At 58.2% G+C, this 57,671-nt stretch carries 54 protein-coding genes and 1 tRNA gene (1 of these 55 running past the window's edge); 34 read left to right on the top strand and 21 right to left on the bottom strand.

Translation table 11 applies throughout. The annotated features are described in order from the left end of the window. The 4 genes from RDL77_RS00275 to RDL77_RS00260 form a co-directional block, all read left to right on the top strand. A protein-coding gene (locus tag RDL77_RS00275; protein WP_288191356.1) for an HlyD family secretion protein crosses the window boundary here: on the top strand, window positions 1-31 show its 3' portion. It extends 1,163 nt beyond the left edge of the window; 31 of the gene's 1,194 nt are visible here — the last part of the coding sequence; its start codon lies beyond the left edge, outside the window; it ends in the stop codon at window positions 29-31. Window positions 32-54: 23 nt separating this feature from the next. Further along, window positions 55-1,632 (top strand): DHA2 family efflux MFS transporter permease subunit, encoded by a 1,578-nt coding sequence (locus RDL77_RS00270; RefSeq protein WP_288191355.1) that lies wholly within the window; start codon window positions 55-57, stop codon window positions 1,630-1,632. Between the two features lie 104 nt (window positions 1,633-1,736). Next, the gene (locus RDL77_RS00265) at window positions 1,737-2,300 is read left to right on the top strand and encodes a methylated-DNA--[protein]-cysteine S-methyltransferase (protein ID WP_288191354.1); all 564 of its coding nucleotides are present in this window, start codon (window positions 1,737-1,739) and stop codon (window positions 2,298-2,300) included. A 232-nt stretch (window positions 2,301-2,532) separates the two neighbouring features. Beyond that, complete coding sequence (locus RDL77_RS00260; RefSeq protein ID WP_223614578.1) at window positions 2,533-3,384, top strand: aspartyl/asparaginyl beta-hydroxylase domain-containing protein; 852 nt, start codon at window positions 2,533-2,535, stop codon at window positions 3,382-3,384. Between the two features lie 18 nt (window positions 3,385-3,402). On the opposite strand, the gene RDL77_RS00255 is transcribed toward RDL77_RS00260, so the two are convergent. Genes RDL77_RS00255 through cyoA form a run of 7 tightly spaced genes read right to left on the bottom strand, consistent with a single transcriptional unit; the run spans window position 3,403 to window position 10,271 of the window. Next, window positions 3,403-3,936 (bottom strand): response regulator transcription factor, encoded by a 534-nt coding sequence (locus RDL77_RS00255; protein ID WP_223614206.1) that lies wholly within the window; start codon window positions 3,934-3,936, stop codon window positions 3,403-3,405. After that, entirely contained in the window at window positions 3,926-5,272 is a 1,347-nt protein-coding gene (locus RDL77_RS00250; protein WP_374042629.1) for an ATP-binding protein, read from the bottom strand. Before RDL77_RS00250 ends, RDL77_RS00255 begins: the two co-directional genes overlap by 11 nt. 25 nt (window positions 5,273-5,297) lie before the next feature. After that, a complete protein-coding gene (locus RDL77_RS00245; protein WP_288191350.1) occupies window positions 5,298-6,068 on the bottom strand; it encodes an SURF1 family protein in 771 nt (256 codons plus the stop codon). 25 nt (window positions 6,069-6,093) lie between these two features. Then, complete coding sequence (cyoD, locus tag RDL77_RS00240; protein WP_223614204.1) at window positions 6,094-6,468, bottom strand: cytochrome o ubiquinol oxidase subunit IV; 375 nt, start codon at window positions 6,466-6,468, stop codon at window positions 6,094-6,096. Further along, the gene (gene cyoC / locus RDL77_RS00235) at window positions 6,465-7,100 is read right to left on the bottom strand and encodes a cytochrome o ubiquinol oxidase subunit III (RefSeq protein WP_288191349.1); all 636 of its coding nucleotides are present in this window, start codon (window positions 7,098-7,100) and stop codon (window positions 6,465-6,467) included. Before cyoC ends, cyoD begins: the two co-directional genes overlap by 4 nt. Continuing rightward, entirely contained in the window at window positions 7,097-9,103 is a 2,007-nt protein-coding gene (gene cyoB / locus RDL77_RS00230; protein WP_288191348.1) for a cytochrome o ubiquinol oxidase subunit I, read from the bottom strand. Before cyoB ends, cyoC begins: the two co-directional genes overlap by 4 nt. Window positions 9,104-9,119: 16 nt before the next feature. Next, window positions 9,120-10,271 (bottom strand): ubiquinol oxidase subunit II, encoded by a 1,152-nt coding sequence (gene cyoA, locus RDL77_RS00225; protein WP_374042628.1) that lies wholly within the window; start codon window positions 10,269-10,271, stop codon window positions 9,120-9,122. Between the two features lie 188 nt (window positions 10,272-10,459). On the opposite strand from cyoA, the gene RDL77_RS00220 reads away from it, so the two are divergent. After that, window positions 10,460-11,788, top strand: coding sequence for an MFS transporter (locus RDL77_RS00220; RefSeq protein WP_288191346.1), 1,329 nt, complete (start codon window positions 10,460-10,462; stop codon window positions 11,786-11,788). Window positions 11,789-11,794: 6 nt separating this feature from the next. Here the strand turns inward: RDL77_RS00220 and RDL77_RS00215 are convergent, their stop codons facing one another. Both RDL77_RS00215 and RDL77_RS00210 read right to left on the bottom strand, forming a co-directional pair. Next, window positions 11,795-12,622 carry a glycosyltransferase gene (locus tag RDL77_RS00215; protein ID WP_288191345.1) on the bottom strand — a complete coding sequence of 276 codons (828 nt, stop codon included), beginning with the start codon at window positions 12,620-12,622 and terminating at the stop codon, window positions 11,795-11,797. Beyond that, window positions 12,615-13,532, bottom strand: a complete 918-nt coding sequence (locus RDL77_RS00210) for a glycosyltransferase family 2 protein (protein ID WP_288191344.1) — start codon at window positions 13,530-13,532, stop codon at window positions 12,615-12,617. The genes RDL77_RS00215 and RDL77_RS00210 overlap by 8 nt, the downstream gene beginning before the upstream one ends. A gap of 261 nt (window positions 13,533-13,793) precedes the next feature. Between RDL77_RS00210 and rfbA the strand changes: the two genes are divergently transcribed. The 4 genes from rfbA to rfbD are packed head-to-tail and all read left to right on the top strand — an operon-like array spanning window position 13,794 to window position 17,208. Continuing rightward, window positions 13,794-14,675, top strand: a complete 882-nt coding sequence (rfbA, locus tag RDL77_RS00205; RefSeq protein WP_288191343.1) for a glucose-1-phosphate thymidylyltransferase RfbA — start codon at window positions 13,794-13,796, stop codon at window positions 14,673-14,675. Next, window positions 14,672-15,226 (top strand): dTDP-4-dehydrorhamnose 3,5-epimerase, encoded by a 555-nt coding sequence (gene rfbC / locus RDL77_RS00200; RefSeq protein ID WP_288191342.1) that lies wholly within the window; start codon window positions 14,672-14,674, stop codon window positions 15,224-15,226. The genes rfbA and rfbC overlap by 4 nt, the downstream gene beginning before the upstream one ends. A gap of 15 nt (window positions 15,227-15,241) precedes the next feature. Next, window positions 15,242-16,318 carry a dTDP-glucose 4,6-dehydratase gene (rfbB, locus tag RDL77_RS00195; RefSeq protein WP_288191341.1) on the top strand — a complete coding sequence of 359 codons (1,077 nt, stop codon included), beginning with the start codon at window positions 15,242-15,244 and terminating at the stop codon, window positions 16,316-16,318. Further along, the gene (rfbD, locus tag RDL77_RS00190; RefSeq protein ID WP_288191340.1) at window positions 16,315-17,208 is read left to right on the top strand and encodes a dTDP-4-dehydrorhamnose reductase; all 894 of its coding nucleotides are present in this window, start codon (window positions 16,315-16,317) and stop codon (window positions 17,206-17,208) included. The genes rfbB and rfbD overlap by 4 nt, the downstream gene beginning before the upstream one ends. 10 nt (window positions 17,209-17,218) lie before the next feature. On the opposite strand, the gene RDL77_RS00185 is transcribed toward rfbD, so the two are convergent. Beyond that, complete coding sequence (locus tag RDL77_RS00185) at window positions 17,219-18,643, bottom strand: phosphomannomutase (protein ID WP_288191339.1); 1,425 nt, start codon at window positions 18,641-18,643, stop codon at window positions 17,219-17,221. 123 nt (window positions 18,644-18,766) lie between these two features. Then, window positions 18,767-18,840 (bottom strand) — tRNA-Gln (locus RDL77_RS00180). A gap of 278 nt (window positions 18,841-19,118) precedes the next feature. Here RDL77_RS00180 and RDL77_RS00175 point away from each other — a divergent pair. Beyond that, a complete protein-coding gene (locus RDL77_RS00175; RefSeq protein ID WP_288191338.1) occupies window positions 19,119-20,744 on the top strand; it encodes an MFS transporter in 1,626 nt (541 codons plus the stop codon). 5 nt (window positions 20,745-20,749) lie between these two features. Here the strand turns inward: RDL77_RS00175 and RDL77_RS00170 are convergent, their stop codons facing one another. Continuing rightward, window positions 20,750-23,056 (bottom strand): Tex family protein, encoded by a 2,307-nt coding sequence (locus RDL77_RS00170; RefSeq protein ID WP_288191337.1) that lies wholly within the window; start codon window positions 23,054-23,056, stop codon window positions 20,750-20,752. A 190-nt stretch (window positions 23,057-23,246) separates the two neighbouring features. On the opposite strand from RDL77_RS00170, the gene RDL77_RS00165 reads away from it, so the two are divergent. The 19 genes from RDL77_RS00165 to RDL77_RS00075 all read left to right on the top strand — a co-directional run bounded on the left by RDL77_RS00165 (window position 23,247) and on the right by RDL77_RS00075 (window position 41,148). Then, window positions 23,247-24,164, top strand: coding sequence for a sugar kinase (locus RDL77_RS00165; protein ID WP_288191336.1), 918 nt, complete (start codon window positions 23,247-23,249; stop codon window positions 24,162-24,164). Between the two features lie 99 nt (window positions 24,165-24,263). Beyond that, entirely contained in the window at window positions 24,264-25,154 is an 891-nt protein-coding gene (locus RDL77_RS00160; protein WP_288191335.1) for a dihydrodipicolinate synthase family protein, read from the top strand. Window positions 25,155-25,190: 36 nt separating this feature from the next. After that, window positions 25,191-25,850, top strand: coding sequence for a GntR family transcriptional regulator (locus RDL77_RS00155; RefSeq protein WP_288191334.1), 660 nt, complete (start codon window positions 25,191-25,193; stop codon window positions 25,848-25,850). 61 nt (window positions 25,851-25,911) lie between these two features. After that, complete coding sequence (locus tag RDL77_RS00150; RefSeq protein ID WP_223614180.1) at window positions 25,912-27,237, top strand: ABC transporter substrate-binding protein; 1,326 nt, start codon at window positions 25,912-25,914, stop codon at window positions 27,235-27,237. Next, entirely contained in the window at window positions 27,234-28,160 is a 927-nt protein-coding gene (locus RDL77_RS00145; protein ID WP_374042627.1) for a carbohydrate ABC transporter permease, read from the top strand. The genes RDL77_RS00150 and RDL77_RS00145 overlap by 4 nt, the downstream gene beginning before the upstream one ends. Before the next feature lie 11 nt (window positions 28,161-28,171). After that, entirely contained in the window at window positions 28,172-28,996 is an 825-nt protein-coding gene (locus RDL77_RS00140) for a carbohydrate ABC transporter permease (RefSeq protein WP_112522346.1), read from the top strand. Window positions 28,997-29,025: 29 nt separating this feature from the next. Next, window positions 29,026-30,102 carry an ABC transporter ATP-binding protein gene (locus RDL77_RS00135; RefSeq protein ID WP_223614179.1) on the top strand — a complete coding sequence of 359 codons (1,077 nt, stop codon included), beginning with the start codon at window positions 29,026-29,028 and terminating at the stop codon, window positions 30,100-30,102. A gap of 37 nt (window positions 30,103-30,139) precedes the next feature. Continuing rightward, entirely contained in the window at window positions 30,140-31,297 is a 1,158-nt protein-coding gene (locus RDL77_RS00130) for a fumarylacetoacetate hydrolase family protein (protein WP_288191333.1), read from the top strand. Window positions 31,298-31,491: 194 nt separating this feature from the next. Next, the gene (locus RDL77_RS00125; protein WP_223614177.1) at window positions 31,492-32,835 is read left to right on the top strand and encodes an extracellular solute-binding protein; all 1,344 of its coding nucleotides are present in this window, start codon (window positions 31,492-31,494) and stop codon (window positions 32,833-32,835) included. 80 nt (window positions 32,836-32,915) lie between these two features. Continuing rightward, window positions 32,916-33,812, top strand: coding sequence for a carbohydrate ABC transporter permease (locus RDL77_RS00120; protein WP_223614176.1), 897 nt, complete (start codon window positions 32,916-32,918; stop codon window positions 33,810-33,812). Window positions 33,813-33,822: 10 nt separating this feature from the next. Then, window positions 33,823-34,710 (top strand): ABC transporter permease subunit, encoded by an 888-nt coding sequence (locus tag RDL77_RS00115; RefSeq protein WP_288191332.1) that lies wholly within the window; start codon window positions 33,823-33,825, stop codon window positions 34,708-34,710. A gap of 11 nt (window positions 34,711-34,721) precedes the next feature. Next, window positions 34,722-35,843 (top strand): sn-glycerol-3-phosphate import ATP-binding protein UgpC, encoded by a 1,122-nt coding sequence (locus RDL77_RS00110; RefSeq protein ID WP_288191331.1) that lies wholly within the window; start codon window positions 34,722-34,724, stop codon window positions 35,841-35,843. A 21-nt stretch (window positions 35,844-35,864) separates the two neighbouring features. Then, window positions 35,865-36,788 carry a sugar phosphate isomerase/epimerase gene (locus RDL77_RS00105; RefSeq protein WP_288191329.1) on the top strand — a complete coding sequence of 308 codons (924 nt, stop codon included), beginning with the start codon at window positions 35,865-35,867 and terminating at the stop codon, window positions 36,786-36,788. Between the two features lie 106 nt (window positions 36,789-36,894). Next, window positions 36,895-37,233: a cupin domain-containing protein gene (locus tag RDL77_RS00100; RefSeq protein ID WP_288191328.1), complete on the top strand. Its 339-nt coding sequence runs from the start codon at window positions 36,895-36,897 to the stop codon at window positions 37,231-37,233. A 92-nt stretch (window positions 37,234-37,325) separates the two neighbouring features. After that, the gene (locus tag RDL77_RS00095; protein WP_130272359.1) at window positions 37,326-37,994 is read left to right on the top strand and encodes an amino acid ABC transporter permease; all 669 of its coding nucleotides are present in this window, start codon (window positions 37,326-37,328) and stop codon (window positions 37,992-37,994) included. After that, complete coding sequence (locus RDL77_RS00090) at window positions 37,994-38,665, top strand: amino acid ABC transporter permease (RefSeq protein ID WP_288191325.1); 672 nt, start codon at window positions 37,994-37,996, stop codon at window positions 38,663-38,665. Before RDL77_RS00095 ends, RDL77_RS00090 begins: the two co-directional genes overlap by 1 nt. 1 nt (window position 38,666) lies before the next feature. Then, window positions 38,667-39,401, top strand: a complete 735-nt coding sequence (locus RDL77_RS00085; protein ID WP_288191324.1) for an amino acid ABC transporter ATP-binding protein — start codon at window positions 38,667-38,669, stop codon at window positions 39,399-39,401. 2 nt (window positions 39,402-39,403) lie between these two features. Beyond that, window positions 39,404-40,354 (top strand): isoaspartyl peptidase/L-asparaginase, encoded by a 951-nt coding sequence (locus RDL77_RS00080; protein ID WP_288191323.1) that lies wholly within the window; start codon window positions 39,404-39,406, stop codon window positions 40,352-40,354. Further along, entirely contained in the window at window positions 40,351-41,148 is a 798-nt protein-coding gene (locus tag RDL77_RS00075; protein ID WP_223614169.1) for a transporter substrate-binding domain-containing protein, read from the top strand. The genes RDL77_RS00080 and RDL77_RS00075 overlap by 4 nt, the downstream gene beginning before the upstream one ends. A gap of 45 nt (window positions 41,149-41,193) precedes the next feature. Here RDL77_RS00075 and RDL77_RS00070 read toward each other — a convergent pair whose 3' ends face one another. The 7 genes from RDL77_RS00070 to RDL77_RS00040 form a co-directional block, all read right to left on the bottom strand. After that, window positions 41,194-42,192, bottom strand: coding sequence for a LacI family DNA-binding transcriptional regulator (locus RDL77_RS00070; protein ID WP_288191322.1), 999 nt, complete (start codon window positions 42,190-42,192; stop codon window positions 41,194-41,196). 137 nt (window positions 42,193-42,329) lie between these two features. After that, the gene (locus RDL77_RS00065) at window positions 42,330-43,100 is read right to left on the bottom strand and encodes a TIM barrel protein (RefSeq protein ID WP_288191320.1); all 771 of its coding nucleotides are present in this window, start codon (window positions 43,098-43,100) and stop codon (window positions 42,330-42,332) included. 46 nt (window positions 43,101-43,146) lie between these two features. Beyond that, window positions 43,147-45,153, bottom strand: coding sequence for an aldo/keto reductase (locus tag RDL77_RS00060; RefSeq protein WP_288191319.1), 2,007 nt, complete (start codon window positions 45,151-45,153; stop codon window positions 43,147-43,149). Window positions 45,154-45,215: 62 nt separating this feature from the next. Beyond that, the gene (locus tag RDL77_RS00055) at window positions 45,216-46,304 is read right to left on the bottom strand and encodes an ABC transporter ATP-binding protein (RefSeq protein WP_288191318.1); all 1,089 of its coding nucleotides are present in this window, start codon (window positions 46,302-46,304) and stop codon (window positions 45,216-45,218) included. Between the two features lie 12 nt (window positions 46,305-46,316). Further along, window positions 46,317-47,153: a carbohydrate ABC transporter permease gene (locus RDL77_RS00050; protein ID WP_288191317.1), complete on the bottom strand. Its 837-nt coding sequence runs from the start codon at window positions 47,151-47,153 to the stop codon at window positions 46,317-46,319. Beyond that, a complete protein-coding gene (locus RDL77_RS00045) occupies window positions 47,150-48,010 on the bottom strand; it encodes a carbohydrate ABC transporter permease (protein WP_288191514.1) in 861 nt (286 codons plus the stop codon). The genes RDL77_RS00050 and RDL77_RS00045 overlap by 4 nt, the downstream gene beginning before the upstream one ends. A gap of 79 nt (window positions 48,011-48,089) precedes the next feature. Next, a complete protein-coding gene (locus RDL77_RS00040; RefSeq protein WP_288191316.1) occupies window positions 48,090-49,370 on the bottom strand; it encodes an extracellular solute-binding protein in 1,281 nt (426 codons plus the stop codon). Between the two features lie 86 nt (window positions 49,371-49,456). Here RDL77_RS00040 and RDL77_RS00035 point away from each other — a divergent pair, with 86 nt between their 5' ends. Then, window positions 49,457-50,380, top strand: coding sequence for a helix-turn-helix domain-containing protein (locus RDL77_RS00035; RefSeq protein WP_288191315.1), 924 nt, complete (start codon window positions 49,457-49,459; stop codon window positions 50,378-50,380). 254 nt (window positions 50,381-50,634) lie between these two features. Further along, the gene (locus tag RDL77_RS00030; RefSeq protein WP_223614574.1) at window positions 50,635-51,309 is read left to right on the top strand and encodes a FadR/GntR family transcriptional regulator; all 675 of its coding nucleotides are present in this window, start codon (window positions 50,635-50,637) and stop codon (window positions 51,307-51,309) included. A gap of 4 nt (window positions 51,310-51,313) precedes the next feature. On the opposite strand, the gene RDL77_RS00025 is transcribed toward RDL77_RS00030, so the two are convergent. Further along, a complete protein-coding gene (locus RDL77_RS00025; protein ID WP_288191313.1) occupies window positions 51,314-52,084 on the bottom strand; it encodes an SDR family NAD(P)-dependent oxidoreductase in 771 nt (256 codons plus the stop codon). Between the two features lie 65 nt (window positions 52,085-52,149). Next, the gene (araD1, locus tag RDL77_RS00020; protein WP_288191312.1) at window positions 52,150-53,142 is read right to left on the bottom strand and encodes an AraD1 family protein; all 993 of its coding nucleotides are present in this window, start codon (window positions 53,140-53,142) and stop codon (window positions 52,150-52,152) included. 328 nt (window positions 53,143-53,470) lie between these two features. Between araD1 and chvE the strand changes: the two genes are divergently transcribed. The 3 genes from chvE to mmsB all read left to right on the top strand — a co-directional run bounded on the left by chvE (window position 53,471) and on the right by mmsB (window position 57,426). Then, complete coding sequence (gene chvE, locus RDL77_RS00015) at window positions 53,471-54,526, top strand: multiple monosaccharide ABC transporter substrate-binding protein (protein WP_288191311.1); 1,056 nt, start codon at window positions 53,471-53,473, stop codon at window positions 54,524-54,526. 174 nt (window positions 54,527-54,700) lie between these two features. After that, complete coding sequence (gene mmsA / locus RDL77_RS00010; RefSeq protein ID WP_223614158.1) at window positions 54,701-56,230, top strand: multiple monosaccharide ABC transporter ATP-binding protein; 1,530 nt, start codon at window positions 54,701-54,703, stop codon at window positions 56,228-56,230. Continuing rightward, entirely contained in the window at window positions 56,227-57,426 is a 1,200-nt protein-coding gene (gene mmsB / locus RDL77_RS00005) for a multiple monosaccharide ABC transporter permease (protein WP_223614157.1), read from the top strand. Before mmsA ends, mmsB begins: the two co-directional genes overlap by 4 nt. Window positions 57,427-57,671: the final 245 nt, after the last annotated feature.

Genomic DNA, 57,671 nt, shown 5'->3' with positions numbered 1-57,671 from the left:
CGAGACTGCCTGTTTCAAGGCCGCCAACTAGCAAATCCGGATGGGACGAAGAAAATGTCCGTTGCCGCCACACCCGTTGCCGATCAGGAACGCCCCGCAAGCCTCAAGACGTGGATTACCGTCTTTGCCGGCCTGATCGGCGCCTTCATGGCTGTGCTCAATATACAGATCACCAATGCCTCGCTCCTCAATATCGAGGGCGGTATCGGCACTGGCGTCGACAATGGCGCGTGGATTTCGACTGCCTATCTAATCGGCGAAATCATTGTCATCCCGTTGACCGACTATCTCAGCCGGGTGTTTTCCTTCCGGCGTTTCCTGCTGGTCAATGCCCTGCTGTTCCTGGCGTTCTCGGTGGCTTGCGCCTTTGCGCGCAATCTTGAAGAGATGATCATTCTGCGGGCCATTCAGGGTTTTACCGGCGGCGTGCTCATTCCGATGGCGTTCACGCTGATTCTGACCAAGCTGCCGCGGTCACAGCATTCCGTTGGCATGGCTCTTTTTGCCATCACCGCAACCTTTGCGCCAGCGATCGGTCCGACCATCGGCGGGTACCTCACCGAGAATTATGGCTGGCAGTACATATTCTTTATCAATCTTGTTCCCGGCGCCTTCATGGTCACCGCGCTCTATCTCAATCTCGAGCGCCAACCGATGAATCTTGGTCTGCTGAAGGAAGGCGACTGGTTCGGCATTCTGGCGATGGCCATCGGTCTCGGTGCGCTTCAGACGGTGCTTGAAGAAGGCAATAAGAACGATTGGCTGGGTTCGCCCTTCATCGTTCGCCTGACGATTGTCGCTGTGGTGTTTCTCGCGCTGTTTGTCTGGATCGAACTGACCGTGAAAAACCCGGCCGTTAATCTGCGTCTGCTGAAACGGCGCAATTTTGGCCTCGGCACCGTTGCCAACATGCTTGTCGGTTTCGGCCTCTACGGCTCGGTGTATCTGCTGCCGCAATATCTTGGTCAGGTGCAGGGCTACAATTCCGAACAGATCGGCTCGGTCATGGCCTGGACAGGCTTGCCGCAGCTTTTGATCATTCCGTTCGTTCCGATGCTGATGGGCCGGTTTGATACGCGCATCATCGTGTTTCTCGGCCTGTGCGTGTTCGGCGGCAGCTGTTTCATGAATATTCACATGTCGGCCAACTATTCCGGCGATCAGCTCTGGCTGCCCAATATCGTTCGCGCCGTCGGGCAGGCCGTGGTGATGGCACCGCTGACGGCTATCGCGATGGTTGGTGTTGCCCGCCATGAGTCCGCCGCAGCGTCCGGCGTCTTCAACATGCTGCGGAACCTCGGCGGTGCATTCGGCACCGCGATGCTGGCCACGATCGTCACCAAACGGGAACAGTTCCATTCCAACACCATTGGCAATTCGGTCAATCTGTTCAGTGAAACGGTTCGCGGCAGGCTTGATCAGATGACGGCCTATTTCATGGCGCATGGCGTGACAGACCCGGTTGCGGCGCGTGAACAGGCGATCATTGCGCTTGGCCAGACGGTCAAAAGGCAATCGCTGATCATGGGCTACAGCGACACGTTCGTTGTGCTGGGTGCAATGCTGATCATTGCCGCATTCTTCGTGCTTCTGACCAAGAAAGGCCAGGCAAGCGGCGCTCCAGCCCATTGAATGTGTCATGGGCTGGCAGCAGCATTCTCCCGGTGCAAGAAACGGGTTGAATTCCGGGACCGCCGGCATGATGTTCATGGCATGTGAAAGACGGAGGCCATGTCATGGGTCAGACAGTGCACAGCTATCATATCTTTGAAACCGAAGGCGGGTTTTGCGGAATTGCCTGGAATATGCGAGGTGTTACGCGATTCCAGCTTCCGACAAGGAGTGCAGAGGGAACGGAGCGGCTCTTGCTCCGGCGCCTGCCAGTCGCCGAACCTGCAGCGCCCACGCCGGCAATTTTCGAAGCGGTTGCGGCGGTAAAGCGCTATTTCAAAGGTGAAGAAACGGACTTTTCCGATATCAAACTGGATCTTGATGGGCAGGACGAGTTCTTCAAACGCATATATGATGCTGTCCGGCGGGTTGGATGGGGCCATACGGTTACCTATGGCGGATTGGCCAAGGAGCTCGGTGCCGGTCCGGAAGCCGCACGGGACGTGGGGCAGGCGATGGCGAAGAATCCGGTCGCCCTGATCATCCCCTGCCATCGGGTGCTGGCGGCGGGCGGCAAGGTTGGCGGTTTCTCGGCGCCAGGCGGCTCAACCTCCAAAATCCGCATGCTGGAACTTGAAGGCGTGCATGTCGGCCCGCCTGAACCGGCCCAGCAAACCCTTGGCTTTTAGCCAAACGCTACCGGAGAGGGCCCCATTGCGCGGATTCACGATCGCGTGATCCGCGCCATTGTGCTTGTGGAATGGCCAAAAAAGCCTTTGAAAAAGGTGAGTTGGCTTCTCAATTATTGCTGCAGCACCTAGAAACTCCGCCTGGATCGTATAATCTGGCCGGTGTGAATGTCTGGCCGCGCTCCGATAGCGATAGCGGGCGGACTTTCGGTAAGACCAATGAATGATTGGGATGATCGTGACTGACAGAACATTGAAAGAAACAGATTCAGGACAACTGCAAACTGGAAATGCGGATCAATCCTTCGCGACGGCCGGTATCGCACCGATGGATCGCCCTAGCCGGGTCACGCGTTTTTTCATGAGCATTGTCTCCTGGGCCGAAGGGCTCAATCTCAAATATGCCAAATTCGGCAATCCTCCCGTCTACGACAATGCAACCTTTCCCTGGTCAAGCGAGATCGAGAAGGCCTGGCCGGAAATCCGCACCGAACTTGATCGTGTCCTTCTCCGGCAGAGTGAATTGCCGGCGTTCCAGGAGATTTCCACGGACGTCAAAACCATCTCGACCGACAAGAACTGGAAGACTTTCTTCCTGATCGGCTTCGGGGTGAAATCGGAACAGAACATTCAGGCCTGTCCGAAGACATGGGCGGCCGTGCAGAAGATTCCCAATCTGAAGACGGCAATGTTCTCGATTTTCGAACCCGGCAAGCATTTGCCGCCGCATCGCGGCCCCTATAATGGCGTGCTGCGTCTCCATGTCGGTATGATCGTTCCCGAACAGTCAGACAGGCTGGCCATTCGCGTCAAAGACCAGATTTGCCATTGGCATGAAGGCAAGGCGCTGATTTTCGACGATGCCTACGAGCATGAGGCATGGAATCACACGGACAAGACACGCGTGGTTCTCTTTGTCGACTTCGTCAAACCCACGCGGTTTCCAGCCAATGTCGTCAACTGGATGTTGATGAACCTGGCGGTGTTCACCCCGTTCATCCGGGAAGGGCTCGACAATCACAAGGAATGGGAAAAGCGCTTTTATGCGGAAGCGGAAAAGCTGCGCAACCAGCCCGGCCGATAGGTGAAGAGCAGCGCCGGGTCAATTCACCCGGCGTTTCTCCAGTTTGCGGGCGAGGGTGCGGCGGTGCATGCCAAGGCGCCGGGCTGCTTCCGAAATGTTGAAGTCTGTTTCCACCAGCATCTGGTGGATACGCTCCCATTCCAGCGTCTTGATCGATGTCGGGCGCGCCGTCAGATCGATCTCCGTATTGCCTGCAGCCTTGCTGAAAGCTGCTTCAATGTCGTCGGAATTGGATGGCTTGGCGAGGTAGTGACAGGCGCCGAGCTTGATCGCTTCCACGGCGGTGGCGATGCTGGCGAATCCCGTCAGCACAACGATCAGCATCTCCGAATTATGGGCATGCAACGCCTCGACGCAGGTGAGGCCTGACGCGCCGGAAAGTTTCAGATCGACGATGGCGTACTGGGGTGACTGGGTTTGCAGGATGTCCCGGAGTTCTTCCAGTCCGCTTGCCAGCACCACATTGTATTCGCGTCGTTCGAACGAACGTTTCAGCGTCCGGGCAAACGCCGTATCGTCCTCGACGATAACCAGCAGCCGATCATTTGTCATGTTCACGCACTCCGATGGCCAGCGAGGCAAGCGGCAGTTCCAGCGTCACGGACGCGCCGCCCTGCGGCAGGTTGCGGGCATGCACGGCACCGCCGAGCTTGCGCACGGCGTTGACGACCAGAAACAGTCCAAGACCGCCGCCGAGACGGCCCTTGCTTGACTGGTAGGGCTTGCCGAACTTTGCCAGTATATCCGGCTGGAAGCCCGGCCCGGCATCGTTGACACGCAGCACCAGCATATCACCCTCGCGTTCCGCCAGAAATCCGACCCATCCCGGCGATGCGTCGAACGCATTGTCGAGAACGTTGAAGATGACCTGCTTGAGCGCCGAGTCGGAAACAATCGTGAGATTGAGCCCGAAGGCATTTCCGTAGGAAAGCGTCGTTGCGGACCGCGCCGCCCGCCATTCGGCGACCAGTTCGTCCAGGAAGGCATTGACGGTGGTCACCGTGGGCGCTTCGCCGCGTGCCTCGCCTGCCGCCAGCAGAATGCCCGTGACGATGGCCTTGCAACGCTGCACTTCGGCCTGCATTTCATCGATCTCCTGAACGAGATCGGGATCAGCGGCAAGAGCCGGAACCCGTCGCCAATCTCCGAGGATGACCGACAGGGAAGAAAGAGGCGTGCCCAGCTCGTGTGCCGCACCGGAGGCAAGCAGGCCCATGCGGACGATATGGTCTTCTTCCGCCGCATGCTGTTTCAGGGCGGCAAGATTGGCGTCGCGCTCACGCAGGTTGCGGTTGATGCGGGCAACGAAGACAACGAGCAGGGCGGCGTCGAGCACGAAACAGATGAGCATGCCGATGATGTGAAGGCGGAAAAGTTCGTCTGGGCCCTGACCGGGCAGAATGATTGGCTCGTAAAACACCGTAAGGCCGGCAAAACTTATGCCGGCAATAGCGACGATTGCCGAGGTCAAGCGTGCGTCAAGCAAGACGGCGCTGAGTGTGACCTGCAGCAGATACAGAAAGATAAACGGATTGGTTGCGCCCCCGCTCAAATAGAGCTGCGCCGTGAGCGCTGCCACGTCGAAGACCAGGACAATGAACAGGGAAGCCGGCGTGGTGATCTGGTCATTGCGGAGCCAGACGATACTGGCGAGATTCAGCCCGATCAAACCCGCCAGAACCAGGAACATCGGCAGCAATGGCAACTCAAGATTGAGCCATTCATGCACAACGGCGATGGTCACGACCTGCCCGATGACGGCGATCCAGCGCAGCTGGACCAGCAGGTTCATGTTCTTCCAGTTGGCGGTGTAGTCAGCCGGAGGCGCTGCCGGTCGGAGCCTGGTGCTCAGGCCGTCTTCAGTTTGGCGGATTTGGTTCGAATCCACTCGGTTCGCCTCTGGGTTCAGCATATCAGGCCTGATTCAATCGCATGGTTTTGCGGGTTTGCCATTCATACCGTCCAACATAAATCAAAGCCGCGGCCAACATGAGCGCTAGTGCAAACCATGTTATGGCATAAACCAGATGATTGTTGGCAAAACGGATGACCGTCAATCCTCCGATTGGCGGTTGCCGTGATTTGGGATTTGCGTCGGCATCAATGAAATATGGCGCGATGTCACCCAAGGATTTTGCCGATGCGATTGCTGCGACATCTCGAGAAAACCAGCGCTCGGAACCAGGATCATTGCGCCTGAGAAAGCCACCCCGAGGTTCTGTCACGCGCAAAAGGCCGGTCAACTCCATATTGTTGGCTTCAGCATTGCTATCCCGCCAAGCGCTCTCCGCCAAGCCTTCCGGCACAAATCCGCGATTGATCAGGACGAGAAAGCCATCATTGGCTCGAAAGGGACTCATAACCCAGTAACCACTGCCACGTTCGGTGACAGCTTTGACAAGCGTATCACTGTTGAGCAGAAAATGCCCTCTTACACTGATATGACGATAGGTGTCCTGATCGCCTATCGCAGGCCATGCGTCTGGTCCCGGTGCCGGGCTCGCCGGTGCGCTGACCCGGTGTTCAACACGCTCGATCAGGTCCAGTTTCCAGATGCGCCGCTCCAGTTGCCAGATGCCAAGGCCGCACAGCAGAACGATACCCAAAACAGCCGCAAGGGCGAAGATACCCAGTCGCCAGATAGCCGCGGGCCGCATGCTTGCGGGCTTGCCAGCATCATCCATTGCGCCATCCCCGACTATCAAACCATCACGGTATCTGGCTCATGTCATGCCCGGGCATCATGTTGGTATTGAGGTGATACATGACCCATAGGGAGCCGGTCAGGGTGATGACGACAAGGACGAGTGTGAAGATCAACGCCATCATGTTCCAGCCGTTTTCCGAGCGAACATTCATGTGCAGGAAAAACACCATATGAACCACGATCTGGATCACGGCCAAAGCCATGATCGCGAATGCAGTTGCCTGTTTGGAGTCCAGTGCGCCGGTCATGACCAGCCAGAAAGGAATGGCCGTAAGGACGACCGAAAGGCCAAAGCCGATCAGATAGGATCGCAGGGAACCATGGGCGTGCCCATCGTCTTCCGCGTGGCCGTGATCATCCGTATGTGCTGGTGTCATCGCAACATTCCCATCAGATAGACAAAGGTGAAGACGCCGATCCAGATGACGTCGAGGAAGTGCCAGAACAGGCTGAGGCACATCAACCGGCGCTTGTTTGCCTGGATAAGGCCATAGCGCTTGACCTGGATCATCAGCGTGACCAGCCAGACCAGGCCAACGGTGACGTGCAGGCCGTGTGTCCCGACGAGCGTGAAGAACGATGACAGGAACGCACTCCGTTGCGGCGTTGCGCCCTCATGGATCATGTGCGCGAATTCGTAGAGCTCGATACCAAGGAAGGCCAGGCCGAACAGACCCGTCACGGCCAGCCATCCCTGTGTCGCGGCAATCCGTCCCTTGTCCATGGTGAGCATGGCAAAGCCATAGGTGATGGACGAGAAAAGCAGCATCGACGTGTTGAGCGCCACGAGCGGCAGATCGAAGAGATCCTTGGGCGACGGCCCGGCCGCATAATTGCTGCCAAGCACGCCATAGGTCGCAAACAGCACAGCGAAGATGAGGCAGTCGCTCATCAGGTAAATCCAGAAGCCGAACATTGTGCTGCCGCCTTCGGCATGATCATGTTCGTCAACGAGATAGAACGTCGGAGCCGCGCCGTCCCCTTGCACTGCGGAAGCTGGTGAACTCATCGTGCAACTCCTGCGAGAAGAGCGGTTCGCTCACCTTCCGTGCGGACAACATCCTCCGCCGGTATGTGGAAGTCGCGCTTGTAATTGAAGGTATGCCCGATGGTGACGGCAAGCAGGGCAATGAAGCTGGCTGCCGCGAGCCACCAGATGTACCAGATCATGGCAAAGCCGAAGATGATGCTCAGGACCGCCAGGATGATGCCTGTGCCGGTGTTGCTGGGCATATGGATGGCCTTGAAGCCTTCGAGCGGACGGGTGTAGCCGCGCCGTTTCATGTCGTGCCATGCATCGAGGTCATGCACCACCGGCGTGAAGGCGAAATTATAGGCCGGTGGCGGCGACGAGGTCGACCATTCCAGCGTGCGTCCATCCCACGGATCGCCTGTCAGATCGGCCAGCTTCTCGCGGTTGCGGATGCTGACATAGATCTGGATGAGGAAGGACAGGATGCCGATGGCGATCAGGACGGCGCCGAAAGCCGCGATCACGAACCAGATCTGCAGCGATGGATCGTTGAACACGCGCAGGCGCCGGGTCACACCCATCAGACCGAGTACATAAAGTGGCATGAAGGCGAAGTAGAAACCGATGACCCAGAACCAGAACGACATCTTGCCCCAGAACGGATCGAGCTTGAAGCCGAATGCCTTCGGGAACCAGTAGCTGATGCCGGCAAACAGGCCGAACAGCACGCCGCCGATGATGACATTGTGGAAGTGCGCTACCAGGAACAGGCTGTTGTGCAGGACAAAGTCTGCCGGAGGTACAGCGAGCAGCACGCCGGTCATGCCGCCAATGACGAAGGTCAGCATGAAGGCAATCGTCCACATCATCGGCAGTTCGAAGCGGATGCGCCCACGATACATCGTGAACAGCCAGTTGAATATCTTGGCCCCGGTGGGGATCGAGATGATCATCGTCGTGATGCCGAAGAAGGAATTCACGCTGGCGCCGGAGCCCATGGTGAAGAAGTGGTGCAGCCAGACGAGATAGGCGAGGATGGTGATGACGACCGTGGCATAGACCATCGACGTGTAGCCGAACAGACGCTTGCCGGAGAACGTGGACGTGACCTCGGAAAAGATGCCGAAAGCCGGCAGAATGAGAATGTAAACCTCAGGATGACCCCAGATCCAGATGAGGTTGACATACATCATCGGATTGCCGCCGAAATCATTGGTGAAGAAGTTCGTGCCGACATAACGATCAAGGCTGAGCAGGGCGAGAACGGCGGTCAATACCGGGAAGGCGGCCACGATCAGCACGTTGGTGCAGAGCGCGGTCCAGGTAAAGACCGGCAGCTTCATCATGGTCATGCCGGGCGCGCGCATCTTGACGATGGTCGCCACCAGATTGACGCCGGACAGGAGCGTGCCGATACCCGCGATCTGCAGCGCCCATATGTAATAGTCCACCCCGACATCGGGACTGTATCCGATGTTGGAAAGCGGCGGATAGGCGAGCCAGCCGGTCTTGGCGAATTCCCCGACAAACAGGGACATCATGACGAGGATCGCCCCGGCCGTGGTCATCCAGAAACTGAAATTGTTGAGGAACGGGAACGACACGTCGCGCGCGCCGATCTGCAGTGGAACGACAAAGTTCATCAGACCGGTGACAAGCGGCATGGCCACGAAGAAAATCATGATCACGCCGTGGGCGGTGAACACCTGGTCATAGTGGTGGGCCGGGAGATAGCCCTCGGAGCCGCCGAAGGCCATGGCCTGTTGCAGGCGCATCATGATGGCGTCGGCGAAGCCGCGCAGCAGCATGACGATGCCGAGGATCATGTACATGATGCCGATGCGCTTGTGGTCGATGCTGGTGAACCATTCGCGCCAGAGGTAGGCCCAGAGGCGGTAATAGGTGAGAAGCCCCACCAGTGCCAAACCGCCGAGGGCCACCATGGCAAATGTGCCGACCAGGATCGGCTCATGATACGGGAAGGATTCCAGGGTCAACCGGCCGAAGACCGCCTTGAGAAGATCGGGATTATCAAACATGTCGGACTCAATCCGTTCAGGAATTCGATGGACGGCGCTGTACGCCGAACAGTGGGGCAGTTGGGCGTGGCAGTCCGGCACCGAGTATTGGTGAGGAGTCGCGTGGTGACAGCAGTGGAGATTGTGCGGCCGCACGCATTCTCTCTTCCTCTTCCGTCGTGCATATCCGTGCGACATAGGTTGTCGGCGGAGCAAAAATGGCGCCGCGTCGCCTGTATTTGTCATACTCGAGCGGGTGGACATTGTTGATGCCGGCAAGCCCGAGCCCGCCCTTGGCATCGATCGAGCTCATCTCGTCCATGCACATTTTGCCAAGCTCGACGCAGCGGTTGAGCACGGCAGTAAAGAGCTGTGTCTCGACACTGCCGAAACGGCGCGCCGGCTCGTTTTCGCTGGGCCGTTCAAGTTCGAGATAGGCGTTGCGATCCAGCTTGGCGCCCTGCGCTTTCACGTCGGCCATCCACTTGTCAAAATCGGCATCGGACAGGCCAAGGAAGGCAAATTTCATGCCTGAGAAGCCCGCACCGCTATAGTTCGCCGAGAAGCCTTCGAAGGTGCCGGGATGATTGATCACGGCGCTGAGTTTCGTCTGCATACCCGGCATGGTGTAGATCTGGCCTGCAAGGGCCGGAATGTAGAATGAGTTCATGACCGCCGACGATGTCAGACGGAAATCGATTGGCCGATCCACCGGGGCGGCCAGTTCGTTGACCGTCGCCACACCATATTCCGGATAGATGAACAGCCACTTCCAGTCGAGCGCCACGACTTCCACCTGCAGGGGCTTGACCTGCTTGTCGACCAGCCTGCCGGGCGCAATGCGATCCAGCGGGCGGTAGGGATCGAGCAGATGCGTGCCCATCCATGTCAGCGCGCCAAGGCAGATGATGATGAGGAGCGGCGCGGCCCAGATGATCAGTTCCAGTTGCGTCGAGTGATCCCAATCGGGCTCGTAGCGTGCCTCTGTATTGGATTGGCGATAACGCCATGCGAAAAACACCGTCAACAGCATGACGGGTACGATGATTATCAGCATCAGGATGGTCGAGATGACGATGAGATCCCGCTGCTGTGCAGCTACGTCGCCAGACGGACTCATGACGACGGCATTGCATGCGGTCAGCATGGTGAGAAATGGAAGTATGGCGACGGCAAGAAAACGTTTCAAGGTCGTTCCTGTCATGATAACGGCGCTAATTTGCGCCATCCGTAACGGCACCCCATTCAAAGTGACATTGGACAATTTGCCCAATCCTTCCCCAATGTGTCACAATGATAAAGGAGATGCTAGCATAAGCCGTGAACGCGGCTTGACGTCAGCAGCTGCCAAATCAGGATTGAGGAGCGCAACGAGACATGAGCGCGGAAATAGGGGTGCCCTCATCGACGACGCACGGACGTGACGTGAAGGGCCTGCATGGCCACGAGGATGTCAATGTCGGTGAGATCGCCATCGGTGTCATCATCGGGCGTACGTCGGAGTTCTTCGACTTTTTCGTCTACGCCATCGCCTCCGTACTGGTCTTTCCCAAGCTGGTCTTTCCCTATGTCGATCCGCTGACGGGCACGCTCTATTCCTTTGCGATTTTTGCGCTCGCATTCATTGCGCGTCCGCTTGGGACAGTGATCTTCATGGCCATCGACCGTACCTATGGCCGTGGGGTCAAGCTCACCATTACCCTGTTCCTCCTGGGAAGCTCGACGGTGGCGATTGCCTTTCTGCCGGGTTACGAGCAGGTGGGCTGGATATCGGCGCTGCTTCTTGCGCTTTTCCGTCTCGGCCAGGGCCTGGCGCTGGGTGGTGAATGGGACGGTCTTGCCTCCCTCCTTGCGCTGAATGCGCCGGAACGCCGCCGCGGTTGGTACGCCATGATTCCGCAGCTTGGGGCTCCGCTCGGACTGATGGTTGCGGCCAGCCTGTTTGCATTCTTTGTCTCACACCTTTCCGCGCAGGATTTCCTGGAGTGGGGCTGGCGTTATCCCTTCTTCGTCGCCTTTGCCATCAATGTGGTGGCGCTGTTCGCGCGCCTGCGCATGGTCGTGACGGAACAATATGCCGAGCTCTTCAAGCGCCGGGAACTGCAGCCGACGACGGTCAGCGACACATTGCAGACAGAGGGCCGCCACGTGGTCATCGGTGCCTTTGCGCCTTTGGCCAGTTTCGCACTCTTCCATATGGTGACGGTGTTTCCCCTGTCATGGGTTTTTCTCTTCACGGACCAGGGACCGGCACGCTTCCTCATGATCGAGACGATTGGTGCGGCCGTCGGCGTGTTGGCGATCTTTGCTTCGGGAAATATTGCTGATCGCGTTGGCCGGAGCCGGTTGCTCATTGCCACAGCCATCGCCATTGCCGTGTTCAGCGGGTTCGCCCCTCAGTTGCTTGACGGCGGCGATATCGGCGAAATTATCTTCATGGTCTTCGGCTTCCTGCTTCTTGGCCTGTCGTTCGGCCAGTCCTCCGGCTCAGTCGCATCGAATTTTTCCAGGCGGTACCGCTATACGGGATCGGCGCTGACAACGGACCTCGCATGGCTGTTCGGTGCAGGTTTCGCGCCGCTTGTCGCCTTGATCCTGTCGAGCCGCTTTGGTCTCATCGCGAGCGGAGCCTATCTCCTGTCGGGTGCCGCATGCACGCTGATCGCCCTGGCAATAAACCGTCAGATTGACGGCCGCGACAAGTAGAGCCGCCTAGAAAAGCTTCAGAGGATAGGTCCTGTAGAATATCAATGCGGAGCGGAGGAACTGTCGGATGTGCCAAAGGCCCTTGCTTGCGGCCCGGCCGCCTTCATGCACGATCCTGACCGCTGGCACATAGGCAATGCGCGCTATCTTGCGAACGCGCAGGGAAATATCGAAATCCTCGAAATACAGGAGGTAGCGGGAATCAAAACCGTCCAGCTGCCTGTAAACATCGCCGCGGAAAAACATGAAGCATCCGCTGACAATGGGCGGGTCCCAGAACGGGGTATTGGCGATCTCGTCGCGCATTTCGTACCGTTCAAGGCGCCGGCGGAACATTGCCTTGATGCCGGCAGGCGCAAAACCGCGAAGAAGCAGGTCGAAGACTGCGGGATAGCGCTTGCAGAGATATTGCGTGCTCCCGTCCGGATTGAACGCCTTGGGCGTGATCAGCCCCGTTTCCGGCGCACCGCTCATGAAGATCAATGCCTGCTTCAGGGCATCCGGCTCCATTTCCACATCGGGATTCAAGACGAGGTGAAATTTCCCCGCCTTGTCCAGAACCATGTTGTTGGCGGCACCAAAGCCGACATTGCCGTGCCCTGCGATGATCTCAAGCGGCAGGCCAGGCAGCAGATTTCTCATCCAGCCGTGGTCTGCAGGCTCGGGCGAATTGTCGATCACATAGAGTTTGGCGCGAAGCGGGGCAATCGTCTCCACTGCTTTCCGAAGGCTCGTCAGTGTGGCCGCGAGCACGGCCTGTTCAGGTTTGAAAATGACCACCCCTATGGTGAGGTCGAAGTCCGGGGACATGGCGGCAAGGCTCCGTTCAACCATTGCTCGGTTTCTTTCCCATGCGGCCGAAAAGCCCGTGAAAAATGCCCAGCGTCATCATCCCGGCGTGCTGCAGCCTTGGCACTGTAAAGATACTGTAGAACACAAATTTCCGGACCAGGCGCACCGCATCGACGATCTTCCAGTTGGCGCGCAGCCACGGCTGCCGGTAAAGCCAGACGGCATTGCGGAAATGGTAGTAGTGCCGCAACGGGCTGTGCACCGGAATGAACCGTCCACGAAACTTTATCGGGTTGTCACCCAGGTCATGCTGCATTTCGGCGGCGCAAACCCCAAAGGATTGGTATCCCATGTGTTGCGCCCGCAGGCCCCATTCGATGTCGACATAGTCGATGAAAAGTTCCTCTTTCATGCCGCCGACGTCATCAAGGGTCGCTGTCGGAATGAGGCAGCCCGACGCTATGAGATAATCGACATCGACGACCGCATCGGCCGTGTCACAGGTCTGCCGCCGAAGCCGCAATCCTTCTGTTTTGATGAATGGAGGCGGATTCTTTTGCCGCGAGTCCTCATAACGCGGACCGACACATCCGAGCTTCACCCCTTTGGCAATCTGGGCCTTTGCCGCTGACAGCAGCGTGGCCACCATGTCTGGTGCCGGTATGCTGTCCTGGTCGAGCAGGAGAACAAAGCTTAAACCCGATGCGCGTGCGCGGTCGATCCCAACGTTCTGCGCTTTGGCAATACCGTAATTGGCGTCAAGCGGTACAAATTCCGCTTGATTGCTCTGGCTTGCAAACCATTGTTCCAGATTCATTTTCGAACCATTGTCAACGACGATGACACGGGCGACTTGCGGGGTGATCGCGTTCAGAAGCGCTGCAAGACCTGCAAGATCCGGATTATAGGTCACGATGATCGCGCTGACTTCTGGCTGCTGTTCAATTCGCATTTAAGGTTCCGTATTGCCTGGGCCGCATATTTGATTCTAGACAAGAATCATGATGTAAAAACAATAGGTTGCGTGGCCGGAAACATCCGGGTCACGCCGTCTTCTCATTTACTTCCGGTTGACTTGTCTTTCTGTTGTCGCCAAATGGTTTTTCAATGACCGGTGAACCGCATTTCGCCATCTTTGCATGAAACCAAGTGTGGCCACTTAGGGCGTTATATATCGGCTCAGTTTGTAGCATTGACATAAGGAAGCGATCGCATGAAGGGTATTATATTAGCCGGGGGCAGCGGTACACGTCTTTATCCACTAACGATCGCGGTGTCGAAGCAAATTCTTCCCATCTATGATAAGCCCATGATCTATTACCCGCTGAGCGTTCTGATGCTCGCCGGAATACGCGACATTCTGATCATCTCGACACCGCATGATTTGCCGCTTTTCCAGAAGCTGCTTGGAGACGGGGCTGATTTTGGGGTCAATTTCTCCTATGCCGAACAGCCGCAGCCAAATGGTCTGGCCGAAGCGTTCATCATCGGGCGCGACTTCATCGGCCAGGACAGTGTTGCGATGATTCTGGGCGACAACATCTATTTCGGCGATGGCCTTTCCAAGCTATGCCAGGTTGCCTCATCGATAACCAAGGGCGGCATGGTATTTGCTTATCACGTCGACGATCCGCAACGTTATGGTGTGGTGGATTTTGACAAGGTTACCGGCCAGGCATTGTCCATTGAAGAAAAGCCTGTGCACCCCAAGTCGCATTGGGCCGTGACGGGGCTGTATTTTTACAGCAACGATGTGGTGGACATTGCGCGCTCGATTGAACCGTCGTCGCGCGGAGAGCTGGAAATCACGAGCGTTAACAATATTTATCTGGAACGCGGGGAATTGCAGGTTCAGCAACTGGGCCGCGGCTATGCATGGCTCGATACCGGTACCCATGACAGCTTGCATGAGGCGTCGTCATTTGTCCGGACAATCGAACACCGGCAGGGCATCAAGATTGCATGTCCGGAGGAAATCGGCCTGGAATGGGGCTGGTTGAATGCCGATCAGGTACTTGAAAGAGCAGCAAAAATGGGCAAGACCGAATACGCCGCATATCTGCGGCGGCGTGCTGCGGAGATTGGAACAGAATGATTGAAGTCAGGCCTCTCGCCCTCAAGGGCGTTCTTGAGATTTTGCCGCCGAAGTTTGGCGACGATCGGGGCTTTTTCTCCGAAACATACAATGCGGAGCGTTTCGCCGCGGCCGGAATCACGTTGCAGTTCGTGCAGGACAATCATTCGTTCTCCGCTGCAAAGGGCGTGTTGCGCGGCCTGCATTATCAGCTCCCGCCGCGCGCACAGGACAAGCTGGTGCGCGTGGTCAAGGGCTCCATTCTCGATGTGGTCGTCGATATTCGCAAAAGCTCCCCGACGTTCAGAAAATGGGTTTCGCTTGAAGTCTCGGCAGCCAAATGGAACCAGATTCTGGTCCCGAAGGGCTTTGCCCACGGTTTCGTCACTTTGGAAGAGAACACCGAGGTGATTTACAAGGTGACGGATTATTACTCGCCGCAACACGACCGTGGTATCCGCTTCGACGATCCTTCGATTGGCATTGACTGGCCGCTGGAGGCTTCCACGCTTCAGCTTTCCGACAAGGACCGGAAAGCACCACTGCTTGACGGTTCCGATATTTTTCCCTGAGGGAGAGGCTTTTTCATGAGAATTCTAGTCACGGGTGGTGCGGGCTTTATCGGATCGGCGGTCTGCCGCCATCTCGCGTCCAATCCCCGCAACCAGGTCGTCAACGTCGACAAGCTGACTTATGCGGGCAATCTCGCATCGCTTCGCCAGATCGAGAATTATCCCAACTACAGCTTCGTTGAAGCTGATATCTGCGATGACGCCGCCACTCTTGACGTGCTTCGCACCGAAAAGATCGAAGCGGTCATGCATTTGGCGGCCGAGAGCCACGTGGATCGCTCCATTGACGGCCCTGCGGCGTTCATCGAGACCAATATCGTGGGTACATTCCGCATGCTGAATGCGGCGCTGGCCTATTGGCGTGATCTGCCCGAACCCGCCAAGTCCGAATTCCGCTTTCACCACATTTCCACGGACGAGGTTTTCGGGGATTTGCCGTTCGACAGCGGCATCTTTACCGAAGAAACGCCTTACGCTCCGTCGTCTCCCTATTCGGCGTCAAAGGCAGCCTCGGATCATCTGGTCCGCGCGTGGCACGAGACATATGGTCTGCCGGTGGTTCTGTCGAACTGCTCGAACAATTATGGTCCCTTCCATTTTCCGGAAAAGCTCATTCCGCTTGTTATTCTCAATGCGCTCGATGAGAAGCCATTGCCCGTCTACGGCGCAGGCGCAAATGTTCGCGACTGGTTGTTCGTCGAGGATCATGCGCGGGCATTGGAACTGGTGGTGACCAAAGGCAAGCCGGGCGAAAGCTACAATATTGGCGGGCGTGCGGAGCGCACCAATCTCAGCGTTGTTGAAACCATTTGCGATATTCTCGACAACAAGCGTCCGCGCAAGGGCGGCGCGCGTTACCGGGATCTCATCACATTCGTGACCGACCGTCCCGGACATGACCGCCGCTATGCCATCGATGCGTCGAAGATCGAACGTGAACTCGGCTGGAAACCGGCCGAAACCTTCGACAGCGGTTTGGAACGGACCATACAATGGTATCTCGACAACACGTGGTGGTGGGAGCCGATCCGCAGCGGAAGCTATGCGGGTGAACGGCTTGGCTCTGTCTCCCTGAAGAAGGGGACGGCATGAAAATTGTCGTAACGGGCCGGGACGGGCAGGTTGTCCGCAGTCTGGTCGAACGCGCCCGCCTGCACCCCGAAATAACGCTCCTGACCCTTGGACGCCCGGATTTTGATCTGGCGCGGCCGGATACCGTCTTCGATGCGATCGCTACGGCGAAACCAGATCTCGTCGTATCTGCTGCGGCCTATACGGCTGTCGATCAGGCGGAGGATGAACCTGAATTGGCCCATGCCATCAATGCGGCCGGTGCCGGAGCTGTTGCCGCGGCTGCGGCGCGGGCTGGTGCGCCGGTTATTCATCTTTCAACCGATTATGTGTTCGCTGGCGAAGGTGACACTGCCTATACGGAAGATGACCCGACAGGACCGCACGGCGTTTACGGCCAGACCAAGCTCGCCGGTGAGGCTTTGGTCGCCGCGGTCAACAGCAGACACCTTATCCTGCGCACCGCTTGGCTTTACAGTCCCTTCGGTAAGAATTTTGTCAAAACCATGCTGCATCTGGCTGCAAGCCGGGACAGCCTGTCGGTGGTATCCGATCAATGGGGAAACCCGACATCGGCCATCGATACTGCCGACGGCATCCTGCACGCCGCAAACCGCCTTCGTACGGACCCGCAGTTCGATGCATTTGGTGTCTATCATCTCGCGGGAACGGGCAGCACGAACTGGAGCACCTTCGCGCGGGCGATCTTTCAGGCCAGTCGGGATGAGCAGGGCCCGTTCGCCGAGGTGAAGGACATCCTGACGTCGGAATATCCGACGAAAGCCCGCCGCCCGCTGAACTCGCGTCTCAGCACTGAAAAATTCCATGCCGTGTTCGGCTGGCAGGCGCCGTCCTGGGAACAGTCGACCATATCAACGGTCAAACGGCTTTTGCAGCCGAGCGAGCGGTAAAAGCCCCAGGCTATGAATGCGTGCCCAGCATTGCACGGGCACGCGCCAACCCCCAATCAAGCAGGTCTTCGGCGCGGCCATCATTGGATGCCTCGGCATAGCAGCGCAGCTCAGGCGCATTGCCCGATGCCCGATAGTGAATGACGTCGCCCGTCGAAAGGACGACACGCAGGCCGTCAATGGCATCGCTTTCCCTGATCGTGCCGACCGGCGCGAAGAAGGCGTCGCGGCGCGCACCGTCAAGCAGACCCTGCAGGAAGGGGCCGCTGGCCGTCGATGCAACATGCTCGAGCCGGCCGCTGCGCGTAAAGCGCGAGGGCAGATCCCTAAGCAGCGCCGACACCGGAACACCCCTACGGGCCGCCATGCCCAGAACGCTGAGGATGGGCAGCATGGCGTCGCGGGTTGGCAAGGCCTCCAATGTTGCGCCGTTCATGGCGAGGGATGAACCCAGAAGTACCCCGCCATTGGCTTCAAAACCGACGATTCGCCGGAACCCATCCCTGCTGGCCTGCTCCATGCCTTCGATCACATAGGGCGATCCGACGCGCGTCCGGTAGACTTTCGTGAAGAGACCGCTCAGCTCAATGGCCGTATTGGAGGTGACGGGCGTTACGACCGCATCCGCATCGAGAAAATGTGCTGTCAGAAGGCCGACGCTGTCGCCGCGCAGAAAAACACCATTTTCATCGGCAACAAGCGGCCGGTCGGCATCGCCATCGGTCGAAACCAGCGCGTCGAGCTTGTGTCTTTTGCAGGCATCGGTGGCAAATGCGATATCTTCGGGACGGAGAGCTTCGGTGTCAACGGGCACGAATACGGTGGAACGCCCAAGCGCCACGGCATCGGCGCCGAGGTTCTGCAGGATGGTGACGATCAGATCGCCCGCAACGGAGCTGTGCTGATAAACGCCGATTCTCGTGCCGGCCAAAGCCTCCTGGCGCAGAACGGAGATGCTTCGCTTGATGTAATGTTGCAGCGCATCCGGCACGATTGCTGCCTGCCCGTCGGGGCCTGTCGGCTTTTTCGCCTCCAGATCAAGGACAGCCAGGATGCCGGCTTCATCGGCCTTGTCGATCTCGCCGTCGGGCCGGTAGAACTTCAGGCCATTCCGGTCGGCGGGAATATGGCTGCCGGTGACCATGATGGCCGGTGCCTTCAGGCTGAGCGCGCGAAACGCCAGTGCCGGTGTCGGCAAGGGGCCGCAGTTTTCCACCTGCATTCCAAAAGATTCTGCGGCCGCCATGCACGCGGCCGCCATGCACGGACTGCTGGAACGCAGATCGTAACCAACGAGCAAAGGGCTGCCGGACGCAACGCCTTTGACTTTCTGCATGTGTGTCAGGAATGCGAGCGTATAGGCTTTGCAGACCTCATCAGGTAGTTCGGTTACAAGACCGCGAAGGCCGCTTGTGCCAAATTTCAGACTGCTCATTGTACTGTCACAACCGCTGAAGGCGTTTCCGCAATATGCTCCCGTAAGGTGTCAGCCGCGCTGGATCGAAAGTCAACAACGATCGATGTCAGAATATAGCTGGGGGAGTGTGAATGGAAAAAGTGGCTGGGGAACCTGGATTCGAACCAGGACTAACGGAGTCAGAGTCCGTGGGTCTACCGTTAACCTATTCCCCAACAACCGCTTTTGGGCGGTGGCTGATTAAGCCGGTGCGGGGTCATATAGTCCAATTCGTTCAGGATGAAAACCCCTGTTCGGATGGTTTTTGCACTGCGCCGCATTTTATCTTCCATACACGAATTTAATGGGCGGAAATGGCCGGTTCGTTCTTGGAACTGGTTGCCAGGCTATCGAAAATACCGGCGAAGCCATTTGGCCGCTGGCAATCCGATACGTCAGGCCTATAACTGTCTGTAAGTGATTTGCAACGCACAGCGAAGAGAAAGCAGACGAGGTGGCGGACCGATCATCACCACTGGCCCCGTTCAGGCACGACACGTTCCGCACTATCTGGATCGCGAGCCTGGTCTCCAATTTCGGCTCGCTGATCCAGGCGGTGGGTGCCGCATGGATGATGACATCGATTTCTGATTCGGTGAACATGGTGGCACTTGTGCAGGCCTCCACGGCACTGCCCATCATGATCTTTTCCCTGGTCTCCGGCGCGCTGGCGGACAATTTCGACCGGCGCAAGGTGATGCTGGTGGCACAGTGGTTCATGCTGATCGTTTCAGCGTTTCTAACGGTTTTTGCCTATCTCGGGCTCATCACCCCCTGGCTTCTCCTGGCATTCACCTTTCTGCTGGGCTGCGGGACGGCTCTCAACAATCCATCCTGGCAGGCCTCGGTCGGTGACATGGTTCCCCGGGACGATCTGCCCAATGCGGTGGCGCTGAACAGCATGGGCTTCAACATCACGCGCAGCGTCGGTCCGGCCATTGGCGGTCTCATTGTTGCGGTTGCCGGTGCCGCGGCGACGTTTGCGGTCAACGCGGCCAGCTATTTCGCCGTGATCTATGCCCTGATGCGCTGGCAGCCGAAAATCGATCCGAGCCCCTTGCCGCGCGAATCGCTCGGCCGCGCCATTTCGGCGGGCCTGCGCTACGTCGCCATGTCGCCCAATATCGGCAAGGTAGTCATTCGCGGCTTTGTCTTCGGTCTTTCAGCCAGTGCGATTCTGGCGCTCCTGCCGCTGGTTGCCCGCGATCTCGTCCATGGCGGTCCTCTGACCTACGGTGTCATGCTCGGCTCGTTCGGTATCGGTGCCATCGGCGGTGCGCTGCTCAGTGCACGCCTGCGTGAATTCCTCTCGAGCGAGGCCATCGTGCGGTATGCCTTTGCGGGGTTTGCGGTGAGCGCGGCGGTGACGGCGATCAGCACGTCGGTGTGGCCGACCAATATCGCCCTGCTGCTGGCCGGGGCCTGCTGGGTCCTTGCCCTCTCGCTGTTCAATGTCACGGTGCAGCTGTCGACGCCGCGCTGGGTGGTGGGCCGGGCCCTGTCGCTCTATCAGACGACGACATTTGCGGGTATTGCCGCCGGCAGCTGGCTCTGGGGGGCGGCGGCCGAGCAATATGGCGCGGACAGGGCTCTGATCGCTTCCGGTGTGCTCATGCTGCTCGGCGCAGTGATTGGCCTGCGCTACGCCCTGCCGGAGTTCAAGTCGCTCAATCTCGATCCGCTCAACCGGTTCAGCGAACCGCTGCTGGCGCTTGACCTGAAGCCGCGCAGTGGTCCGATTGTCATCATGATCGACTACGAGATCGCCGAAGAAGACATTCCCGAGTTCCTCGCGCTGATGTCAGACCGGCGGCGTGTGCGGATCCGCGACGGCGCGGGGCAATGGGCGCTGATGCGCGATCTCGAGAAACCGGAAATCTGGACCGAAACCTATCACACGCCCACCTGGGTCGAATATGTCCGCCACAACCAGCGGCGAACGCAGGCGGATGCGGCGGTTGGCGACCGGATCCGCGCACTGCATCGGGGCGGCGAAATCCGGGTCCATCGCATGATCGAGCGGCAAACAATCCTGCCGCACGATATCGCTGCGCATAAGACGCCGATGGACATGCACTGACGGGACTATTTCTTCCGAAGTGCATCCGCGAGCGCCGCGCCGAAAGCACCCTGTGTTGTTGATGCCTGCGGTTTGCCCTGCGCTGCCGGTTTCGGCTTGAAGCTGGCGTTGTCAGCCCTTTGCTCCCTTGGGGCAGGGGCACTACCATCCTTGCGCATGGTCAGGCTGATGCGGTTGCGCTTGACGTCGATATCCACAACGCGGACTTTCACCACATCCCCCGCCTTGACGACCTCATGGGCGTCCTTGATGAAACGGTCTGCCAGTTGTGACAGGTGCACCAATCCGTCCTGATGCACGCCGATGTCCACAAAGGCGCCGAAGGCAGCCACATTGGTGACCGTTCCTTCCAGCATCATTCCCGGCTTCAGGTCCTTGATGTTGTCGATACCATCGGCAAAGGCCGCGGTTTTGAACTGCGGCCGCGGATCGCGGCCGGGCTTTTCCAGCTCGGCGATGATGTCGCGAACCGTCGGCAGGCCGAATCGCTCGTCGACGAAGAGGCGCGGATCGAGCGCCTTCAGGGCGGTGCTGTCATTCATGAGCGAACGCACATCACGGCCGCAGGCGCTGACAATCTTCTTGGCGACGCCGTAAGCCTCCGGATGAACCGCCGAAGCGTCCAGCGGCTCGGTGCCGTCGGGAATACGCAGGAAGCCGGCACATTGTTCGAAGGCACGCGGCCCCAACCGTGCGACTTTCAGGAGGTCGCGGCGGGTTTTGAACGGACCGACGTCGTTGCGGTAAGCGACCACGGCTTCTGCCAGCGACGTTCCCAGACCCGAAATGCGGGCCAGCAGTGGCGCCGATGCGGTGTTGAGGTCGACGCCGACCGCATTCACTGCGTCTTCGACAACACCGTCGAGCGAGCGGGCCAGGCGATACTGGTCGACGTCGTGCTGGTACTGGCCGACGCCGATGGATTTGGGCTCGATCTTGACGAGTTCCGCCAGCGGGTCCTGCAGGCGCCGGGCAATGGAAACAGCGCCTCTGAGCGATACGTCGATATCCGGGAATTCTGCGGCAGCAGTTGCCGATGCCGAATAAACGGATGCACCGGCCTCGCTGACGATCACTTTCAGCGGCTTGGGCGAGGGCATGTCGGCAAGCATGTCCGCAACAAGGCGCTCTGTCTCGCGGCTGCCGGTCCCGTTGCCGATCGCGATCAGCTCGATCCTGTGCTTGCCGACCAGCCGCGCGAGTTCGGCCTGGGTTCCACGCAGATCGTTGCGCGGCGGAAAGGGATAGACGGTCGTCGTGTCGAGAACCTTGCCGGTGCCATCGACGACAGCCACTTTCACGCCGGTGCGGATGCCGGGATCGAGGCCCATCGTTGCGCGCGATCCGGCCGGTGCCGCCAGCAGAAGGTCTTTCAGATTGCGGGCGAAAACGTGGATCGCCTCTTCCTCCGCCTTTTCACGCATCTGTGTCATCAGGTCGATGGAAAGGTTGAGCGACAGCCGTGCCCGCCAGGCCCAGCGGACGACGTCCATCAGCCAGCTGTCGGCGGCGGTTCCACTCGGAGATATTGCATAGGCGCCGGCGATCATGCGTTCCACCGGCTTCACCGCAGAGGTGTCGTCGGCATCGACTTCGATCTCGAGGGAAAGCACATCTTCGTTGCGCCCGCGCAGCATGGCGAGGGCGCGATGGCTGGGGACGGTCGCCCAGCGTTCGAAATGGTTGAAATAGTCGGAGAATTTTGCGCCCGCTTCCTGCTTGCCGTCGGCGACCTTGGCGCGCAGAACAGCCTTGTCCTTCATGTGGTTGCGCAGGCGGCCGACGAGATCGGCATTTTCGGAGAAGGTTTCGACCAGAATATCGCGTGCGCCATCCAGCGCCGTTTTCACATCCGGCACATCCGCCGAAAGAAAAGTCTGGGCCAGTTCTGATGGAACGCTGCGGCGGTCGGCGAGAATCGTTTCAGCCAGCGGCCCCAATCCGCGTTCGCGGGCAATTTCGGCCCGCGTGCGCCGCTTGGGTTTGTAGGGCAGATAAATGTCCTCAAGCTCGGCCTTGGTGGCGGACGCCAGGATCTTGGTTTCCAGCTCGTCAGTCAGCTTGCCCTGGCTGCGGATGGACTCGATGATGGTATCGCGCCGGGCGTCAAGCTCGCGCAGGTAGATGAGCCGTTCGTCGAGAAGCCGCAGCTGCGTATCGTCTAGCCCGCCCGTCACCTCTTTGCGGTAGCGGGCAATGAACGGAACGGTCGCGCCGCCGTCCAGCAGTTCGATCGCCGCATTGGCCTGTTCGGGCCTGGCATTGATCTCGGTGGCAATGATACGCGCAATACGGGCAGTTGTGGCAGTCATACTGGTCTCATCAAACTTGATCGGACGGCGACCATAGGGCTGCCGGGATCAATCGGCAATCGTTTGGTCCGCTGGTTCTCCCGGCGTTCCACGAAAAATTCCATGGCTTCCCCCGGCTTGACCTGCTCGATGAAACGTTTCCTTATCGCCTGACCCTTCTGCTGATTCAGCCAATATGGATAGTGTGACGATGCCGGCAAATACGAAGCCAAGGATTCTGTGCGTTGGTGCCCTGACGATGGACACCATCTTCCGGCTGGAAACCCTGCCGCCCGGTCCCGGCAAGTTCATCCCGCAGGAGGCCGTGGAGATCGCAGCAGGCATGGCATCGAGCCAGGCGGCAACCATTGCAAGGCTGGGCGGCAGCGCGTCTTTGTGGGCGTCGGCGGGGCTGGACCATGTCGGCGATCGCGTGGTCGCTGAGCTGGTGGAGGAAGGGGTCGACTGCACCTTTGTCCGCCGCATCCAAGGTGCGCGCTCGGCTTTTTCCTCGATCTTTGTCGACAGGTCGGGTGAGCGCATGATCGTGCCCTTCTATGACAAGACCCTGTTGAGCGCGCCGGAACAAATCCCGCCCATCGAAGGCGGCGCATTCGATGTGGTGATGACTGATGTTCGCTGGCCGCTGGCTGCTGCCACTGCGCTCAGGGCGGCGCGCGACGCTGGCATTCATGGCGTGCTCGATGCCGATGTTGCGCCGCTGGAAACCCTTGAGCGGCTGCTGCCGCTTGCATCGCACATTGTCGCCTCGGAACCGGCAGCCGAAATCATCACCGGTGAGGCGGATATCGAGCGTGCCGTCATTGCCTTGGCGGCCCGGTATCGCGGTTTTGTCGCGGTCACCGGCGGCGGCAAGGGCTGCTACTGGTCCGGCGGCGAAGCGGGAATTGTACACCATATACCCGCTTTTGCCGTTGATGCCGTGGACACGCTGGCCGCCGGGGATGTGTTTCACGGCGCCTTCGCGCTGGCGCTGGCCGAAGGGCATGGCATGGAGGAGATCATGCGTTTTGCCAGCGCGGCGGCGGCGATCAAATGCACCCGGTTTGGCGGACGCGCCGGTGCGCCGACGCGGAACGAAGTCGAGCACTTGCTGTTCAATTCATAACATTTGTATCCATGCTCGCAAAAATGTATGTGACAGCATGTTGACTATCAACTAACATGTTAGTAGTCTTTATGCATTGAGAGGGTGGGAGGAAAATCATTGTCTCGGGTTGAACGGTTTGGACTTTCTGCGGCATTGACGATGCCGTTTGATGCGGCGCTGGCAATTGATCTGCCCTCGGCAATTCACCATGCAAAAACCTGTCTGCAGCGCGGCTGCAGCAGCGTCACCCTCTTCGGGACGACGGGCGAGGGCTCATCCATCGGTATCCATGAGCGCCAGGCCGTCATCAAGGGATTTATTGCGGCAGGCATCGCGCCGTCGCAGATTGTCGTTGGCATCATGGCCAATTCGCATGTCGATGCGGCAGAGCAGGCACGGTTTGCACTGGATGCGGGATGCCGCGGTATTCTCCTGGCGCCGCCGTCCTATTTCAAGAATGTCAGCGATGACGGCCTGTTTGACTGGCATGCGGCGGCGTTCAAGGCAATCGGTGCGGATGTGCGCGGCATCATTCTGTATAATCTGCCCTCGGTGACGGCAGTCGAGATTTCGGTTGATCTGGTCAGCCGGTTGCGTGAGGCCTTCCCTGGTGCGATTGCCGGGGTCAAGGATTCTTCCGGCAACTGGAGCTATACGGAAAAGATGCTGGCGCGGCACAATGACCTTGCCATCCTGATCGGCGATGAACGCAGTCTTGCTGCAGGCGTGCGGCTCGGCGGGCAGGGTGCCATCTCGGGTCTGGCCAATATCTATCCCGAACGTCTCGTGCGCATGATCGATGAAGGGCGCGATGATGAAGAGGTGGTTGCGGCTGTCAATGAACTGGTGAAATATCCGGTGATTCCGGCTGTGAAGGCGATGGTTGCCCATCACCAGGGCGAAGAAGGCTGGCGGCGGACGCGTGGCCCGCTCGAAGCCTTGCCGGACGGCGATCGCAAGCATCTGACAGCAGTCTTTGATCGTCTGTTTGTCGCGGCGGCTGCCTGACGGGGAATCGTGAAGGCGTCCTGAGGAGGAACAGGCATGGATGACAGCGGCGAGCCGGTAAGATTGCGTGAGAAAGCCTATGCGAGTTTCACGGAACATCTTCTGGCTCGTGACTTTCATCCGGGGCAGTTCGTGTCGCAACGCCAGCTTGTTGCCATGACCGGCATGCCGCTCGGCGCCATCCGCGAAGTTGTGCCCCGTCTCGAAGCTGAGGGGTTGGTGAAGACGGTGCCGCAGCGCGGGATACAGATTGCGCATATCGATATCAATCTGATCCGCGAAGCCTTCCAGTTCCGCGTCTTCATGGAGAAGGAAGCGATTGCGCTGTTCTGTGTTTCCGCTTCCGATGAGGTGTTGGCCAGGTTGCGGCGCGAACATGAAGAGACCTTGGAGAAGGCTCTCAGGGACGGAGAGACGCCCGAGCTTGAACTGCACGCACAGGCGATCGATTGGTCGCTGCATGACACAATCATCGATTCCCTTGGCAATGGGATCATTTCGAAAGCCTATCGGATCAATGCCATCAAGATGCGCTTGATCAATCAGGAGCGGTTTCGCATCACCGGCCGCGTTATTCCGGTGATGCGCGAGCATCTGGCGGTCATTGCGGCAATCGAGACCCGCAACCCGCAAACGGCGATGGATGCCATTGCCGAGCATATCAACAATGCAAGGAATCTCGCTCTGAAGGTTTAGACGCAACGGTGCCGGAAATGGGAGTTACGGCGCTGCAATGGATTATGGGAGGACGATAAGCATGAAACGGATTCAACCGACACGCCGGCAATTTCTTGCCGGATCAGCAGCACTTGGCGCGGCGAGCTTTGCCGGCCTAAAGCCGGCATTCGCCAATGTCGACTGGAAGAAATTTGCAGGCACGACCCTTGAGGTGAACCTGATCAAGAGCCCGCGCGGCGATATTCTGCAAAAGTACCAGAAGGAATTCGAGGAATTGACCGGAATCAAGGTCAATTCCGAGCAGACGCCGGAACAGCAGCAGCGCCAGAAAGCCGTGATCGAACTGACCTCCGGCAAGCCGAGCTTCGATGTCATCCATATCAGCTATCACGTGCAGAAGCGGCAGTTCGAGAAGGGTGGCTGGCTTGCCGACCTGACACCGTTCCTGAAGGACCCCTCGCTCACCGAGCCGTCACTGGTCGAAAGCGATTTTGCCGAAGCGGGTCTTGCCTTTGCCAAGGACAAGAACGGCCGTTTCGGCGGTCTGCCGTTCTCGGTGGATTACTGGATTCTGTATTGGAACAAGGAACTCTTTGCCGCCAAGGGCATCGAATATCCGAAATCCTTCGATGAACTGGTGAGCGCTGCAGAAAAACTCACCGATGCGAGCAAGGGTACATACGGGTTTGTTGCCCGCGGTATGAAGAACGCCAATACGCCTGTTTGGGCCAGCCTCATGCTCGGCTATGGCAAGAGCACGATCGACGACGGCAATCTTCAGACCGATACGCCGGAAGCAATCCAGGCCGCAACGCTCTATCAGCGTCTGATGACAAAGTCCGCACCGCCCGGCGTAACGGGTTTCAACTGGGCCGAATGCCAGTCAAACTTTCTGCAGGGCAAGGTTGCAATGTGGTTGGATGGCATCGGCTTCGCCCCGCCGCTGGAAAATCCGGAGAAATCGCGGGTCGTCGGCAAGGTCGGTTACGGCGTCATGCCCAAGGGGCCGGCCGTGCAGGCTGCGCCGACCTTCGGCGATGGTATCGGCGTGACCGAGGGATCATCGAAGAAGGAAGCGGCTTACCTCTATTGCCAATGGGCCATTTCGAAGCAGATGGGCGCGCGCCTGCTGCAAACGGGCTCCGGCGTTCCCTTCCGCAATTCGATCCTCAACGATCCGGAGGTCCGCAAGGGTGTGACCATGCCGTCCGAATGGGTTGATGTGCTGACGGCATCGGCCAAGGTCAGCCAGCTCTGCCTGCCGGTTATCGTCCCGGTCACGGAATTCCGCGACGTGATGGGTGTCGGCCTGACTAACCTTCTCGGCGGCGCCGATCCCGCAACGGAAATGAAGCGGGCAACGGAAGAGTTCCGTCCCATCCTTGCGCGCAGCGAGGGCAAATGACAATCGCCGCCCCGATCATGACAACCGAAGCACAAACCACCAAAGCCATAACGGGCAAACGCCGGCTCAAGCCGAGCTACTGGCCGTTTGTGATTCCGGCGCTGGTCATTGTCGGGGCGGTCATTCTGTTTCCCTGGGCGTTCACCCTGTGGATGAGCGTCAATGAGTGGCATCTCGGCGGAGAACAGAGCTTCGTCGGGCTCGCGAATTTTACCCGCCTGGCAGGCGATACACGCTTCTGGCAGTCGATGGGGCACACTGTTCTCTATACGCTTCTCTCCGTCATCGCCCCGTTGTTTTTTGGAACCATTGCGGCTCTGATCTTCGACAGCAAATTGCCGATGCGCGGCCTTTTGCGCGGCATCTTCGTCATGCCGATGATGGCCACGCCCGTGGCCATCGCTCTGGTCTGGACCATGATGTACCACCCGCAGCTCGGGGTTCTCAACTACCTCCTGTCACTGGTTGGCATCGGTCCGCAGGAATGGATATTCAACCAGAATACGGTGATCCCGTCGCTGGTGCTGGTCGAGACCTGGCAGTGGACACCGCTTGTCATGCTCATCGTGCTCGGCGGCCTTGCTTCCATGCCGCGCGATCCCTTCGAGAGCGCGGAAATCGATGGCGCCAATGGCTGGCAGAAATTCCGCTACATCACGCTGCCGATGATCCTGCCCTTCATGATGGTTGCCGTGATCATCCGCTCCATCGATGCCCTGAAGAGCTTTGACATCATCTTTGCCATGACGCAGGGCGGCCCCGGCACGGCATCCGAGACGATCAATATCTATCTCTACAATGTCGCCTTTTCCTACTACGACATCGGCTATGGCTCGGCGATTGCCGTGGTCTTCTTCGTCGTCATCATCACCATGTCCATGGCGCTGCTTTATCTGCGCCAGCGGACCAAATGGAACAGCTGAGGGAGACGCCGATGGCCCGCCGTAGTCCGCTGAAATCACTGGGCACCGCCTTTGTCGTGTTCGTGATTGTTTCACCCGCCATTTTCTTCTTTCTCTGGATGCTGTCGCTATCGTTGAAATACGAGATCGACAATGGCGCCTATCCGCCGATCTTCATCCCGGAGCGGTTTGCCTGGTCGAACTACACCCAGATTTTTGCCACGAACGATTTCCTGCATTACTTCTGGAACAGTCTGATTGTGACAGGCATATCGACATTGTTGGCCCTGCTCGTCGGGGTGCCTGCCGGCTATGGCATTGCCCGCCTGCGCGCCGACAAGGCGGCCATCGTTGTCATGATCGCGCGCATGACGCCGGGCCTGTCCTACCTTATTCCCCTGTTCCTGCTGTTCCAGACGATGGGATTGCTGGGAACGCTGTGGCCGCAGATCATCATCCATCTGGTTGTGACCGTGCCCATCGTGATCTGGATCATGATCGGCTATTTCGAGACGACACCGATGGAACTGGAAGAGGCTGCCATGATCGATGGCGCAACCTCATGGCAGGTCTTTGTCAAGGTGGCGCTGCCCATTGCCAAGCCCGGTATTGTCGTTTCGCTGATCCTAGCGGTGATCTTCTCCTGGAACAATTTTGTCTTCGGGATTGTGCTGGCCAGCCGTGAAACCCGGACCTTGCCGGTCGCGGTCTACAACATGCTTTCATTCGAGCAGGTCAGCTGGGGCCCGCTGGCCGCTGCGGCGTTGGTCGTTACACTGCCGGTGCTGCTGCTGACCGTTTTTGCCCAGCGCCAGATCATTGCGGGTCTCACCGCCGGTGCCGTCAAGGGCGGTTAGAACAGGTTTTCAAGAACAGGGAGGGCGCGATGGCTTCGGTCTCGATCAAGGATGTCACCAAGAAATACGGCAACGTCAATGTGATGCACGGTGTCTCCGTCGATATTGAAGATGGCGAGTTCGTCATTCTCGTCGGTCCGTCGGGCTGCGGGAAATCGACATTGCTGCGCATGATTGCCGGGCTGGAGGAAATCACCACCGGGGAAATTGCCATCGGCAGCCGCGTGGTCAATGACCTGCCTGCCAAGGAGCGCGACATCGCCATGGTGTTCCAGAACTACGCGCTCTATCCGCATATGACGGTGGCCGACAATATGGGCTTCGCGCTCATGCTCAAGAATGCGCCGAAGCAGGAAAAGGAAAGCCGGGTCGGCCGCGCGGCGGAAATTCTTGGTCTTGAAAAGCTGCTCGACCGCTTTCCGCGGCAATTGTCCGGCGGCCAGCGCCAGCGCGTGGCTATGGGACGCGCCATCGTCCGTGATCCGCAGGTCTTTCTGTTCGACGAGCCGCTTTCCAATCTCGATGCGAAACTGCGCGTACAGATGCGCAGCGAGATCAAGGGGCTGCATCAGCGGCTTGGTACAACCATTGTTTATGTGACGCATGACCAGATCGAAGCCATGACCATGGCCGACAAGATCGTCGTGATGAAAGACGGTTTGGTCGAACAGATCGGCACGCCGCTCGATCTCTACGATTATCCCGCCAACCTTTTTGTCGCCGGTTTCATCGGCTCGCCGTCGATGAACTTCGTCAAGGGTCGTCTGGCCGGGGCGGGGCAGTTCGTGACGCCGGAAGGTATCACGTTGCCCGTGCCGCAGACCATCCAAACCACGGGATCAGCAGACGTGATCTATGGCGTGCGTCCGGAGCACATAAAGATTGCCGCCGGCGGCATCCCGGTTGACGTCAGCGTCGTCGAGCCGACAGGCTCGGAAATCATGGTGGTCGGCAAACTGGGCGATCAGGAAATCATGTGTCTCTTCCGCGAGCGGCTGTCGATCAAATCGGGCGACCGGATTCACATTGGGATCGATCCGGCGAACAGCCACCTGTTTGATGGCGCAACGGGCATGCGGCTCGGCAAGCGCAACGCTGCGCACTAATCCATCGTATCAGCACTCTCTCCCGGGAGCCTTCACCGTGACCCTATCGACCGAGACCTACAGAACCGGAACTTTCGTTGGCCGTGTCTGGCGCCCCGATGTGCAGGGCCCCGCCCTTGTCGTGGTGCACGACGGCGTCCTGTTTGACATCACCTCACGCCAGACGGCGACAATGCGTGACCTGCTGGAACTGGACGAGCCTGCCGCCTATGTCGCTGCGCAGGTCGGAGAAAAACTCGGGCCGCTGGATACGGTTCTGGCGCAGTCCGTCGAAAGTGAAGCCGATGCCGCGCGGCTTCGGCTGCTCGCTCCCTGTGATCTCCAGGCAGTCAAGGCCTGCGGTGTTACCTTTGCCCGCTCGATGATCGAGCGCGTCATCGAGGAGAAGGCCGCGGGCAATCCGGCGCTGGCGCTGAAGATCCGTGAACGCATCATGCCGATCATCGGCAACAGTCTGCGCGATCTGAAAGCCGGTTCGCCGGAGGCTGCCAAGGTGAAGGCTGCCCTGATTGAAGAAGGTGTCTGGTCGCAATATCTGGAAGTTGGAATCGGGCCTGATGCCGAAGTATTCTCCAAGGCGCAGGTCCTCTCCTCCGTCGGCTGGGGCGCATCGGTCGGTCTGCACCCGATCTCAAGCTGGAACAATCCGGAGCCGGAAATCGTGCTCGCCGTCAACAGCAAGGGCAGGGTGCAGGGCGCGACGCTCGGCAATGACGTGAATTTGCGCGATGTCGAAGGCCGCTCCGCTCTTTTGCTCGGCAAGGCAAAGGACAACAATGCCTCATCATCGATCGGGCCGTTCATCCGGCTGTTTGATGCGACCTATTCCATCGATGACGTGCGCAATGCCGATCTTGACCTGATGGTCGAAGGCCGGGATGGGTACGTGCTGAAAGGCAGCAGCACGATGAAGGAAATCAGTCGCGATCCGCTGGATCTGGTCGCCCAGACCACCGGCCGGCATCACCAGTACCCGGATGGCTTCATGCTGTTCATGGGAACGCTGTTTGCGCCGGTCGAAGACCGCGATACGCCGGGGCAGGGATTTACCCACAAGATCGGCGATGTTGTCACCATATCGAATCCGCAGCTTGGTGCGCTCACCAATACCGTGCGGTTGTCGACGGAGTGCCCCGAATGGACATTCGGCATGGCAGCGCTCATGCGCAACCTTGCCGCGCGTGGTTTGCTGTAAGCAACCCACGCTAGATACTGTCCGCAGCGCGGCTGCTGCTTGGCGGCCGGGCTGAGCAATTGTCACAATAGTTTCGTCTAAGGTCGATCAAACTTTCACACAGCCCGTCCAGAGTTGAACGCGAGCGAGGCAGCCGGATTTATCCAGAGCTGCCCCGGGTTCATTCTCTCAATTGCCGTATTCAGGGGGCTTTAATGCAGGGTTTTGGTGTGAAAATTGGTCTGGCCGCAGGGCTGCTGGCCGCCGGGTTTGGTGCGACGCCAGCCATGGCCGAGAAGGTCAAGTTCGAGTTCTGGTACGGCCTGAGCGGCGACCTTGGCGAGCGCGTGCAGGATGCCTGCAAGAAGTTCAACGACTCCCAGGCCAATTTCGAAATCGTCTGCACCAGCCAGAACGGCTATCCCGAAACAGTCCAGAATGCCATTGCCGCCTATCGCGCCAAGAAGCATCCGGCCGTCGTGCAGGTCTTTGACGGCGGCACGCTCGATCTGATGCTGTCGGGTGCTTTCGTCCCGGCCAAGAAGCTGATGGAAGACAATGGCTACAAGATCGACTGGAGCAATTATTTCCCCGGGATCGCCAATTACTATGCGACGGCAAAGGGCGAGCTGAACTCCTTCCCGTTCAATTCGTCGACCGCGATGTTCTACTACAACGTCGACGCTTTCACCAAGGCCGGCATCCAAGGCGCGCCAGAAACATGGGAAGATGTCGAAGCCGCAGCCCGCAAGCTGAAAGCGGCCGGTTATGCCTGCCCGTTCGGCTTCAGCTTTGACAGCTGGGCGACGGTTGAACAGTTCTCCGCCATTCACAACCAGCCCATCGCTACCAAGAACAATGGCTATGACGGTCTCGATGCGGAACTTACCCTCAACAAGACCAAGCTGGTCGACCATCTGACATTCTTCAAGAAGATGACCGATGAAGGTCTATTCGTGGTCAAGACCAAGCAGCTCGGCATGGACGTTGTTCCAGCCTTTACCTCCGAAACCTGCCAGATGATCCAGTCCTCGATTGCCGATCACGGTACGATCGGCAAGACCATCAAGCAGGGTGCGAAATGGGACGTGACCATGCTTCCGGTCTGGAAGGGAACGGCACGCCAGAATTCGATGGTGGGCGGTGCATCCCTCTGGGTTCTCAACAACCGCCCCGAAGCTGAATACAAGGGCGCCGCCGCATTCCTCAACTTCATCGCCCAGCCGGACATGGTTGAGTGGTGGTCGACGGTCACCGGCTACATCCCGGTCACCAAGACGGGCTTTGAAGCCATGAAAGCCAAAGGCTTCTACGACCAGCCAGCCTTCAAGGGCCGTGAAAAGGCCATCGCCAGCCTGACCTTCACCCCGACCTCCGCCAATACTCGCGGCATCCGCCTCGGCGGCTTCCCGCAGATCCGCAAGGAAATCTCCGATGCGATGGAAGGCATCTTCTTCGGCAAGCTGACTGTGCAGGCTGGTCTCGACCAGGCTGTCGAGCGCGGCAATGTTATCCTGCGCCGCTTTGAAAAGACCTATGCCGGAAAAGTCCTGAACTGAGTGCAGGCTTTCAAATGGCCCGGAGCGGAACCGCACCGGGCCATTTCCTTTTCATCCCATAGGCAGAATTGAATATTCTCATGAACAAGCGCGCTGTTTTCAAAAGCTGGTGGTTGCCCGTCCTTTTTGCATTGCCGCAACTCCTGCTTATTTTGTTCTTTTTCTATTGGCCGGCCATTTCGGTTTTCAACTGGGCTTTCACGCTGGAACCGGCCTTTGGCGGTGCGGGCGAACGTCTCTTCGTTGGTTTTGACAATTTTCGCGATGTTTTTGCCGACAGCGAATATTGGCGCTCCGTGTCCCTGAGCCTGTTCTTTGCTTTCACGGCGACCGGATTGTCCATGTTCATCGCCTTTATCCTGGCGATCTGTGTTGATCGTCAGTTGAAGGGCTCAAGCCTGTTCCGGTTCTTTTACATCTGGCCTTATGCTATTGCCGCACCGGCGGTGGGCCTGGCGTTCCGCTTCATCTTTGCGCCGGAAAGCGGTCTGATCGCGGTGGTGAACACGTGGTCGCCCGACCTCTGGAATCCCGCCAAGTACGGCAGCCACGCCATGATCCTCGTTATCATCTGCTTTGCTTGGAAGTGGATCGGCTACAATTTCATCTTCATGACGGCCGGCCTGCAATCCATCCCGCGCAGCCTGCTGGAAGCGTCGTCGATGGATGGTTCAGGCCCGGTGCGCCGCGCGCTCGATATTCAGATACCGCTTCTGGCGCCGACCCTGTTCTTCCTTCTGGTTCTCAATCTGACCGAGAGTTTCGTTGGCCCGGATACCTACGGTATCGTCGACCTGACCACGGAAGGCGGACCCAACAAGGCGACCGATGTCATGGTCTACCGTATCGTCAGCGAAGCCTTCCGCGGCCTGAATTACTCCGGCGCTGCAGCGCAGAGCCTCGTCCTGATCGGACTTATCATGGTGTTCACGTTCATCCAGTTCCGCTTCGTCGAGCGGCGCGTGCATTACAAGTAGGATTCCGGCGATGATCGAACGCACCCCCATACTCAACGCCGTCACCTACTTCATCATGATCCTGGGACTGATCCTCATTCTCGGACCGTTCTGGATGATTTTCACGGCGTCCACCCAGTCGCTGCAGGAGGTCACGGCCGTTCCCTTCAACATGACACCTGGCGGTGACTTCCTGAAGAATGTTCATGCCGCCTGGGATCGTGCCAATCTCGGTCCGGCACTGCTCAACAGCCTCATCACCTCGCTGCTGGTCATGGTGGGCAAGATCGCATTGGCGGCGCTCAGCGCCTTTGCCATCGTCTATTTCAAGAGCCCGTTGCGTCACGTCTTCTTCTGGATGGTTTTCCTGACGCTGATGCTGCCGCTCGAAGTGCGCGTCATCCCGACCTACAACATCGCTTCGGATGTGTTTCAACCCGTCCGCTGGATCGTCCAGACCATCACCGGCATCGAATTGTCACTGCAATGGAATCTGCTGAACTCCTATTCCGGTCTGGTCCTGCCGCTGATCGCGACCGCGACAGGCACATTCCTTTACCGGCAGTTCTACATGACGCTTCCCGATGAACTGGCAGAGGCGGCCAAGATGGATGGGGCGCGGCCACTGCGATTCTTCATCGATATCCTGCTGCCGCTGTCGCGCACCAATATGCTGGCGCTGGCAACAATCATGTTCGTCTATGCCTGGAACCAGTATCTCTGGCCCAAGCTGATGACCACCGATGCCAGCTATCAGACGGCCATGGTCGCCATGCGTGCGCTGGTGCCGTCCGTCAATGCCTTGCCTGAATGGAATGTCTCCATGGCAGGCGCCCTCATCATCATGTTGCCACCCCTGGTCGTCGTTGCCGTCCTGCAACGCTGGTTTGTCCGTGGCCTGGTCTCGACCGAGAAATAAAGGAAGTAGCAATGGCTGAAATTGGCATCAAGGATGTGCGCAAGACTTATGGCAGCACACAGATCCTGCATGGCGTCGACCTGAACTTCAAATCCGGCGAGTTTGTCGTCATTCTCGGACCGTCCGGCTGTGGCAAGTCTACGCTGCTGCGCATGATTGCGGGTCTTGAAGAGATTACATCAGGCGAAATTTCAATTGACGGCAAGGTGGTCAACAATCTCGAGCCGCGCGATCGCGGTTGCTCGATGGTGTTCCAGAACTACGCGCTCTATCCGCATATGAACGTCGCTGCCAATATCGGTTATGCGTTGAAGGTTGCCGGTGTTTCGCGGGCCGAACGTGACCGGCGGATTGCGGAAACAGCCAAGATCGTCGGGCTGGAAGAACTGCTCGACCGTAAACCGGCGCAGCTTTCCGGCGGCCAGCGGCAGCGTGTCGCCATGGGCCGCGCGATCATCCGCGAACCGAAGGTGTTTCTGTTCGACGAACCGCTGTCCAATCTTGATGCCAAGCTGCGCGTGCAGATGCGCGTGGAAATCCGCCGCCTGCACAAGCGCCTGTCGGCAACCTCTGTCTTTGTCACCCACGATCAGGTGGAGGCGATGACCTTGGCCGACAAGCTGATCGTCATGAACAAGGGCCATGTGGAACAGGTCGGCACGCCGCTTGAAATCTACCACCGTCCGCGCACGCGTTTTGTCGGAACCTTCATCGGCTCGCCGGCGATGAATTTCTTCGACACGACCATCGCTGCCGGCGGCGATCACGTGCTGCTGGACGGTATCGTGCAGGCAATCGATCCGGTGCTTGGCGGCCAGAACGCGGGGACCGCGGTTTCCGTCGGAATCCGTCCAGAACATTGCCGTCTCGTTCCTGCCGGTACCGTGAACAGTGTTCCGGCCAATGTCGATTTCATCGAAGAGCTCGGCTCCGGCCGTATCGTTCACGTTGAGATTGACGGGCTGAGCTTTGCGGTGTCAGTTGAGGAAGATCAGTTCTTCGAGCAAGGCGCGGTTGCAGGTCTGCAGTTGCCCTCTGAACATATTCACCTGTTTTCGCAGGAAACCGGTTTGCGCCTTGATGATGCTCCGGCAGCGACGCGCCAACCAGCTCCGAAAACAGTGGCCGCATAACCCGACTTGAAAGGATCAAACATGAGTTCGGATTCAACCATTTCCGCCGTTGGCTTTTGCACCTACACGGGCAAGGGCAATTTTGACACGCTGGAAGACGCCCTTCGCACCATTGCCGGTCTTGGTGCCAATGCTGCCGAGTTGTCGCTTTATGGCGAGGAAATCATCTCGGGCGGCCGGATTATCCCGGGACGCGCCGAACGCCTGACGGCGATCACCCGTCAGTTCGACCTGCGCTACAGTGTGCACGGCCAGATCGTCTCCAATTTCATGGACCGCGAGCGTCTGGAGCATCAGAAGGCCGTGGTCCGCGCGATGCTGGAACTGTGCAATCGCGTTGAAGCGGGCATCCTCGTGCATCACAGCGGCAGTGCCAAAATGCCGGCACAGTCACACATTGCCGATCTCGACCGGATGGAGCGCGATGCGCTTGCCGAAATGGCCGAGGTTGCCAAGGGTTACGGCGTGCGGATTGCCTTGGAAAACATTTTCGCGGTCACCGATGCGGAATACCGCCAGACACCGGCGCAGGTCGGCGAAACCGTACGGACCATCGGCAGTGCCAATGTGTGCGGCCTGATAGATTTCAGCCATGCCTATATCGAGAGCACGCGGCTTGGTCTCGATTGGCGCGAACAGATCAAGGCGATGGCACCGGTCACCGGGCATCTGCATGTGCATGACAGCTTTGGCCGTCCTTACAACAGCATGACCAAATTCTATCATCCGGCTGAAGCAACGGCGCTTGGCATTGGTGACCTGCATCTGCCGATCGGCTGGGGGGACATTCCCTGGGAAGAAATCTTCGAGGAGCTGACGTTCCTGCCGGATACCATGCTGATCATGGAAATTGTCGAGAACCGGTTTGCCAATGAGCAGGCGGATTGCCTCGAGCGTGCATTCAAACTGGCTGAAATCGCCAATCGCCGCCGTCTGGCCGCTTAGGTGAAAGTGGCGCGGTCTGCTGGTTGACCGCGCCCCTTGCTTCTGGTCACAATGCCAATCATCGGGACCGTCTGTTGTCGGTCTCTCGCTACCGGGAATTGTGAACATGGCTGATCATATTCTGTTTGTTGCAAAAGATGCCGCTGACTGGACCAGGACCGAGCCCGGCGTCAGCCGACGCATTATGGCCTATCTGCCGGAAATGATGCTGGTGGAAGTGCAGTTTGAAAAGGATGCGGTCGGCTCGCTGCATTCGCATCCGCACATCCAGGCGAGCTATGTGGCTGAAGGACGTTTTGAAGTCACCATCGATGGCGTCAGCCAGGTGCTGGAGCAGGGCGGCAGTTTCATTGTTCCGTCCAATCTCGTCCATGGGGTCAAGGCTCTGGAAAAGGGTCGCCTGATCGACAGTTTCTCGCCGCATCGGGCCGAGTTCCTCGCCTAAGCCACACGTTCATTTTTCATGCTGCCACCGCTTGACAGCATCCTTGCGATAGGCAAAACTGAAACCGGTTTCACTTTGTGCCGGACGGACGTTTGACCTTTGATCTGACCATATTGGCACCGCACATTCCCTTTCTCGTGAAAGGTGCGGTCCTGACAGCTGAGGCTTGCGTGCTGGCGCTTGCCGGCAGCCTGTGCATTGGTACCGTCGTTGCAGCGCTGGTCACATCCGCGTCGCCGCTTCTCTCCCGCATTGCCTATGTCTATGTCGATCTGTTCCGCAACATTCCGTTCATCGTCCAGCTCTTCTTTTTCTTCTACGGCCTGCCGGAGATCGGCATCTACATCGATGCGTTCACCACGGGAGTCATTGCGCTTTCCATTGCGGGCGGCGCTTTTACCTCGGATGTGATCAGGTCCGGAATCCTGTCGATCGATCCCGGCATCCTGGAAGCGGCCGAAGTCAGCGGACTTTCCAAACCGACGATCTTCCGCAAGATCGTCATGCCGATTGCCTTGAGGACTTCGGTGCGGCCCCTGGGTTCGGTTTTCATCAATCTCATCCTGACATCGTCGATCCTCTCGACGATCACGCTGAACGAATTGACCGGTTCGGCCAAGATCGTGGCATCGGATACATTCCGGCCCTTTGAAATCTATGCGGTTCTGCTAGTCGCCTATGCCTGCCTGACCTATCTGGTCTCGCTCGCCATCGGCGCGTTGCATCGCTATCTCAACCGTGATCAGACAGAGGCCGCCTGATGCGTTATACGGCGTTCACCTCCTATGACATCATCCTGCTCGCGCAGGGGCTGGGTGTTTCCCTCGCGCTTTTCCTGGCAACAACAATCATCGGCCTTTTCATCGGCTCTCTGTGGGCCGTCATCCGGTTCTATCGCATTCCCGTGCTGGCGCAGGTCGTGGCTGTCATCGCGGAAGTGCTAAAAAACTCCCCGGTTCTGGTCCAGCTGTTTCTCGTATTCTTCGGCCTGCCTGCTTTTGCCAAGATCAATGTAACGCCGGTCGAGGCCGCGGTGATCACGCTGTCGGGCAATACGGCGGCATTCGTCTATGTCATTGCCGTGTCGGCGATCGAGTCCATCGGCCGCGACCAGATCGAGGCCGCCCGGGTTTTCGGTCTGTCGCGGTGGCAGGTGCTTCGCCGCATCATCGCGCCGCAGGCTATGGCCTTTGCCATCGGTCCGTTGACCGGTCTTCTGGTGAACCAGCTGCAGGTGACATCGCTGATATCGGTGATCGGCGTGGTGGACCTGACGAAGATCGGCAACATTCTCAATCTGCGCACGCTGAAACCATTCATCGTCTGGGCGGTCGTGGGCGGGCTTTATTATGTCATGGCCAAGCTCGTCGCCTTTGGCGGAGCCAAGCTGGAGAAGCGGTTGAGGGCGCACACCGCATGGAAAGGTCTCTGAAATGATCAGCGTGAGAGGAGTACGCAAGGCGTTTGGTTCTGCGACCGTGCTCGACGGAATAGACCTTGATGTCCACAGCGGTGAAGTCGTGTCCATTCTCGGCTCCAGCGGCTCGGGCAAATCGACCCTGATCCGCTGCATGAACGGCCTGGAGAAGCTCGATGGCGGGCGCATCACCATCGATGATTTCGATGTGTCCCGTCCGAAGGAGCTGTCGGAAGCCCGCAAGCGGTCGGCGACGGTTTTTCAGCTTTTCAATCTCTACCCGCATATGACTGCCGTGCAGAACATCGCGCTCGCGCCGGTTGAAGTGCTGAAAATACCGCGCAAGCAGGCGGAAGCCGATGCGCGCGCGCTTCTGGACTCCGTTGGCCTGAGTGCGCGCGCCGATGCCTTTCCCGCACAGCTGTCCGGCGGGCAGCGCCAGCGTGTCGGTATCTGCCGGGCGCTGGCTATGAAGCCGCGTTATCTCCTGCTCGATGAAATCACCAGTGCGCTCGATCCCGAGATGACGTCGGATGTGCTGTCCATTCTCGCCAAGCTCGCCCACGACGGAACGACAATGGTTTTCGTCACGCATGAAATCGAGTTTGCCCGGACGATCTCGTCGCGGATCGTCTTTCTCGACAAGGGACAGCTCGTTGTCGACCTGCCGACAGCAGAATTTTTTGCAGCCGATGGCGGCATGGCCAAGCCACGCATCGCCCAGTTTCTCTCCAAAATGCGTAAAGACTGACAATGATCCTGATTGCGAACAACGAGGCTTGGCCGGGTTTTGCCAGGAGCGTCGAGCTCCTCAAGCAGGAGGCGCATGGCCTTGACGCCATGGTCGCTGGTATCAGCGAAGTCGAGCGCGAAGTGAAGGTCCGCAGTGTCGGCTTCGGCGGCTGGCCCAACATGCTCGGGCGCATGGAGTTCGATGCGGGTGTGATGGATGGCACGACGCGGGATGTCGGCGCGGTCGGCGCGGTTCCCGATACGCTGCCCGTCGCGGCGCTCGCGCATGCGGTGATGAAACGATTACCGCATGTCATGCTGACCGGCGATGGTGCCCGCCGTTTTGCCACGGAAATCGGCTTTCCCCTTGATGAAACGTTATATGAAGACAGCAAACGCGTCTGGTGGGAGCGGCTGCAGAAGGAATTGACGTCGGAGGAGCTGGCAGCCTTTCCAGATATTCCGCTCGCCCCCTTGAGCCGCACCATTACCGACCCGGAGCGCGTCCGCGATACCACGGTGTTCCTGTCGAAGGATTCCGCCAACGGCATTCACGCGATCACCTCCACCTCCGGCTGGGCCTGGAAATATCCGGGGCGTCTCGGCGATTCGCCCATCGCCGGTGCCGGGTTCTATGCCGACAGCCGCTATGGTGCCGCGGCCTGCACCCATACGGGTGAAATGACCATCCGCTGCGGCACGGCCCGCAGCATCGTGCTTGCCATGCGCTTCGGCCATTCCTTGCGCGCAGCGGTCGATATGGCGATGGAAGACCTCGCAGAGCTGACCACCGGATTCTTGGCTGGTGTCGTCATTCATGCCATCGACGCCAAGGGCAATCACGACGTGGCAAGTTTCCGCTGCGACGATGAAATCAAATACTGGTTCTGGGAAGCCGGGATGGAGGAACCCGAACGCCGGCTTGCCCGAAAATATGATCCGCAACAAACAACACAAAGGGGACATTCATGAAACGGTTCATTGGAAAACTGGCAGCACTCGCGCTGACCGGTGCACTGGCTTTTACCGGCGTGGCGCATGCCGGGAAGATTGATGACATTCGCGCGCAGGGAAAGGTCCGCATCGGCGTGTCGCTGGGTGGCGAGCCCATCGGTTTCCGCGACGACAAGAACAACCCGGTCGGTTATGACGTCGATGTGGCAACCATGCTGGCGGCCAAGCTGGGCGTTCCCGTCGAGTTCACCGACGTTTCCGGCGATGCCCGCGTGTCCATGCTGGTCTCCGGCCAGCTCGATATCGTGGTGGCCAATACCTCCGCGACGCTGGAACGCGCCAAGACCGTCAATTTCTCGATTCCCTACAACCGTGCCGGCCTGCGCGTCATCGTGCAGAAGGATGCCGGTATCGCCAAGCTGGAAGACCTGGCGGGCAAGAAGGTGGTTGTCGGCCGCGGCACGACAGGGGAAAGCTTCCTGAAGAAGAGCGTGCCGACGGCGGAACTGGTCTATACCGACAATTTCTCGCCCGATGGCGTGCTGCTCCTGCAGCAGAAGCGCGTCGCTGCGGCAATCGAAGACTCGTCGCTGCTCGACTATCTCGCCACCAAGAACGACAATCTGGTAACCTTGCCAGGCCTCTATTCCAACGATCCGATCGGCATTGCCGTTGCCAAGGGCGATCCGGAATTCGTCCGCTGGCTTGATATGTTCGTCTCCGACTACATCCAGTCCGGCGCCTATGACGCGAATTACAAGAAGTGGTGGGGCGAAAAATCCAACCCGCCGGCGCTGACGCCGCTCTGGTAATTTCAAGGCAAAGGCCGGGCATCGTTCCCGGCCTTTGCTTTTTGATCAAGAGCTTGACCGCGCGACGAAATAGGTTGGCACCTGAATCAGTTTCTCGCCCGCGTTGAACAGGGCTGGTTCCCGCAGAAACTTCAGGATTTCATCGATATAGGCGGCCTTGTCGTAACCGATGGATGAAATCGGATAGGCCTCGTATTCCGCCAGGGTCACGTCGTCGAAGCCGTAGAGACGGAATGTCCGCGGCCGGTTGTCCGGAAAGTCGTTCCGGTGCACATCGAGAACGCCCATGGCCATCGCGTCGGAGGTGCAGAACACGGCGTCGGCTGGCTGCCAATCGGACGAGGATGCCACATGGCGGCCGCTCTGGTAGGAGTAGTCGCCGCGCAGTTCCGCGACCAGCCTGATGTCCTGGCGCCGCAGTTCCGATTTGTAGACGGCGATGCGTGTCTGTTCGACCGGCGAGGCGGACCGGCCTGTCACGAGGAGCGCACTGCGTACGCCCTTGTTTCGCGCATCTGTGACCGCAGCGGCGATCCCCACCTGCTCATCGGGAATGATGGCGGGAGAGCTCACATCCCGCATGCCGTTGAGCATCAGGACGCTGTCGTTGCGGAACATTTTCCGCACCGTTTCCGCATCGGCGAAATCCGAGAACACGAGGGCCGCGTCCACGTGATAGGCAATGCCGTTGCGCAGGAACTCGTCTATACGCTCGGCCGAGCCGACGCGGACAAAGATCACCTGTTTGCCGATGGACTGGATCTGGCTGATCAGGAGATCGAACAGGTCGAGATCCGAGAGATCATGGATGTGGTTGACGATGACGGCAACGAGATTGACGGTCTTTGTCGTCAGGCTCCGTGCCAGGAGGTTGGGTTTGAAGCCAAGCTTGGCAGCCGCTGCCAGTACCCGCTCCCGTTTGTCAGCCGAGACGGGTCTTGGTTCACTTGACAGCGCCCGGGACGCGATGGCGCGGGAGACACCCGCCAGTTCGGCGACATCCGCAATGGTTGGCAGGGTGTGGCGTTTGCGCGGATCGGTCATGGATATCGGCATCCTTCATGTCTGATCCGCTCTTTGGTGTTGTCAAAAACGATACGTTGATGGCCAGCAGGCAGGAAGCAAGGATCGATCCATGCTTACCCGCTTCCCCCTCAGCACTTCAATAGCAAAACACGCTTCTAACGTGGGCCAAGTGCGCGGAACGTCATCTCCAGACTCGATTGTGTGTCGGCGGTTGGCCGGTACTCCAGTCCGACAAATCCATTGTAGCCGTTGTCAAACAACCAATGCAGGGATTTTGACAATTCCAGTGTGCCGCTGCCGGGTTCATTGCGGCCGGGATGGTCAGCAATATGGACATGGGCAACGCGGTCGATCCGGTCTTTGAGCACCTCTGCCGTCGCTTCTCCCATGACGAGAGAATGGTAGATATCGTAGACAATCCGGATTTCCGGACGGTTTACTTCATCGATAATATCAAGGCCTTCAACCGTTGAATGAAGAAAATAGCCCTTGTGGTCAATGAGGGTGTTAAGTGGTTCAAGCCCCAGCACAACGCCGGTTCCAGCCAGCACGTCGGCCGCCTGTGTCAGGCAATCGACCAAGGCCTGATGTTGTTCGGCGCGGGTGCGGCCGGGAAGATCATCCCCGGCCTGCGCGATGAGCACCTTGGCACCCAGCCGGTTTGCCATTTCGGCGCTGGCCCGCAGACCAACCAGAAAGGCATCATGGGACGCAGGATCGGTCAGCGGAATCATTGGTTCCGCGACGAGACTGGACAACGCTAGTTTTGTTTCCGCCAATGCCCTTTCGACAGCCGGTATGTCCTTCTCAGTCCATTTCCAGAACTCGACCGCATCAAGCCCGGCATCCCTTGCCAAGCGGATGCGGTTGGCAAAATCAGGCGACTCGGGAGCGAACAACCACTCGATACATGCCGAATACTTCATCGCTTCCCCCTTGCTGATTTTATCCTCCTGCTTGCCACATCCACGCCTAGCCTTCCAGCCATTTCACCTGATCCGGGGTCAGATTGATGTCGAGTGCGGAAAGGCTGTCTTCAAGCTCGCCAAGGGTACGTGGCCCAATGAGCGGAATGACGGGGAAGGGCTGGGCCAGTACATAGGCCAGCGCCACGTGAATTGGATTGCAGCTGAGTTTACCTGCCAGTTCTATGGCGCGATCACGCCGGCCAAAGTTTCTGTCGGAATACCAGACGCGAACCAGTTCCTCATCGTCCCGCTTGTCACGGCCGGCGCGATCCGTAAAGAAGCCGCGGCCCTGGCTTGACCAGGCAAAGTTCGGCATCTGCTTCGCGTTCAGCCAGCTTTTCCAATTCTCATCCGAGGCTGCGACGCAACCGGCCCAGATCGGGTCCAGCATTTCGGCGAGCGAGAAATTGTTGGACAGGGCACCGGGCGCCGTCTTGCCGTTCTTCACCGCATAGGCAATGGCCTCGTCCATGCGTTCCCGCGTCCAGTTCGACCCGCCGAACGGGCCGCGAATCCGGCCCGCCTTAACTTCCGCATCCATGGCGTCGACAAATTCGCCGACCGGGATATCGGGATTGTCGCGGTGCATGAAATAGACGTCGACATGATCGGTCTTCAGGCGGTCAAGCGACCGGGAGAGCTGTTTGCCAATGGCATCGGGATAACAGAGCGGCGAATGGGCTCCCTTGCCGATGAGGACAATATCCTCCCGTGAAACGGAGCGGCTGGTATGCCAGTCGCCGAAGATTTCCTCGGTCTTTCCCCCGGCATAGATAAAGGCCGTATCAAACAGATTGCCGCCTGCCTCGTAATAGGCGTCCAGGGTCAGGGAACCTGCGGCAAAATTCGGGAAGAACTCAAATCCCAGTGCCACGGATGACGCGGGTTTCGTAAGACCCGGGATTGCCCTCTTGGGTACACCTTTGCCCTGCACAGGCACATTGCCCGAGATTGTGGTTGTTCGCTTGGCAGCCTTTTCAATGCTGTATTCGAGTCCGACAGCAGCACGCCATTGATCCAGCACCCGCAGATTGCCGAGCGAGTCCGCCCAACTCATGCCGGGTGGTGCAAATTCCTGCCGTTTCTCGCGGATGGCATTGCCTGCCGCGTCCACCTCAAAGGCATAGAGCCAGCGGCCTTCTTCTACCTCGATGGTCTCATGCACGCCGCCGGACCGGAAAATCTCGATCTTGCCTGTGCCACCCTGTTGACCGGAGGCATACCAGAAATCCTTGACCTCGATGCGCCCCTGTGCGCCGATGATACGAAGTGTATTGTCCTGCTCCGCCATGATCGAGCATGAGACTTCGGCAACAATACCGTTCGGGAATTTAAGCAGGGCAGACGCCCATTCGTCGACACCTGTCTGGCCAAGATGACCAGCACCGGAGACAAAGTCCGGTTCGAGAAATGGTTTGCCTTCGATGCTGCCCGCAATCAGCCGTGCCATGGAAACAGGATAGCAGCCGACGTCGAGGATACCGCCGCCTGCGGTGTCGTTGGCAAAGAGGCGATGATCCGGTCTGACGCTGCCCATATTGAAGCCGAAACTTGACCGGATGATACGGATATCGCCGATGACACGGCTTTTGATGAGCTCGATCAGTTTGGCGGTTTGCGGATGAAGACGATACATGAAGGCTTCACCGGCGAAGACCCCTGCCTTGCGGGCTTCGTGGAAGATCGCATCCGCGTCATAGGCGCTGAGCGCAATCGGCTTTTCAACGAGCACATGCTTTCCGGCGCGAATGGTTTTGATCGCCCATTCGGCATGGCCCATGTGCGGTGTTGCGATGTAAACCGTGTCGATCTCGGGGTCACGCAGCAAGGCATCATAGCCGTTGACGATGCGGGCACCGGGAAACTGGGTTGCGAGTTCCGGCTTGTCCGGATTGCGCGAGGCAATGGCGATGAGCTTTCCCGTTGCCGAATGGGCAATGCCATCGGCAAAGGTGCGGGCGATGGTGCCGGGGCCGATAATGCCCCAGCGAACGGATGCTGTGTCAGTCATGCTAGATCCTCTTTGGGTGAGTTGCGGCCACCGGGAGCGTGGCTGGAGAAGCGAAGTCGGGTTTATCGAAGCCTGTTTCCCGCTTTGTCGAACAGCAGGGCGTGGCTGGATTTGATGGCGATGGTCAGGGTGTCGGTCTTGAGTGCATTGCGCGATTCCTCACGCTCGATGATCAGCTGTTCCCCGCCGGCGACATTGGCGTAGATGTAACTGGTGTTGCCGAGATGTTCGGCAACATCCACCGTGACGGTCATGTCGGCATCCCCCTGACCCGCCTTGGCGAAGTGCTCAGGGCGCACGCCGAGCGTCACTTTCTCACCAAGTGCCGGTGGCGGATTGTTCATGGGCAGGGTGAGACGGATTCTGCCCTGATTCACGAGGGTGATGGTGATGCTGTCAGTATCCGCCGCAACAACCTCGGCGCTCATGAAGTTCATTTTCGGCGAACCAACGAAACCGGCCACAAATTGGTTGGCGGGATTGTCGTAGAGATCGAGCGGCGCGCCAATCTGTTCGATATTACCGCCTCGCAGCACCACGATCTTGTCTGCCAGCGTCATGGCTTCAGTCTGGTCATGAGTCACATAGATCATGGTCGTGCCCAGCTCCTTGTGCAGGCGGGAAATCTCGACGCGCATCTGTACCTGCAGCTCCGCATCGAGGGTGGAGAGAGGCTCATCGAACAGGAACACCCGTGGTTCGCGCACGATGGCGCGGCCAATGGCAACGCGCTGGCGCTGTCCGCCTGACAGCTGCTTCGGGCGGCGTTGCATCAGTTCCCTGATCTGAAGAATGTCCGCCACCCGCTGAACGCGGCGCTCCGTATCGGCTTTCGGGTTGCCGGTCATGCGCAGTCCGAAAGCGAGATTCTGTTCGACAGTCATGTGCGGATAAAGCGCATAGGACTGGAACACCATGGCGATGCCGCGGTCGGCAGGCTCGACGTCGTTGACCAACGTATCACCGATATGGATTTCGCCATCGGTTATGTGCTCGAGGCCGGCAATCATGCGCAAGAGCGTGGACTTGCCGCAACCCGACGGGCCGACGAAGACCACGAACTCGCCATCGGCCACATCGAGGCTGGCGTTGCGGATGATCTCGTAGGAACCGAAACGTTTGACGACATTCCTGAGTGAAAGTTCGGCCATGCGGCGTTTCCCCTATTTGATGGCGCCGGCGGCGATGCCGGCGATGAAGTGGCGCTGCAGAAGAATGAAAATGACGAGGATCGGTGCCGTGAGCATGACGGCGCCGGCCATGATGCCGCCCCACGACACCTTGGTGAGACCGATCAATGTTCCGAGCGCAACGGGAGCGGTCAGCATGCCGGGGCGTGAATTGATCAGCAGCGGCCAGAGGTAATTGTTCCAGGATGCAAGGAAGAGAATGATCGCCAAAGCCGCCATGGTTGGCCGTGCCAGAGGCAGGGCAATGCGCAGGAAGATCTGCCATTCCTTGACGCCTTCCACCCGTGCGGCATCGAAGAGTTCGGCCGGCATCATGGAAAAGGCTTGCCGCATGAACAGCACGCCCAGCGAATTGAAGAGCGGCGGCACGATGAGCGCGATCCACGTGTTCGCCATCTTGAATTCCCGCGCCACCATGATGAATTGCGGGATCACCACGACGAAATAGGGCAGGGTGATCGTGCCGAGGATGATTGCGATGACCAGCGACTTACCGACGAAATGATAACGGGAGAGGGCCCAGCCTGCCATGGAAGTAAGCAGGACCGACAGGACGGTGTAGACGATCGCGACACCTATGGAGATCATCAGCGCGCGGATGAAATCCGTATCCGCCTGCAGATTGCTGAAATTCTCGAGGAAATGCGTGGATGGGAGAAGTTCGATCTGCGGGCTGAAAATGCCGTAGTCCGGCATGGTCGCGAACACGAACATCATCCAGAGCGGAAACAGCCAGATGATCGCCAGCGGGATGAGGGCGCCATGAAGTGCGAGCGAGCGGACCAGGGTCGAGCGTGACTGCGACTTCATTGCTCGTCCCTCCCGACCCAAAGATTGAGGAGTGAAATCAGGATTGCCAGTGCGGCCATGGTGTAGGCGATCGCCGAGGCATAGCCGAAATTGAGCGAGGTGAAACCTTGCCTATAGAGGAACAGTCCGAGGGTTTCCGTACCGCCGCCGGGGCCACCGCGATTGGTAATCAGGAATGGTTCGGTGAAAAGCTGCATGGAGCCGATGATCGACAGGATGACACAGAAAAGGATGATCGGCTTCAGAAGCGGCAGTGTGATGTAGATGAACTGCCGGGCCTTGCCCACGCGATCCAGCGTTGCCGCTTCGTAGACATCGCCGGGGATGGACTGAAGCCCGGCCAGAATGAGGATCGCATTGTATCCGGCCCAGCGCCATGTCACTGCGATGATGAGAAGCGCCATGGCCGCGGGGGCGTCCGCAAACCATGAAATCGAAGCTATGCCGACACTGTTCAGCAGCTTGTTGATGACACCGAAATCAAGATTGAACATCAACCGGAACACGGCGGCATAGGCGACTTCACCGACCACGATGGGTGCGAAGAAGGCAAAGCGGAAAAGGCCGCGTGCTCTCAGAAGTGGAGAATTGAGCAGCACAGCCATGACTGTCGCCAGCGTGATCATCACCGGAACCTGAATGATCAGGATGATCATCGTGTTCTTCAGCGCATTGTAGAAGGCGGGATCGTTGAACAGACGGCCCCAATTGGCACCAAAGCTGAAAACCCAGGGATTCACACGGGTGTTCTGAAACGACATCAGAAACGAGCTGATGATCGGCCATATCCAGAAGGCCGCAAAAATCATGAGATAGGGTGCAAGGAACCCATAGGCGACCCGGTTGCGCAACTGCATCGATTGTCCTTCGCGGTGGATAGTCAGGTCTTCCAACGGAATGCCGGACGGGCGCTCCGACCCCTGTCCGGCACTGAGCTCATTGAGCGATTGGCAGTCCTGTTGCCGATGCAATCTGGTTTGCGGCGTCGTCAAGTGCCGCTTTTGCGTCGGGATATCCTCCCGCAAAATATTTGGTTTGGGTTGCCTTGTAGATGCCATCCGCATCACCCTGAAACGCAGTGCCGCGACTTGCCACGACCTTTGGCAATGTTCCAAGAATATCTGCCCAGATTGCCTGCCCGCCCCAATAGGACTGCGGTTCGGAGACGAAGGGTTGTTTTTCCGCGCTGAGCAACGAGGGTACGAGACCAAAGCTCTTGAGCATGGTGATCTGTCCCTCATCGGTGCCAAGGACGTAGTTGAGATATGTCCAGGCTGCTTTCTTGTTCTGGGAGCCATTGCTGATTGCCAATGACGAACCGCCGACATTGGCCGCATGGGGCCCGTTGGGCGCAAGACTTGGCATGAGATAGACGCCCCATTTGCCCGCAAGCTTGGGCGAGTTGGTACGAACGGTACCCTCATACCAACCACCATAAAGCTGGCTCGCGACGGTACCTGCGGTATTGGCCTGAACCTTTTCGTCCCAATTGGCCGCCGTGAGCGTACTGGCGTCCTTCATCTGCTTGATCTTCTCCAGCGTGGCAACGCATGTGGGCTGATTGATCGTGATGGTCTGGCCATCGGCGGAAAAGAAGCCGCAACCCTGTTCATTGGAGATCATGCGAAACCATTCGCTGTCGCCGTTGAAGTCCGCCTGAGCCATGACAACACTGGGGTTGGCAGCAGCAATTTTCTTGCCAGCGGCGATGAAATCATCCCAAGTCGTTATGCTCTTGGGGTCCACTCCAGCCTTTTCGTAATAGTCGCGCCGGTAAAAAACGGCGACGGGACCGGAGTCCCATGGCATGGCATAGGGGACATCGCCGGCTTCCAGCTCAGTGCGTTTGAAATCCGGGAATTTGGCTTGTATATCGCTGGTGTAGCCGAGATCCTTCAGATTGGTGAAGCAATCGGGAAAACGGCTCCAGAAAATCTCGGCCTTATAATTCTCGATCGTGACGACATCCGGCAGGCCGTCCCCGCCCGCAGCACAGGCAGCGAGTGTCTTGTCAAAGACCTGGTGATTGCCAAGATCCTGAACATTCACCTTTATATCCGGAAACTGCTTGTTGAAGCCCTCCAGCGATGCTTTCAGGGAAGAAGCCGCGATATCCCAGCTCCAGATGGTAATCTCGGTTGGCTGTGCCAGTGCGGTTGCCGAACCCATGCCGAATGCTGCGACAAGTGCTGTCGCGCCAAGAAATTTGAAGCTCATTGAAAATCCTCCCTTTTCAATTGCCCGATCTTTGCGAACATGGCTACACTAGCGGCAAGGGAGAGCCTGTCTCTCATAAAGGGAACATGAATTGGGCGGAAAGTAAGATGGGAGAAAGGCCGATCTATCAGCCGGGAGCGAGCAGTGTCGAAGGTCTGCCAACAGCTCTGCAAATGTTTCACAATCACCCGCTCGTCATGGCCATGCCGCATTGGCACGCACAGGTCGAGGTCAACTACGTCATTCGCGGTTCCGTGCATTATCGGATGAAGGATCACAAAATCCGCCTCAATGCGGGTGACATGTGCCTGTTCTGGGGCGGCCAACCGCACCGGATGGACGAATCCTCCGACGATTCGATTTATGCGGGCGCGCACCTGCCGCTCGTGTATTTCTTTCGCATGCATCTGCCGGAGAGCGTGCCAAGCCGGTTGATGCAGGGAGCAACCCTTGTCACCGCTGCAACCGACGCGGCCGACAGGGAAAACTTTACGCGATGGTACGCCTATGCCCGGTCAGGCGATCCCGTGAAGGCGGAACATGCGGTCAATGAACTGCTTCTGCGGATCGAACGCATTGGCTTCGAGCCTTATCGCCTGGTGCCTGATTGCCCGAATATATCTGCTGGTGAGCAATCCAGTCAGCAGTCGTCCAGGGCGGTTGCGCGGATGTGTGATTTTATAGCAGGCAACTTTCTGCAGGATATTGACTCGATCGACATAGCCACGTCGGCGGGGCTTCATCCCAAATATGCGATGAGCGTGTTCAAGAAATCGACTGGCATGACATTGAACAATTACGTGAGCCTTCTCAGGCTGTCCTACGCGCAGGCCATGCTGTTGCAGGACAGGGCGAATGTGCTGCAGGTCGCGATGGACAGCGGATTTGGCTCGCTCAGCGCCTTCAACAAGTCGTTCCGCAATATTGCCGGCATGTCCCCATCGGACTTCCGGCGTGATCTGCGCAGCGGAGGGCAATTGACCGGCGGGGCGGCTGGATTTCAAGGGTAGCGCCCATGGCAAGCGGCAGCGGATTTGCGCGTTGTTCAGATTGAGAATTGTTATTGATCATATAATATTATAAATAGTGCTTAGGGAGGAACTGGCGAAGCAGATTGCGTCCACGAAGCACGTGGAGCCGATCAATATTTGCTTCTGCGTCAAGAAGCAAATCGCCAGTCACAGGGATACAATTGGTCGAAAACGAACTCAGCAATTATGATTTTCGTACGGCGGGTCATTCGCGTACGCATCACGGCCACGTCATGCGCGATCTTGGCCTGCGGATCGTCAACGGGTCCTATCCCGAGAACAGCATTCTGCCGGGGGACGCGGAACTGCTCGAGCGCTTTGGCGTGTCGCGCACCGTTCTGCGCGAGGCGTTGAAAACCCTCGCAGCAAAGGGGCTTATCCAGCCCAAGGCCAAGATCGGCACCCGCGTGCTGGAGCGCTCCAACTGGAACCTTTTCGATCCCGATATTCTCGTCTGGCATTTCGAGGCCGGTGCCAGCGCCGCCTTCCTGTCTAGCATCGTGGAAATGCGCCTGGCGCTGGAACCGGAAGCTGCGGGTCTCGCCGCACTACGGCGCACCGAAGCGCAGCTAGCAAAGCTCTACGAGTGGGTTGAGCAGATGGGCAGCACACGGGAATCGCCAGCCCATTTTGTTCATAGCGACCTGCAGTTCCACATTGCCATTGCGGAAGCCTCCGGCAATCCGTTCATGCGTTCGATCAGTGCCCTGATCGAGGTGGCGCTGGTGACAACGTTCACGATCAGCTCGCCCATACCCAACACCGAGCGTCACATGCATTCGGTTGCACGGCACCGGGCCATCGCCGATGCCATCAGGGACCGGAACGTTGCGGCTGCCAAGGAAGCCATGCGCGGCGTCATTCAGGATGGCGCCGAACGCGTCCTGGCAGCCTCGGGCACTGACTAGAGCCTTAGACCCATCCGCCGTCGACGATGAAGTTCTGGGCGGAACACATTCTGGAATCATCCGATGCGAGGAACAGCGCCATTCGGGCGATATCGTCGGGCATGACACGCCCCGCCAGGCATTGGCTGCGGTCGATCAATTCATTGGCCGCATCGTCGACCCACAGATCGAGCTGGCGCTGGGTCATCACCCATCCCGGCACCAGCGTGTTGACGCGGATGGCGTGTTTGCCGAGATCGCGGGCAAAGGAGCGGGTGAGGCCGTGGACGGCCGACTTGGCAGAGGCATAGCCGGGATATCCTCCCGATGCCATCATCCAGCCGACGGAGCCGAAGTTGATGATGGATCCGCCGCCGGCGGCAATCATTGCCGGTGCGACTGCCTGGATGGCGAAAAACATATGGCGCAGATTCACCGCAATGCGCTGGTCGAAATACTCTGGTGTCACCTCGCGCCAGTCATGGCGTGTGTCATTGGCGGCATTGTTCACGAGAACCGTTGTCACGCCTTGGATTTCCTCGATTTCGCGGATCGTTCTTTGATAGGCACCGATATCCGTCACGTCGGCGGCGCGAAATGTTACGTTGCCGCCTGAAGCATTCAAGTCTTCGGCGAGTTTTCTGCCTTCCGCCTCGGCAAGATCAACAAACCCCACCCTGGCGCCTTCCGCCGCAAAGGCGCGGACGATCATCTCGCCGATACCCGTTGCACCGCCGGAAATGAAAACTGGCTTGCCGGACAGGCCGGGATAGCGTGCGAAAACGGACGGCTTCATTGTCATCATCTGTACCGATTATTGTTGCGGGCAGGGCGTGCGGACCTGTCTGGCAGTTTTGCACCTTAAAGTGTAGCCACTTTCACCTTTACCGGCTTTTGTATTTTCAGCGGATTGCGCAAGGGCAGGCCGAACGCGGACGCTTCGATTTCAAAGACGTCGCCATTCTCTGTCTTGACGCCATCGGCGAAGGACAGCGTTGCGGTTCCGAACATGTGGACATGGACATCGCCGGGCTGGCGGAAAACCGGATACTTGAAATGATGATGTTCGAGATTGGCAATCGTGTGGGACATGTTGTCTTCACCGGACAGGAAAGGTTTTTCCCAGATCGTCTTGCCCTTGCGCAGGATACGCGAACTGCCGCGAATGTCGGCCGGCAGATCACCGACGATCAACTCCGGTCCCAGGGAACAGGGGCGCAGTTTGGAGTGAGCCAGAAAGAGATAATTGACGCGCTCGGTGATATGATCGGAGAATTCATTGGCCAGTGCAAAGCCGATGCGGAACGGCGTGCCGTCGGAACCGATCACATAGATACCGGCAATCTCCGGTTCCTCGCCGGCGTCTTCGGCAAAGGCTGGAGACAAAAGCGGCTGCCCCGGCCCGGTGAGCATCGTGCCATTGCCCTTGTAGAACCATTCCGGCTGCACGCCGGTCTGTCCCTTTCTGGGTTTGCCGCCTTCAAGACCCATGCGGAACATCTTCATCGAATCGGTCAGGGTTTCTTCCTTGGCATCGTCGATCTTGCGGTGCATGGCATCGCGCGTCGCTGCGGATCCAAGATGAGTCAGGCCCGTTCCCGTCAGATGGATATGGGCTGGATCGTGCGTATCGATGGGCGATAGCAACCGCCCTTCGGCATAGGCGGCCGCAATATCGAGCACTTTGCCCAGCCCGCGCTCTTCGACGATCCTGGAGAGGGAGGTCTTGGCTTCAATGGCCGCGTGCGCGAGTTCGAGAATCGACCGGGTCCGCTTCACGTGCCGGAACGTATCATCCCCCCGCGCGGCAACCCGCCGCTTCCCATTGGCATTGAGCAATTGAACCAAATTCACGTCTGTCCTCCCGGGGAATTATCGTGTGAAGCAGGCGCAGCTTCACTTCATTCTTGATTTTAAGCGAGTGATTTTTGAAAAATACTATAATAGTATTATATCGATGTAAACGGTTGCAAGCTCGGTTTTCGATTGCGCTGGCGGCCCGCCGGGAAAGACTTTTTGCTGTGGTTCGAAAGGACTATTCCAAAAGTCATACTTTTGAGATAAGTGTTGCAAGGATCGTGCTCTGGGAGGAGCTGGAGGCTGATACGAAGACGATTCCACCCGGAAAACATGCTCGACTAAAATAGCGTCCATTAGGGAAATTGGGAGGATACCAGTGAAAATGTTTAAGATGGTTGCTGCAGGCCTGATCGCGCTTTCTGCGATGGGTACGCAGGGTTTTGCTCAGGACAAGGGCGCCGTTGGCATCTCGATGCCGACGAAATCCTCCGCACGCTGGATTGCTGACGGAGACAATATGGTGAAGGCGCTGAAGGAACGCGGCTACACCACCGACCTGCAATATGCGGAAGATGACATTCCAAACCAGCTTGCCCAGATCGAAAACATGGTCACCAAGGGCGTGAAGGTTCTGGTCATCGCGGCCATTGACGGCACCACGCTGTCCAATGTGCTGCAGCAGGCGCATGATGCGAACATCAAGGTCATTTCCTATGACCGCCTGATCCGCGATTCCGGCAATGTCGACTACTACACGACATTTGATAATTTTCAGGTTGGTGTCCTGCAGGCAGGATCGCTTGTGAAGGCGCTCGGTCTTCCCGAAGCAAAGGGCCCGTTCAACATCGAACTGTTCGGCGGCTCGCCCGACGATAACAACGCGTTCTTCTTCTACAATGGCGCGATGTCCGTGCTTCAGCCTCTGATCGACAGCGGCAAGCTCGTCGTCCAGTCCGGCCAGACCGGCATGGACAAAGTCGGTACGCTGCGCTGGGATGGCGCGGTCGCCCAGGCCCGCATGGATAATCTCCTTTCCGCCTATTACACGGACAAGAAGGTCAACGCCGTTCTGTCGCCCTATGATGGCCTGTCGATCGGTATCCTGTCGTCGCTGCGCGGCGTCGGTTATGGCACCAAGGACCAGCCGTTCCCGTTTGTTTCCGGGCAGGATGCCGAAGTTCCCTCGGTGAAGTCGATCATCGCCGGCGAACAGTATTCCACGATCTACAAGGATACGCGTGAACTGGCCAAGGTGACGTCGAATGTCATCGACAAGGTGCTGAAGGGCGAGCAGCCGGAGATCAACGACACCAAGACCTACAACAATGGTGTCAAGGTTGTTCCGTCCTATCTCCTGAAGCCGGTGGAAGTGGACAAGACCAACTGGAAGGAAATCCTGATTGGCGGCGGTTATTACACCGAAGCCCAGATCAAATAAGTCTTGGATATCCGGCAAACCCTGCGCATCATTGCGCAGGGTTTGTTGTTACGCCGGTCGTGATGCCTGCCAAGAATGTTCCGCTGGTGTGCGACCGCTGGGTTTTTATAAGTTTGCCAAGAGAAACGCCATCTGAGCCTATAATGCTGCTCGCAGGCGTCGATGAGGATCTGCATGGATACTATCCTCGAAATGCGCAATATCACCAAAACCTTTCCCGGGGTGAAAGCGCTCAACAATGTCAATCTGAATGTCCGCAAGGGCGAGATTCACGCGCTCGTCGGCGAGAACGGTGCGGGAAAATCTACCCTCATGAAAGTGTTGAGCGGTGTCTATCCGCATGGCAGCTATGAGGGTGAAATTCATTATAACGGGCAGGAACAGCACTTTCGCGATATCGGCGACAGTGAAGCGAAAGGCATCATCATCATTCATCAGGAGCTGGCCCTTGTGCCGCTTCTGTCCATTGCCGAGAACATCTTCCTGGGCAATGAACCGGCGAAATTCGGCATTATCGACTGGCATGCTGCGGAAACCCGCACGCGCGCGCTGCTCAAGAAGGTCGGCCTGCGCGAAGATCCGCAGACGCTGATCACCAATCTCGGCGTCGGCAAGCAGCAGCTGGTGGAAATCGCCAAGGCCCTGTCGAAAGAGGTCGAACTGCTCATTCTCGATGAGCCGACGGCCAGTCTCAATGAAAAGGACAGCGATGCACTGCTTGAACTGCTGCTGGAGTTCAAGGCGCAGGGCATTTCGTCGATCCTGATTTCCCACAAGCTGAACGAAGTCGGCAAGGTTGCCGACCGCATCACCGTGCTGCGCGACGGAGCGACGATTGAAACGCTGGACAAGGACGCGATCTCCGAGGACCGGATCGTGACCTCCATGGTTGGCCGCCAGCTGGCGGATCGCTTTCCCCAGCGCGAGCCGGATATTGGCGACGTCGTCTTTGAAGTGAAGGACTGGGTGGTTCACCATCACGTTCACAGCGACCGGACCGTCATCAACGGTATCAATCTCAACGTTCGCAAGGGCGAGGTGGTGGGGATCGCCGGGCTGATGGGGGCAGGGCGCACCGAATTTGCCATGAGTGTCTTCGGCAAGGCCTATGGCCGCAAGATCAGCGGCGAGGTTTTCATCAAGGGCAGGAAGGTGGATGTCTCGACCATAGGCAAGGCCGTGGAAAACGGCATTGCCTATGTCACGGAAGATCGCAAGACCTACGGGCTCAATCTGATCGACCACATCAAGCACAACACCACCATCGTCAACCTTGACGGTGTCTCGCATGGCGGTGTGCTGGACGATATGGCGGAATTGAAGGTAGCCAATGAATATCGCCGCAAGACCAATATCCGCTCATCCAGCATCTATCAGAAAACCGGCAATCTTTCCGGCGGCAACCAGCAGAAGGTTGTCCTGTCGAAATGGCTTTTTGCCAATCCGGACCTGCTGATGCTGGACGAGCCGACCCGCGGGATCGACGTCGGGGCAAAATATGAAATCTATTCCATCATCAACCAACTGGTGAGCGAGGGCAAAAGCGTACTGATGATCTCGTCGGAAATGCCGGAGCTGCTCGGCGTCTGTGACCGGATCTATGTGATGAACCAGGGAAGGATCGTCGGCGAAATGCCAGCCAAGGAAGCAAGCCAGGAAAAGATCATGCGCGCCATTATCCGTGCCGAAGGGAAAACATCATGACTGTTGAAACCGCAGCAACCCCGACGAAGACCGAAGCCAAGACGGACGGGTCGCCCATGAAGGGCAATCTGCGCGAATACGGGCTGGTGCTGGCGCTGATCCTGATCATGCTGTTCTTCCAGTTCACCACGAACGGCACGCTGTTCCGCCCGGTCAACCTGACCAACCTCGTCCTGCAGAACAGCTACATCATCATCATGGCCCTCGGCATGCTGCTGGTGATTGTCGCCGGTCACATCGATCTGTCGGTGGGGTCGGTCTCGGGATTTGTCGGCGGGCTTGCCGCCGTGATGATGGTGCAATGGCATATCCATTATATTCCGGCGACGATCCTGTGCCTGATCATGGGCGGCCTCATCGGCGCCGCCCAGGGCTATTGGGTTGCCTATCACAAGATACCATCCTTCATCGTGACCCTGGCGGGGATGCTGGTTTTCAAGGGGCTGGCCCTGTGGCTTCTTGGCGGCCAGTCCGTCGGACCGTTCCCGCCGCAGTTCCAGTTGCTCAGCTCCGGTTTCATTCCCGACGTTTTTGGCGGCACCGGTTTCAACATCACATCCATGCTGGTCGGCATCCTTCTCGTGGCGCTGATGATCTATTTCAGCCTGCGCGGCCGGGCCAAGCGCGAGAAGCACGGCTATCAGGGCGAGCCATTTGCTCTGTTTGCCGCCAAGAACCTCATCATCGCCGGTATCATCCTGTTCCTGACCTATCTCCTGTCCTCCTATAAGGGATTGCCGAATGTCCTGATCGTCATGTCGCTGCTGATCGCCCTGTTCGTTTTCGTGACGAAACGCATGACCGTCGGGCGGCGTATCTACGCCATGGGCGGCAATGAGAAGGCGGCAAAGCTGTCCGGCATCAAGACGGAGCGGCTGACCTTTCTTACCTTCGTCAATATGGGGGTTCTGGCCGCGCTGGCCGGGCTGATCTTTGCCGCTCGCCTCAACACGGCGACGCCGAAGGCCGGTCTCGGCTTCGAGCTCGACGTGATCGCCGCCGTCTTCATTGGCGGCGCGTCGGCGATGGGCGGCGTCGGGCAGGTGATGGGGGCCGTCATCGGGGCCTTCATCATGGGCGTCATGAACAATGGCATGTCGATCATGGGCGTCAACATCGACTGGCAGCAGGTGATCAAGGGACTGGTCCTGCTCGCGGCCGTGGTGTTTGACGTCTATAACAAGAACAAGGGGTAAAACGCCCACCCCGTTCTGAATGCAACAGCCCGGTGTCAAGCCGGGCTGTTTGTTTTCACGCCCTGAGTCGGTTCATTTGGTCGGCCCGCTCATCTTCATTCCGGAAAAAATGGATATTTCCGTGCCGGGGAACCGGAAAACAGCTTATGGTTAACGGATTATAACTGTCACATTTCCCCGGTCCGGGAGCAGAATTCCCGTATTTGCTGGCTTCAGGGTGTTGTCTCCGTTGAGTTATCCCCAGG

Origin of the sequence: uncultured Phyllobacterium sp., assembly GCF_902479695.1 — a bacterium.
GTDB lineage: Bacteria > Pseudomonadota > Alphaproteobacteria > Rhizobiales > Rhizobiaceae > Phyllobacterium > Phyllobacterium calauticae.
The sequence above is the reverse complement of the archived record's forward strand: the minus strand, read 5'-3'. Positions and strand labels throughout refer to the sequence as shown.

Bases quoted from the DNA above. Each gene is read 5' to 3' on its own strand.
- rfbC (WP_288191342.1), top strand. From the start codon at position 14,672: ATGATTGAAGTCAGGCCTCTCGCCCTCAAGGGCGTTCTTGAGATTTTG.
- RDL77_RS00080 (WP_288191323.1), top strand. From the start codon at position 39,404: ATGATCCTGATTGCGAACAACGAGGCTTGGCCGGGTTTTGCCAGGAGC.
- RDL77_RS00035 (WP_288191315.1), top strand. From the start codon at position 49,457: ATGAATTGGGCGGAAAGTAAGATGGGAGAAAGGCCGATCTATCAGCCG.
- RDL77_RS00255 (WP_223614206.1), bottom strand. From the start codon at position 3,936: ATGACAAATGATCGGCTGCTGGTTATCGTCGAGGACGATACGGCGTTT.
- RDL77_RS00030 (WP_223614574.1), top strand. From the start codon at position 50,635: ATGCGCGATCTTGGCCTGCGGATCGTCAACGGGTCCTATCCCGAGAAC.
- RDL77_RS00070 (WP_288191322.1), bottom strand. From the start codon at position 42,192: ATGACCGATCCGCGCAAACGCCACACCCTGCCAACCATTGCGGATGTC.
- mmsA (WP_223614158.1), top strand. From the start codon at position 54,701: ATGGATACTATCCTCGAAATGCGCAATATCACCAAAACCTTTCCCGGG.
- RDL77_RS00085 (WP_288191324.1), top strand. From the start codon at position 38,667: ATGATCAGCGTGAGAGGAGTACGCAAGGCGTTTGGTTCTGCGACCGTG.
- RDL77_RS00270 (WP_288191355.1), top strand. From the start codon at position 55: ATGTCCGTTGCCGCCACACCCGTTGCCGATCAGGAACGCCCCGCAAGC.
- RDL77_RS00055 (WP_288191318.1), bottom strand. From the start codon at position 46,304: ATGGCCGAACTTTCACTCAGGAATGTCGTCAAACGTTTCGGTTCCTAC.
- rfbB (WP_288191341.1), top strand. From the start codon at position 15,242: ATGAGAATTCTAGTCACGGGTGGTGCGGGCTTTATCGGATCGGCGGTC.
- RDL77_RS00140 (WP_112522346.1), top strand. From the start codon at position 28,172: ATGGCCCGCCGTAGTCCGCTGAAATCACTGGGCACCGCCTTTGTCGTG.
- chvE (WP_288191311.1), top strand. From the start codon at position 53,471: ATGTTTAAGATGGTTGCTGCAGGCCTGATCGCGCTTTCTGCGATGGGT.
- RDL77_RS00165 (WP_288191336.1), top strand. From the start codon at position 23,247: ATGCCGGCAAATACGAAGCCAAGGATTCTGTGCGTTGGTGCCCTGACG.
- RDL77_RS00245 (WP_288191350.1), bottom strand. From the start codon at position 6,068: ATGGATGATGCTGGCAAGCCCGCAAGCATGCGGCCCGCGGCTATCTGG.
- RDL77_RS00045 (WP_288191514.1), bottom strand. From the start codon at position 48,010: ATGCAGTTGCGCAACCGGGTCGCCTATGGGTTCCTTGCACCCTATCTC.
- RDL77_RS00135 (WP_223614179.1), top strand. From the start codon at position 29,026: ATGGCTTCGGTCTCGATCAAGGATGTCACCAAGAAATACGGCAACGTC.
- RDL77_RS00105 (WP_288191329.1), top strand. From the start codon at position 35,865: ATGAGTTCGGATTCAACCATTTCCGCCGTTGGCTTTTGCACCTACACG.
- cyoD (WP_223614204.1), bottom strand. From the start codon at position 6,468: ATGACACCAGCACATACGGATGATCACGGCCACGCGGAAGACGATGGG.
- RDL77_RS00040 (WP_288191316.1), bottom strand. From the start codon at position 49,370: ATGAGCTTCAAATTTCTTGGCGCGACAGCACTTGTCGCAGCATTCGGC.
- RDL77_RS00185 (WP_288191339.1), bottom strand. From the start codon at position 18,643: ATGAGCAGTCTGAAATTTGGCACAAGCGGCCTTCGCGGTCTTGTAACC.
- RDL77_RS00065 (WP_288191320.1), bottom strand. From the start codon at position 43,100: ATGAAGTATTCGGCATGTATCGAGTGGTTGTTCGCTCCCGAGTCGCCT.
- RDL77_RS00260 (WP_223614578.1), top strand. From the start codon at position 2,533: ATGATCGTGACTGACAGAACATTGAAAGAAACAGATTCAGGACAACTG.
- RDL77_RS00075 (WP_223614169.1), top strand. From the start codon at position 40,351: ATGAAACGGTTCATTGGAAAACTGGCAGCACTCGCGCTGACCGGTGCA.
- RDL77_RS00025 (WP_288191313.1), bottom strand. From the start codon at position 52,084: ATGAAGCCGTCCGTTTTCGCACGCTATCCCGGCCTGTCCGGCAAGCCA.
- RDL77_RS00090 (WP_288191325.1), top strand. From the start codon at position 37,994: ATGCGTTATACGGCGTTCACCTCCTATGACATCATCCTGCTCGCGCAG.
- mmsB (WP_223614157.1), top strand. From the start codon at position 56,227: ATGACTGTTGAAACCGCAGCAACCCCGACGAAGACCGAAGCCAAGACG.
- rfbD (WP_288191340.1), top strand. From the start codon at position 16,315: ATGAAAATTGTCGTAACGGGCCGGGACGGGCAGGTTGTCCGCAGTCTG.
- RDL77_RS00060 (WP_288191319.1), bottom strand. From the start codon at position 45,153: ATGACTGACACAGCATCCGTTCGCTGGGGCATTATCGGCCCCGGCACC.
- RDL77_RS00210 (WP_288191344.1), bottom strand. From the start codon at position 13,532: ATGCGAATTGAACAGCAGCCAGAAGTCAGCGCGATCATCGTGACCTAT.
- cyoC (WP_288191349.1), bottom strand. From the start codon at position 7,100: ATGAGTTCACCAGCTTCCGCAGTGCAAGGGGACGGCGCGGCTCCGACG.
- RDL77_RS00150 (WP_223614180.1), top strand. From the start codon at position 25,912: ATGAAACGGATTCAACCGACACGCCGGCAATTTCTTGCCGGATCAGCA.
- RDL77_RS00265 (WP_288191354.1), top strand. From the start codon at position 1,737: ATGGGTCAGACAGTGCACAGCTATCATATCTTTGAAACCGAAGGCGGG.
- rfbA (WP_288191343.1), top strand. From the start codon at position 13,794: ATGAAGGGTATTATATTAGCCGGGGGCAGCGGTACACGTCTTTATCCA.
- RDL77_RS00215 (WP_288191345.1), bottom strand. From the start codon at position 12,622: ATGGTTGAACGGAGCCTTGCCGCCATGTCCCCGGACTTCGACCTCACC.
- cyoB (WP_288191348.1), bottom strand. From the start codon at position 9,103: ATGTTTGATAATCCCGATCTTCTCAAGGCGGTCTTCGGCCGGTTGACC.
- RDL77_RS00155 (WP_288191334.1), top strand. From the start codon at position 25,191: ATGGATGACAGCGGCGAGCCGGTAAGATTGCGTGAGAAAGCCTATGCG.
- RDL77_RS00050 (WP_288191317.1), bottom strand. From the start codon at position 47,153: ATGAAGTCGCAGTCACGCTCGACCCTGGTCCGCTCGCTCGCACTTCAT.
- RDL77_RS00110 (WP_288191331.1), top strand. From the start codon at position 34,722: ATGGCTGAAATTGGCATCAAGGATGTGCGCAAGACTTATGGCAGCACA.
- RDL77_RS00145 (WP_374042627.1), top strand. From the start codon at position 27,234: ATGACAATCGCCGCCCCGATCATGACAACCGAAGCACAAACCACCAAA.
- RDL77_RS00100 (WP_288191328.1), top strand. From the start codon at position 36,895: ATGGCTGATCATATTCTGTTTGTTGCAAAAGATGCCGCTGACTGGACC.
- RDL77_RS00220 (WP_288191346.1), top strand. From the start codon at position 10,460: ATGAGCGCGGAAATAGGGGTGCCCTCATCGACGACGCACGGACGTGAC.
- RDL77_RS00170 (WP_288191337.1), bottom strand. From the start codon at position 23,056: ATGACTGCCACAACTGCCCGTATTGCGCGTATCATTGCCACCGAGATC.
- RDL77_RS00120 (WP_223614176.1), top strand. From the start codon at position 32,916: ATGAACAAGCGCGCTGTTTTCAAAAGCTGGTGGTTGCCCGTCCTTTTT.
- RDL77_RS00125 (WP_223614177.1), top strand. From the start codon at position 31,492: ATGCAGGGTTTTGGTGTGAAAATTGGTCTGGCCGCAGGGCTGCTGGCC.
- RDL77_RS00115 (WP_288191332.1), top strand. From the start codon at position 33,823: ATGATCGAACGCACCCCCATACTCAACGCCGTCACCTACTTCATCATG.